Raw genomic sequence first — 57,671 nt, 5'->3', positions numbered from 1 at the left:
AGTTTCATTTGAACCTGCTTATGAATAAAGTCAGCCAAGGTCCCTGTCTTAGCCCCCTGGCTTTGCGCCGCATTGAGAATATCCGTGCCGAAAATTTGTGCAAAGGCTTTCTGGACTTGCGTCTTATCGTTACCAAGCTTGTCGGCAATCGCCTGCAGATTCCGTTCCTCTTGGTTCCCGATTTTCAGCTTGATCAGGTGGTGGTCCTCATAAAGCTTGGTCAGGCCGGCGACGAGGCCCGTCCCGGAAATTTCCGTCGCCTTTTTCGTCTTATCCAGAATATATACTTTAACCGTCCTGGAGGCAGGGTCATACTTGCTCAGATAGACCCCCTCCTTGCTGCCAATGCCCGCAAACATCCCGTTGATGGCCGTCTCAAAGTCTTTTTGCACAGCCGCCTTGTCCTGACAACCCGCCGGCGCTGAAGCAGGGTTTTCAGCAACTTGAGCCTCTGACGGCCCCTCCTGCGCCTGAATCGGTGCGACCGGCATGGCCGTAAAGAATAGTGCCCCGGCAAGGGTTAAACTCATGATTTTTTGGTACATAGATCGTCTCCTTTGTTATCAAATCAAACCGCTCCATCAAACAATTCAAAAGCAAAATTCACCCGTCCCCCGGATATGGCTTGTCCACGATATCCATAAAATAAAAGTCCTTGTCCGGCAAGCCTAAAAGACAAGCGCTCCGGATCCATCTTCGGTCGTCGGTTATTCAACCGGCCCTGACATAGTCGTCGAGATTAATTTGGTCGGGTCTAGTAAAACACCTTAAAATAATGACGTTTAGATTATACGTTGCCGCAACGTCAGCTTCTTTACCTCCTCCGGAAGAGATTTTATCATTTTTGCCCCATCAGTAAAAGCACTCATTGACCTTTGTAACTATTTTTAATGAACCCGGTTAGGCTTATCGTCATATTTTTACAGCATTTATAAGCCAAGGCTCACTCCTTAGCCGACACTCCCCTGCCAACCTCATCCTAAAAAATGGCCCTCAGCTGATAGAAAAAAGCCCAAAAACAACCGGCCCCTCCAAGACAGTTGCACAGTATTGGAGGGGCCGGCTTGTCCGCTAATCACATAAGGGGCTGGCAGGGGCCTACCCTTTTCGACCGGACACCGGCGAGTCACCTGAATGAACACATCAAAAGCGCCTATTGCCACTATTGGCAATAGGCGCTTTTCTATTTAGACTGGCGTCTTATCGGTTCAACTGAAATCCAAGACCCTATAAAGGCCTAGATAAAGCTTTTACCGTTCAGACCGGTCCAGTGTTCGGTTTTGCCATCTGCATCACGGGTAAAGTCATGGCCCATGCTGGCTTCCATAACCGGTTCAAAGAACCAGTCGCCGGCGCTCACGTCACTGAAGTGGATGACTTTAGCACTGTGCGCATTGATCCAATCGAGGTCTGCACTGCGATTGAGCATGCGGTTGGTGATGGAGGTCACTTCTGCGCGGGTGATGGCTTGTTCCGGACGGAAGGTGTTGTCCGGATAACCGGAGATCCAACCGTTGGAAGCTGCCAGGCGGATGGCCTTGTAGCCCCAGTGGCTTGCGTCTAAATCACTGAAAGTAAGGTCTTTTTCTTCAGTGAGTTCGGCAAAGCGGGAGGCAATGGAGGCAAATTCTGCCCGGGTAATGGCTTGGTTCGGTTTGAAGCTGCCATCCGGATAGCCGGAGACGATGCCTTTTTCGACGGCATAGCCGACGGTATCGGCGTACCAGTCACCGGCATGAATGTCGCTCAGACCAGCCGCATAGCTTTTGCCTTTAACCGGGCGGTCTTTTAAGAGACGGGTGAACATAGTAGCCACTTCTGCCCGGGTCATGCCCTTGTTGGGGGCAAAGGTCCCGTCCGGATAGCCAATGAGGTATTGGTAGTGGTCGTCCTTGTTCAAGTCCCCTTCAGACGGTTTTTCCGGTTTGGGTTCCGGTTTGGACGGGGTATCGATGACGCCACCGCCACTGCCGCCACCGTGGCTGGTTTTGCCTTTAACGGTTGCTTCAGCAGAAGTAGGTGTCTTACCTTTTTCCTCTTGGGTGGCGGTAATCTTATCGTCCTTCTTCAGCGGCTTGTCCTTGGGCACGTCGACGGACCACTTGCTGTCTTTACCGACGGTCGTTTCGCCAATCTTATCGCCGTTTTTGTCTTTGACGGTAATGGAAGCATCCGGAACGCCCTTACCGCTAATGGTCTTATCGCCGGCAGTAGGCTGGTTGATGGTCGGAGCGTCCGATTTCGGCAAGTTCACAGTTAAGGTACCTTTAGATTTCGCCTCTAGAGGTGTAGCTGTGGTGGGATCATTCCCCTTCGCAGTTGCGGTCAGGTGCTTGTCGTTGTCCTTGGCATTGGTAAGATCTGTTCCTTCTGCCGGTGCCACCGTGACACCGTAGTCTGCCAAATCCTTTGCACCAATGGTCTTTTCTACACCATTTTCATCGGTGAGCTTGATCTCAAGACCGGCGAGTTCCATCTTGCCGTCTGTGTCAGACCCTTCCGTATAGGTCATCTTCGTCGGATCTTTTGTGAATTCGATCTTCACGAGATGATCTTTATCGAATTTCACTTCCGTTGCCTTGGCGGTAAAGGTGGTTTCGACGGTAATGGCAACTTCTTCCGGCTTGTTGTTTTCAACAGCTGTGTCGCCGTTATACCATTTGGGATCGCGGTAGTTATCTTCTGCTGTCAATTTCGGGAATTTATCTTTTGCTAATTTGTCGTTTTCTTTAACGGCATAGGATTTGCCGAAGAGGTCATCGGCTTTCACGCCATCACCCTTGCCCACGGTGACTTTAAAGAAACCGTCGGGAAGTGCCGGATCGTTCGGGGTAATTTCGTCGCCGCTCTTAATGAAGTGGGCGGTGCGAATATCACCGTCTGCAACTGCGCCGGTCTTGGCGGTCCAGTACCAGAAGGTATAGGAGTCCGCTGCCTTCGTTGTCGGCAGGGTGACTTTCGACCAATCCGTTCCTTTCTTAACCAGGGCGGATACAACTGCTTTGTCAGCAACCTTGCCTAAGGTTAAGGTGCCGGATTCCTCGGGAGCGACGTTGAAGGCGACGATGACGTAGTCTTTCTTATCGATGGTCTTGTGATTGTCGTCTTCGGTCGGGATCTTGGGGTCGTCCTTATCGGTGGGCTTGGCCGGGTCGGTCGGTTCATAGGGGATGACCGGTTCGTCGGATTTGCCCTTGTTGGCCGTTGCCGTGAAAGCACTATTGGTCTTGGAGACGGTCAAGCCTTCATCGGTGCCGTTGCCTTTCCAGGTAGCCGGGGTGACGTAGCCGTTGGCTGCATCCACGGTGGCTTTCGGGAAGTCTGCATCTACAAGGGCCGTGCCGGATTTCACGGTCATGGTCTTGTTGGCAGGATCGAGGGCCGTGACGCCTGTTCCCTTTGCGAAGGAAACTTGGATATTGCCATCCGGTTTCGGATCATCTTTATTCTCGTCGTTGTTTTCTGTCTTGTGTTCCCAAACGTAGATGGTTTGGTCTTTTACCGTGAGGGTGGAGCCGTCGCTAAAGGTGACGGTTAAATTACCCTTTTGTTCACCGACTTTGTCGGAAGATCTTGCGGGGGTCGTCGCATCGGTAACTTTGGTCTTAGCATTGTCCAAATAGCCTTGGATAGCATCCTTAAGATCATTGTCCGTGACGGTGTCGGCGACTTTGACGCCTTTCTTCCAGTCGATGGTATCGCCCTTCCAAACGCCGAAGTCCACGCCGGCTAAATTGCCTTCTCCGACTTTATCGGCGATGGTTTGAGCTTGAGCCGTGGCCACATAAGCGCCGTCGGCATCCCAAGTTTTTGTTTGATCGGTAGGATCCCAAGCGACGGAGTCTTGCTTATAGCCTTCTTGTGCTTCCACAGCCGGGAAGTCCCCTCCGGCTAAACCGGTACCCGATTTCAGGTAGAAGCTGGCGTAAAGGACCGGAGTTGTCTTGCCCTTCATCGTTCCGGCTTGAACGCCTTCGCCGAGTTTAATGTCGACTTTGACTTTATTATCGGGAAGCTTGTCGGGATCGACGTAACCATCTTCGCCTTCCTTGACGATCTTGGTCTTTTCGGGGGCGACATAAACCGTTTGGTCGTTAACAGCTAAGCTGGAGCCGTCGTCAAAGGCCACTTTCAGGTTGCCCTTGGCGCCGTTCGGCAGGTTGGCTTCGGTCGAGGTTCTAGCCGTTCCCGGAGCGGCGATGGTGCCGCCTTCGCCCAGGTCGCTTACGACAGTGGAACCGTCATCCAGAATCTTTTGCAGGTCTTCATTCGCTTCTTTCAGCGCGACGCCCTGCTTCCAGGTGATCTCTTCGCCCTTCCAGACTTTAATGTCCACGGGTTTCAGCTTATCTTTAAATTGATCGGCCTTGGTTTGTGCAAAGTTGACTTCCATGGTCACGCCGGCATCAAAATTATCTTTGCTCACTACCGTGCTTGTTGCTACATCGGCATCAGCTTTTGTCTTGGCTGGTTTAAATGTCCAAGGTTTCGCTGCGTTGATCTTGTTGGCATTGTCATCTTTCGCTTTTGCCGTCAAGCCCGAAGCGGTTAAGACATCGTCCAGGGACTTGCCTTCCACCGGATTGACGTAGTAGACAAATTCCGTACCGGCAACGTCGGAACCACCCTTTTGGAAGCTACCTTTATTGCCGTCTACCTTCATGGTTACGGGTTTGTAGGTTGCTTTGACATCTTCCGTTGCATCCGGGTTGTCTGTGCCGTCGTCGTTCTTAGCCGGAATAATGTCTTTCAGCTTTTTGTACTTATAGGTGACGGTTGCACTTGCAGGATCAGTATAGGTTGCTGTAGTTTGTCCTGCAGCAGGCGTAACTTCAACCCCGGTTACTTTGTAACCCAGGAACTTAGGCGCGGCTGCTGTGCTTGCTACATCTGTTCCAACTGTTTCACCAACATTGCCTGGTCTTTCAGCAGAATAATCTTGACCGGAAATATGGTATTTGGGATCGGTTATTTCGGCATTGTTTTCATCCACGTACTTGGCATTTACTGCCCCTTGTGCCTTGGGACCGTAAATGGCATAGAAGGTGGTGTTCTTTTCTACAACATACGTATCCATATCCACGACTTGACCATTTTCAGTATCGGACCACCCTTTAAATTCATTTTCAGGTTGGCCTGCTTCTGCAGCCGGTACAGTCAAGTCACTTTTAGCAGGGACCGAGATGGGGCCCATGCCTTCAATAAATGATTCGCCCAGCTTCAAGCTATGGCCGGTATACTGGGTGGCCGGAGCTTGACCCTTCCATTTACCCTTACCGGCATTAAAGTCAACAGATACTTTTTCGCGACTGGTAACGGTAAATCCTGTATAGGCGTCACCTGTAACTTTGAAAAAGTAGTTAGAGGTACCAAGTTGGCCTTCTTTTTCACCATTAATTTTAACGTGATAAGTGAAATCGGCCGTAGCATGGTCTGAACACAGGATATTGGCAGGATCTAATTTTTGTAAATAGACAGGGTCGTCATGACCTGCCCAAAGCCAGCGGTATCCCTTTCTCAAAATAGAATTTTGATTTTCCCTCGGTAGGTTAAACAACATCTCACCGTTTGCTAAATAAGTGTAAACGGCTTGGGCATTTGGTCTTTCTGATGCGCCATACCATTCTGTTGCAACACCAGTATGCGCTAAAAAGTCAACTGCTATAACGTATATGCCGCCGTCTGTTAAAGGTTTATACCAGCCTTCTACTACAGCACGAGCATCTCGACCATCAGGAAATTCTACAATGAATTGAGGATTGTAATCCATTTTAGGGGCAGGGACTTCGAAATTTTGTCCTATGACCTTATCCCCGCTGGCAACATTGCCCTCTTTTGTAACGGTGTACTCTTGAAGATAGTTGAGTGGAATACTTTTGACATAAAACTTAACATGGTCCACTTTTAAAACTTCGTTGACTAATTCCGCAAAGTCTACTCTTACTGTGCGTGTTTCAAATTTATCAGGATCCGTTTCAGGTGTTATTGAGTTTGGCTCATTTTGAGGAGCACGCCTCAATCCGAAAGCAGACCTCAGTGAATAATCAGAAGCACCCGAAAGCTTAATAACATAGCTGCCATCATCCATTTGCTGAACATCTAGTGGTTGTTCGGTTTGTGCTTGAGCAGGAATTGGCGGTATGCCACTGAGCAAAAGTGCTAGAGCAAGCACGAGGCTTACTAATTTCTTAAGCATAAATATCCCCCTTTTATTGTAATCACCAGCAAATACTTGAATTTACACGATATCCGTGCACGGCCATGGTATTTTCCAAAGGAACATGATAAGGAAGATGAAGACCCCATAGGATCTTCATCTCTTTCCTTAATAGACAGAAGTCGAAACTGAGTTGTCCAAGTAGTCTTTAGTTGATGCGTCCTGGCTTGCTTTTACAACAATATAGTCATCTTCCTGGAGGGGAGTTTTGAGAAGAATTGTTGCAGTCCCCGCCGGACCGGTTGTCGTTTCTAAAGTCTCTTCACCACCTGCAGCATAACGAATGGTAATGGTTACCTTACATTTGCCTGGGTTTGTTGTGAGAGCAATATTTCGACTATTATAGTTTGCGCTATCTATCCTTATTTGTATCGCTGATTGACCAAGTATCTTTGTTGTTTCCTTGATTTTTTCAACGACTTTGACGATTTCTTCGGCAGTTTTGCCATCTCCACCATTGTTGATGATGTCCCCGCCGGTCTTGCTGTCTTCTTTGGCCTTGTCAATTTCTTCAGCCGGTTTCTTTTCTTCTACGGCTTTATCGATGGCTTTATCCAAATCATCTTTTGCGTCTTTCAAGTCATCCAAGGCTTTTGCCTTATCCAGTCGATCTTGCAGGTCCTTCTTATCTTTATCGAAGTCGTCTGCGGTGGGATCGGTGGAACCTTCGATTTTATCGATGGCTTCTTGGGCGGCTTGAATGTCTTCAGGTGACGGTTTTTCGCCATTCTTGACCTTGTCTTCTACGGCGGAAACTTTGGTATCGGCGTCCTTCTTGTTCAGGGCGTCGCGCAATTCTTTTTCCGCTTGGTCGACAGCGTCTTGAGTCGGGTCATTGGCGTCATCATTGTCTTCGGCATCTTTAATGATATCGGCGGCCTTATCCATCTTGTCTTTCAAGTTTTTGTCGAAGGGGTTGGCGCCCGGATCGTCGGGCTTCCAGTTGCCGTCTTGTTTGGCCTGATCGACGACGCCGTCGGCTTCCTTCTTGGTTTCCTTGATCTTATCCAGTTCAAGGCCTACTTTCTTGGAGGCTTCGGAGGGGTCTTTGTCTTTGGCAGAGGCCTTGACGGTAACCTTTTGGCCGTCTTTCAAGTCATTGACCGGGACGGTAAATGTACCGTCTGCATTGACGCTTTGACCGGTCTTGCTTTCGATGAGCTTACCATCTTTGTCCGTAACGATGACGTCTACTTTTTCTGCGCCGGGGGCTTTACCGGATACGGTCTTGTCCCCTTGTTTCGGCGTGTTGATTTCAGGTTTGGCCAAGGGGTCTTTGTTGCTGACGATCTTGATGGCCGGTTCGGATTCGTTGCCCGACTCATCATAGACGTTGGCAATGACTTTTTGGCCTTCCTTGAGTTCGGTGTTCGGCAGCGGGATGGAAATTCTGTCCGTATCGTCTACGGTCAGGGGCTTGCCATCGACTTTCCAGGTATCGCCGTCTTTGATTGCTTCGACGGTGGTGACGGGATTGCCGTCTGCCTCGGTGACTTTCACGATGATTTTATTAGCGTCCGGTTCCGTGGGCACTTTCATGGTGACTTGGGTGTCCTTGGTCCGCGGCGGATCCAGCTTCGGTTGCGCCGGAGCTTGCAAGTCGCCGTCGGGTATGCCGTCGCTGTTGGCGTCGGGCAGAACAATCACTGGTTGCTTTGCCGATTCGGTCATCGGTGCCTTGGTCGCGGTCACCTTGGCTTTCGTGCGGTCGGGCAATTTCTTGCCGTCTTGGGTGGCCTTGATGGTGTAGTTACCCTTGTCGTCCGCTACGGCTTCGCCGACAATCGTGCCGTCTACTCTGGCGACAACCCTTGCGCCCGGTGTGGCTGTCCCTTTAATGGTGGTGAAGTTATCTTTCCCCACGTTGAGGGCGGTGGCCGTCGGGGTATCGGTTTGTCCGCCTTGGTAGAGGGCTTCAATTGTGACACTGTTTACTACCGTGTAGTCGTCAGGTTTGGACCAGCCTTCAAAGACATTATCGCCTTTGGCGGTCAAGGTCAGGTTGGCCTTCAATTCGCCGACGGTCTTGGTCTTGGGCAGGACGTCCATAACGACGGTTTCAAGTGTTTTATCGACGCCGTTGATGGTTACCTTAATGGCGCCCTTGGCGCCGTCCGTCTTGAAGGTGGCTCTGACGTAGCCTTCGGGAATCGGTGTGGTCGGATCGTCGGAAATAATCACGTTTTGATTATACGTTGCCGTAACCTCGAGTTTTTTACCTCCTTCCAAGGCAAGTGTATCACTCTTGTCCCAGGATTTAAAGGTATAACCGTCATTTGCCGTAACTTTCGGCTTCTTCACTTCGCCTAAGGTGCGCGTGACGTCTTTCTTCATCAGAACGTCGTAAGCTGTGATTTCGCCTTGGGCAAATTTCCCGTGTTCGCCGGCCTTAAAGACGACGCGGGCGTAGCCTTTAGGAATGTCGGAGTCGGGATCGTCGACGGGTTTTATATCGTCGTTGTAGAGTGCGGTGACTGTAAGCGCTCTGCCTTGGATGTTTTCATCCAGCTTGGTGTCGTCTTTCTTATCCCAGCCGGAGAAGACATTGGTGGCTTTTCCTTGGACCGCCGGCTTGGTCAAATCGCCCAGGGTCTTGTGACCGGCAATGAGGACGTCTTGCGTGGCGGTGCCGGAGGTGATGGTCCCTTTATCCGTCGGGTCAAAGGTGACGCGAACGTAGCCGTCGGGGACGGGTTTGGTCGTGTCGGGATTGGTGATGACGGTTTGTTTATAGAGGGCCAAGACGATCATGTTTTGATCCAGCTTGGTTTCATCCTTCTTGTCCCAACCGATGTGGGTGTAACCGTTATTGGGGATGACGGTGGGTTTGCCCAGGTCTTTCAAGGTCTTGTTGGCGTCCTTCCTTACGTCGTAGAAGGTGGGTTCGCCGCCCTTGAATTGACCGTCGGTGCCGGGAGCGAAGGTGATTCTTACAAAGCCTTCTTGCGGCGGTTTGTTGGGGTCAGTGCCGGGGATAATATCGCCGGAGTATTGGGCGGTGACGTCCATGGACTCGGTGATGAGGGTGTCGTTGCCCTTATCCCACTTGGTGAAGAAGTATCCTTCATCGGCATTGACCTTGGGTTTGTTCAGATCGCCGATGGTTAATTTCGCGGCGATGCGTACGTCGAAGTTGGTCTTGGCGCCGTCTACGAATTCACCGTGTTCGCCTGCATTAAAGATGACGCGGGCGTAACCTGCCGGCGGATTCGGCGTGGTCGGATCTTCGATGATGTCACGGTTGTAAGCTGCGGTAATGATGTTTTCCGCTTCAGTGAAGCTGGTCTTAATGGAGTCGGTGCCGTAGGTCTTGTCGCCAAAGGTCCAGCCGCTGTGGCTGTAGGTGGCATTGGGGATGACCTTGGGTGCCCGAGCGCCTAAGTCCACTTCTGTGTTCTTTCTTACAAAAACTTCAGTCGTTGCGCCGTCTTCAAACTTCCCGTTATCGCCCGGTGCGAAGGTGACTTTCACGAAGCCGTCTTTGGGCTTGGTGGAAATGTCGCCGCCGATAAGGGCGTAGATAACGGTGTCTTGTTCGAATTTGCCGGTGAGGCTGTGGTTCCATCCGTCTAAGGAGTAACCTTCCTTCGTGATCTTAACATCCGGCGCTTTTAAGGTGACTTCTTCCTTAGGATCGACCAGGTATTTTTTCAAACCGCCGGTGATTTTTGCCGCGTCTTTGTCGTAGTCGAAGATTCTAAACTCGACGGTCTTCCAGTTCTTTGGAACCGGTGTCGTATCGCCGGGCAGTTGACCCTTGGATTTGACATTGGCGGTGTATTCTTGGGCGGCGTCGACGGTGAGGTCGAGTACCAGATCAGGTGTCCACTTGGTCTTGCCCTTTTCATAACCTTCGTCGTATACCAGGTTCGGTTCGACAAAGGTGCCGGTGAGCAGTTCTCTCAAGGTCTTATCGGCGGCCGGATTGACGTAGTAGGTGATGATGCGCTTATCCGGGTCTTGACCTTCAAAGTGGGCGTTGGAGCCGGCATTGAAGGTGATGGCAACATAGCCTTTTTCCGGTTTGTTGGAAATGTCGTCCAATGTGTCGTATTGAGCAATGTATTGAACGGTTCCTTCGGCTTTCGGGAATTGTCCCTTAATGGCATCGCCTACTTTAACGACGTCATGCGTCTTGGAATTCATCCAGCCGGTCAGTTTATATCCTTGGTCCGCATCGATTTGCGGCGGTTGAATGGTGACGACTTTTTCCGGATTGGCCCACAGGGAGTAGGTCGGTCCTTGAATGGAAACGAACTTGCCGTGGTTGCCCGCAACAAATTTGATTTCCGTGTAGTTGTCGTTCTTGTTCGGCGTTACGTCCGTGGATGCCATGGACGTCGGTTTAATGGTCATGTTTGCCGTGAATTTTTGGGTCAAATTGGCGGACCAGCCGATGTGCATGTAGCCGGCATCGACGGTAACGTCCGGTGCGGGCAGGCTGACAACTTTGTCCGGGTTGACCCAGTATTCTTTAACGGCGTCTTTGGCAATCTTCACGTGGTCGCCGTCGGCGAAGGTGATGTGTTTAAAGCCTTCGACGGGTGTCGTGGAGATGTCCTTGGGATCGTTGTAGGTGGCTGTGATTTCCGTAGCGGAAGCAAAGGTGGCTTTCAAGGGTTGATTCCAGCCGGTGTGGACATAGCCTTCGTTGGCCTTGATCTTCGGTGCTTTTTCGGTTAAGTCCACTTCTTTGTTTTGTTTTACGTAGACACTGGCGTTGCCACTTGCGATTTTACCTTTATCTCCTGCTTTAAATTCCACCAGGACGAAGCCGTCTTTGGATTCACCGGAAATATCCGAGGTGTAGGTGGCCTTGATGACCGTGTCTTTCGTGTACTTGACGGCCTTGGTAAGGTCTACTGCCGTGCCGTCGACGCTCCATTTGTCGAAGGACCAGTTGGTGTCGGCCTTGACTGTGGGCGCTTTTTTATCCAGAGCGATTTCTTTTTCCGGATTGACGAAGATGATGGTCTTCTTGCCGGTTTCTTCTACTACTTTACCGTGGTCGCCGCCGTCAAATTGAACCATGACGTAGCCGGCTCGCGGTGTCTCGGAGATATCGGGCAGTGCTTCGTATTGAGCGGTGGTGGTAAAGTCTTTGTCGAAGCTGGTGGGAATCAAGGGATTCCACGCTTCGTCTTTTACCTTATAGCCGGCATTGGGGATGGGCGTCGGTTTCGGTACGTCTTTCGAAGCCGTATTCGGTTTCACGTAGAATTTCGACGTGCCTTCCAATTTGCCGTTGGTCCCTGCGCTAAATACGACATCCAGGTAGCCTGCCGGTTTGGTAACGGTTACGCCGTCTTGAACGGGGATAACTTTATCCTTGTCGTAAAGACTTGCCGTTGCCGTGGTGTCTGCCGTTACAATGCTTGCCGCATTTTGATTGTCAGAGTAGGTCCAGGCGGGGTAGCTGACGGCGTATCCTGTCACAGGCTTGATGGTCGGTGCCAAAATGCCGCCCAGCTTGACATTGCCTTTGGGGTTGACGTAATAGGTGGTTTCGCCTTCCAGCTTGGCTTGGTCTGCGTCGGCCTGGAAGGTGACGGTGACGTAGCCCTCGGGCTTGTCGTTGCCGGTACCCGGGATGACGTCCCGCCCTTCTCTGTATTGAGCAAAGACGGAGGCGTCTTGATCAAATTTCTGTCCGGCTGCCGGGAAGGCATTGGTCCCCTCTTTATCAAGAGCCCATGCGTTAAAGGCCTTGTCTGTCGGTGGGGTCAGTCCTCTTTCCGCAACGGCAAAGTCGTTTGTCGTCATGGTGTAGGTCTTCTTTACATAGAAGGAAGACTTGGTGCCTTCGGCGAAGGAACCGCCGTTGGCGTCGAGGCTGACGGTGACGTATTTGTTCGGATCCGGATTGTCCGGTTTGTTCGGGTCATTCGGATCGAAGGGAATGACGTTGTCGTTGGCCTTGTAGCCGGCGTAGATGGTTGCATTTTGAGCAAAGGTCTTGGCGGTAAATTCTTTTGTATTTTTCTGATCTTCCGTCCACTTGTCAAAGGCCTTGTTGACCGGTGCTTCCAGGCCCAGGCGGGCTTGGTCAAAGTCTGCCGGTTTCACTGTATAGGTCTTTAAGACGTAGAAGGACGACTTGGTGCCGGCGGCGAATTGGCCGCCGTTGGCATCGAGGGTTACGGTGACGTAACGCTGATCGTCCGGATTAGGCGTCGGGTTAGGATCGTTGGGATCGAAGGGGATGATGCCCGCATTTTCCGTCACGGTGGTCTTGGCTAAGGGGCTTTCCTTGCCATTTTGAGTGACAACGGCGCCTACTTCTGTGCCCACTTTCTTGGCGGGGCGGATATAGGTGGTGTAGTTGCCGTCTTCACCCACGATGGCGGTGCCAATGGGTGTGCGGATTTCCCTTTCTTCGCTTGTGTCCGGATCTGTTTCCTTGGTGATTTCGTAAATGGTTACCGTAGCACCCGGGTTTTTAGACGTACCGCTGACGGTGGTCGTGCCCGCGTCTTTGTTTTCAGCAACGATGGTGGGCGCATCCGGTGCGGCGTAGTCTTCAACGACCTTAATCATGGACCGGGGATTCAGCATATCGTCCAGGACGATGACTTGCGCCTTGTCCTCCGGATTGAAAATACGGTTGAATCCGACAGAAAGTTTGCCCTCTTTCATGATAAGCGGGTTAAACTTATCATCTTTCCACAGATCGGTGTGGTCTTTATCGCGGGTCAGGGTCTTTTCTTGTCCGCCGACGCGGATAAAGATCTTGGTCGTGTCATCAGTAATGTTCGACAAGGTGAGGGTTTTATTACCCGCTGCCAAAGATTCGACTGTGGGAGATGCCGGTGCCATCACGTCCATAGGAACGGTGAGGGCTTTGGATTCCTTCTTATCTTTTTCTGTTTGGGTAATCCAAACTTTGTCGTGAATATTGGTTCCCACGCCTTGACTGATCAGAATTTCTTGATTGGCTTCAGTGCAGGGCACAATGACCGGTGCGGTGACCGTGGCATTGGTAGGCTCGCTCAGGTAAACCTTGAGGGTGGTGCCTACTTTGCCGCCTGCGATTTTAATCTTATGGCTGTATTCGCTGTAGTCTTTGCTGATCTTATTGGGCACTTGGACGGCGCTAGATACATTGTCCGAGCTGGGTCGGTCGACCACTTCCACGGTCCAGTCTTGTTCCGTCTTGTTGCCGAATTTATCTGTCATGACCAAGGTGACCGTGTTGGTACCTTTGGTGTCGCCGGCTTTACCGGCGGCTTTCCACTTGGTGGCCAGCTGGGTGGTTTGTTCCTTGGTTAAACTCATGGTTTCCGGCAAGCCTTCAAAGCTCGTCAGCAAAGCGTCTTCGTCGGTGGTAATGACCGAGGGCACATTTACTTCTTCCCCGGCGTAGACGGTGAGCTTGTCGGCGGTGATGGCCGGGCCCTTTAAGTCTACTTTGCAGGGAATGGTGGACCGAGAGGGCTTGTAGCCTTCCTGCTCAGCGTAAGCCGCTACGTTGCTGCCGTCTACCAAGTCCGGGTTCTTGGACTTGGGGACGCGGAATACGTAGTAGCTGCCTTCACGGGTGCCGGTGACGTCAGAACCGTCCAGGTTCTTGTAGGCACTCGCTTTTTCCTTGCCCTTTTCAGCCGATGCGTCGAAGAGGGTGAGGACGGCGCCGGCTTGGAATTGTTCCAATTCTTTGGTCGGTGCCAAGGCCTTGATAACCACGTATTCTTCCCCGTTTTTAGTTTCAAGAACATCTTGTTCCAAACCGTTTAAGGACGGGGCGTCTTTTTTGTCTTGAACGACTTCAACGGCAGTGCCGGATTTGTCGTTTACGGTCACGCTGTAGTAGGTTGCGCCTACTTCTTGGCCGGTTTTCAAGTATTTGTACCTGTTTTTGCCTTCCAGATCCAGCTTGAGAACCAGTACTTTTTCGCCGCCATCATCTTTTTCGGTAAGGGTATAGTTGGTTTCGTTTGAAGCATCCCATTTACCCGTACCTTTGTTGACGGTAACGCGATTCCATTTCGTTTTGTTGGTGTCATCCCGCTTGAAAATAATCTTTTCAGCGACTTCCGGCAGATCGAATTCCACGACTTGTACGCGAGGATCTTCCGGTGCCTTTAAGGTGACTTCTTTGTCTTCATTGTAAAGTTTCTTAAAGACCGGGTTGGCCAAGTTGACTTTTACATTGTAGAACTTGGTTTGATAAGCGGGCTTGGTGCCGACAGTAGACTTGTTGGCTTGAGTTTCGGTAATGGCCGTGCCGTCTTCGTAGAGCTTACGAACCGTGGCGCCGGAGAAGGCATCCACTTCGCCATTGCCCTTAGGCACAACCAGGGTTTGAACTTTGGAAATGGATTCGTTGTCCCAAACTTCGCCGGGCTTTTTGTGGAGATTGTCCGCCACGGATGCCCAGATGTTGGTCCATTTTTGGCCGAATCCGTTGTACTTGTCTTTACCGGATTGACCTTGTTCAAATTCTACGGCAATGTAGGAAAGCCGTTTGCCGTAGGCGTCATAGGAGGGCAGGTTCCATTTTAAGGGACCGCCGTTTTTCGGCAGGTCTTTCAGACTGTCATCGACCAGGTAGTAGTTGGCCTGACCGGTAATGGTCGGGTCGTTGGCTTCGGTAACAGCCGTCCGGTATAAGAGACCGATTTGAATGGGTTCTGCCAAGGAGGCATCCGACGGTGGCGTTTCTTGTTGGTTGCCGTGAGCCAGGAATTGCAGGATTTCCTTGACGGTTTTATCCTTGAATTCCGGCTTGGTGGAGTCGTACCAAGACTTGGACAGGGTAACGTCAAAGTAAGGCTTCCAAGCCGCGTAGAGATGGATTTCGTTGTTTTTGTCCGGCGTTATCTCTTCAAAGAGTTTGCCGGCGGCAGCTTGACCGATGCCTTGCGCCTTGGTACGGACGGTGGACAGGTAGTACTTACCGTCTTTACCTTCCCCATCTTTGGCGAGCATCCCCATATTAGAGTACAGGTCTTCGATTTGGACATTGCTGTTGTCTTTAACGGTGGACCAACCGACGAGGTTGTAGCCGGCGCGCTTGCCGAAGATTGCTTGTTCGCCGTCTTTGGTCGCGTAGCCGTTGGGCAGTTTGGCTAAAGGCGAGTAACCGCCCTTGGCCAGTTCGCCATATTGTTCTTCCATGGATGCAATGCCGTCCATGGTGGCCTTGGTCGGCAATTTTTCGTCGTAGGCTACGTCGATCTTTTCAACGCGATCGGTGCCGTCATTGGAGTGAAGGACGATGGTAAAGCCTTGGTTTTCTTCTTCCCATACCGGATAGACCCGATAAGACTTGTTGACGGGTACTGTGCCGTCAAATTTATAGGCCTTGCCTTCGTTCCATTGTTTTACATCAGTAAGTGTTTTTGCATTGGCAAATTCACTTGCGGTGGTCTTTTTCGTGGACCAGCCCTTAAATATAAAGCCTTCGCGAGTCGGCGCCTTCGGCATATTGGCTTCGCCTAGGCCGTTTTCTTTATAGCCTTCTTGCCCCCTGAATTTATCGGAAGAGGGCACTGTGACGGAAAGGTCCTTGTCGCCGTCGTACTTGTCGAATATAATCCGCGCTTTTACCTTTTCAATGGTGGGACGGGATTTGTAGTAGTTGGCGTAGCGGTAAATGGTTTCAAAGGAGAGCTTGTCGTCTTTTTGCATGTTATCAAAGACGCCGTCAAAGTTCGTCGGATAGAATTCGATTTTACCGTCGGAGTTGACCAATTGGGTCTTGGACTTCGCCGGGTCTTTGAAATTCTTGGCAACGACGTAAACATTGCTGTTGGCATTGTTGTAGCCGGTGTCCCCGGTAATCTTTTCGGAATCGGTATAGATGTCGTCAATTTTCGGCGAATTGGTCATGGTCTTTGTCACGCCGAGGGAGTTCATGGACTCGGAGTTTTTAAGGACACCGCCGACGGTTTCATTGTTATCTCTTGTGACAAAGAAAGAGGTGAATTGTAAATCGTCCAGATTGTCAAAAGCTTTCATGAACTTTTCCGGATCGATGTAGTAAATCATGTGGTTGGCAATGGGGCCGTGGGTCATGGAGTAGGCCATGTAGCGACCATTGCTGGCACTCAAATTGCTTCCGTAGGCTTGGGTCGTTTCGGTGACCCAGTTCCAGGGATGGGTATAGCCGGAGACATTGTTCGGAATACGCAGGCGATAACCGGCCAGGCCGCCTTTCGTTCCCGCAAACGAATTCAAGTCCGTAAAGGCAATCCCCCGGTCATTACCCCAAGCCAGGTCACCCCGTTTATAGACGTGGTTAAACTTGGCGTAGACGCCGTTTCGCGGCGCTAAGGTTTCCTTTAATTTTTCCGGGAACAATTGCACGAATTGGGTACGGTCATAGGCTCTAATATCTTCCGTTGTCTCATAAACGTAGTTGACGTGGAGCTCGTTGGTATTCCAATCGATGTAGACATCCGTGTATGCGTTTGACATCACGTCTTGCCGGTAGCTTGAATATTTTGGTGGATTGCTTACCGTATTGTAAGGCACATTCAAGTTGCCGGTGTATTGCATGTAAGCCGGCGAGTCAAAGGCACGGACGTTTGTGTTTTCAATCCCCATGATGTAATCCCGAATGTAGATTTGGGAATAGAGATCATTGGTTTGGGCCATGGTGCGGTGCTCGATTAAATAATTGGTGCCGCTAACTAAATTATGGCCATCCTTCAGGTATAACTTCATGGTTGCCCGTTGATCTTCTTGGGGCGTCCAATCATTTTTGAAAATACGGATCATGGGAATGGACACCGAGTAATCGTCGGTCTTATAAATGTCCTGATCGCCCTTAGCCCTTTCACTTAAATTAAAGGTCCCTCCGGGGCCCGTAATGCTTGACTTGTCCAGGTCCAGATTTTCAAAAAGGACCGGGTCAAAGTGCAGGATTAAGTGGGACCAGCCCACAGCGTTGCGCAAGTTGCTCGCGCTGAAGTTGCGTTCACCGTAAACTTTGCCGACTTGGGTGATTTGTACGTTAATGTACTCACCACTATTATCCCGAACGGTTCCGCCGTACTTGAGGCCGGTGGAGCCGGTGGCGTTCGGCGTCTGGCCGCTGTAGTTGGGCATGAGCGGGAAGTTGCCGGTGGGCCATTGGTTGCTGGTCACCGCACCTCCCGAGGATCTCGGCCCGGTCATCAGTGCGTTCAATCCCATCGGCTGCCCTTGGCTGGCATCAGCGGCAGTGGCAAATAATGGGAGAGACGTCACTAAGAAGACGACAGCAATCAGGGCCGCTAAAATCTTCTTCATCAATACTACCTCCTTTTATGGGTGTATGCATTTGCCGATACGGCATGGGTCCTTGTCATTGTTTGGGTTGCAAGTGCTGTTAAACAAAAGGCGTCCTGTGCATGAACCCGGGACACCGGCGCCGTTTTGGCAAATGGCTTGTGGTGCTCAGCCGCCCCTTCTCCTAGGGACGGCATCGACAAGGTCCGTCTCTTTCCGAGCGCTGACCAGTCAGGTTACCTATAGAATAATAAAAAAACACCATCTGTCTCACTCCCCTCTCTCCTGTGGTATTTCTGTCAGACTTGTGCAACAAGATTTTTTTATTTAGCAAAAGTTTTCACTCTATTTAATAGACTGGGGGCCACCGGGATGACCCTTGGCAGCATTCATGTTAGTGCTATTTATAATGTAACAAGCTCCTGTCATATCATGGGGCTATTTCTTAATGAAACCTGCCCACTCTAATTTGTTTTATAAAATTATTATAAGTGCTTCATTTTAATAACGCAAGTCGATTACCCCCTTTTATTATGCACAAATCAAAAATTTGCAGGTTATGTTCGATTAATTTTACTTATGAATTAAGATGATTATCCCCCACAACAAACCACCCCATCCGGGCGCAGGCTTTGCGCACAGATGGGGTGGTTTGCTCTTTACCTTGCCACAGGTGTCTGTGGCGCAGGGCTTATTCTTTTCGATCGACGGCGCGGATGGCGGCGTCGGCGATGGCTTGGCTGGTGAGGTTATAGGCTGCCAAGAGGTCATCGGGCTTGCCGCTTTGGCCGAACTGGTCATTGACGCCGACCATTTCCATGGGGACAGGGTTTTCCTGGACGACCACTTCAGCGACGGCACTGCCCAGGCCGCCAAAGATGGTGTGCTCTTCTGCGGTGACGATGGCCCCGGTCACATCCGCCCAGTGAAGGATGGCCTCTCGATCGATGGGTTTGATGCTGGCCATGTTGAGTACGGTGGCAGAGATGCCCCGGTCGGCCAGCCGTTCGGCGGCGTCCATGGCCTTGGCGACCATGATGCCGCAGGCGATGAGGGTCACGTCAATCCCTTCCCGCAAAACGCCGGCTTTACCGACGATAAAGGGCTCGCCCGGCTCGGTGATGACGGGCACCTTGGGCCGTCCCAGCCGCATATAGACGGGGCCGTCCACCTCGGCGGCGGCAACCAAGGCTTGGGCGGCTTCAGGGCCGTCGGCCGGAACGAGGACGGTCATATTGGGCAGGGCCCGCATCAGTGCCAGGTCTTCAATCATCTGGTGAGACCCGCCATCTTCGCCGACGGTCAGGCCGGCATGGCTGGCGCAGATTTTCACAGGCAAGTTCGGGTAACAGACCGAATTGCGGATTTGGTCGTAAGCCCGTCCGCAGGCAAAAACGGCAAAGGTTGAGGCAAAGGGCAGGTAGCCGGATGCCGCCAGGCCGGCGGCGGTGCCGATCATATTTTGCTCGGCAATGCCCATATCAAAGAAACGGTCGGGAAAGGCTTTGGCAAAGAGGGATGTTTTGGTTGAGCCGGATAAGTCGGCATCTAAAACGACGACGTCTTCCCGGACCTGTCCCAGGTCTGCCAAGGCTTGCCCGTACGCATCACGTGTTGCTTGTTTATCCATTACTTGCCACCTTCCGCCAATTCTTCCAAGGCTTGCGCCAGCTCATCCTGAGAGGGCGCGCTGCCGTGCCACTTGCATTGGTTCTCCATAAAGGAAACGCCCTGTCCCTTAACCGTCCGCATGACGATCATGTGGGGACGGTCGCCGGAGGCTGCAGAGGCCTGGTCCACCGCCTCGTGAATGGCCTTAAAATCATGGCCGTCAATCACCTGCACGTCCCAGCCGAAGGCGGCGAATTTTTGATCCACCGGCTCCGGGTTCATAACGTCCTTGGTGAAGCCGTCAATTTGCAAACCGTTCACATCCACAAAGGCAATGAGCCGGTTCAGTTTGTAATGGCCGGCCGCCATGGCCGCTTCCCAGACCTGGCCTTCATCCAACTCGCCATCGCCCAGGAGGACAAAGGTGCGGCGGTTTGACCCATCCAGCCGCGCCGCCAGGGCCATGCCAATCGCCGTGGAAAAGCCGGTCCCCAGGCTGCCGGTGGACATTTCCACCCCGGGCACCTTCCGCATGTCCGGATGCCCCTGCAGGGGACTGCCAAGCTTACGCAGGCCCATTAAATCCGCCACCGGGAAAAATCCCCGGTGGGCCAGGGTGGCATACAGCACCGGTGCGGCGTGGCCCTTGGAAAGGACAAACCGGTCCCGGTCCGCCATTTGCGGGTTGGCCGGGTCAAGGGTCATGGCGTGAAAATATAAATAGGTGAGGCATTCTGCGGCGGATAAAGAACCGCCCGGATGCCCGCTGCCGGCTTCCGTAATCATGCGCAATACATCACAGCGAATCGCATCGGCATGCGCCTGCAGCGTCTCCACCCGGATCTTACTCATTCGCTTCCTCCATTTCCTGTACAACAACATTATATGGCCGACAGCCAGGCCGGCCACAGTTCATCAACCGAGCCACCCTCAGCCCTTCCGGCTAAAAGTGCCCCGGCAAAGCATTCGTCTCTAGTATACCAAAAGCGCCCGCCCATGAACACGCCTTTCGCCGATTTCTCCCTGTTTTTTCTGTAAATTTACCCGGCAGCTTGGATAAAGGCCTGTAGGCCAAATTAACCCGGCCTTCTTATCGCATTCGGTCCGGTCACTGAGATGCAAGGCGGGGAATTTTTCCCGGTCAAAGGGAAATCGGCGCCATCCGATAGGCACAAGCCGACCGGGGCCGGCCGGTGGGTCTGTGGTGGGCCGCTTGTCCTTGCCGGCGGGCCGGACGCCCTGCCCGCCGGCATGACCCAAGCCCCCCCTTTGAATCATGCAGGAGCCAGGGAGGGGACCAGGGGATTATGTTTCACTCGCTTATCTGAGGGCATGAAAAAGCCTCCCCTTTCTTGGCATCCAAGAAAGGGGAGGCGGTTCAATGCAAGAGGGTATTTTCTACTTAGACTGGGATCTTATCGCTTTGGCTAAAAGCCAAGGCCTTATAAAAGCTTAGATAAAGGTCTTACCGTTAAGACCGGTCCAGTGTTCAGCTTTACCGTCTTTATCGCGGGTAAAGTCATGGCCCATGGTGGCTTCCATGACCGGTTCAAAGAACCAATCGCTGCGGCCAACATCGCTAAACCGGATAACTTCGGCGCGGTGAGCGTCGATCCAGTCGAGGTCTGCGTAACGGTTGAGCATGCGGTTGGTGATGGAGGTCACTTCTGCCCGGCTGATGGCTTTTTCAGGGCGGAAGGTGTTGTCCGGATAACCGGAGATCCAACCGTTGGAGGCCGCCAGGCGGATGGCCTTGTAGCCCCAGTGGCTTGCATCCAAATCGCTGAAGCTGAGATCTTTTTCTTCAGTGAGCGCGGCAAAGCGAGAGGCGATGGAGGCAAATTCTGCCCGGGTAATGGGCTGGTTGGGTCTGAAAGTTCCATCCGGATAACCGGAGACAATGCCTTTTTCAACAGCATAGCCCACCGTATCTGCATACCAGTCGCCGGCGTAAATGTCGCTCAAACCGGAACTGTAGTGGAGCCACTTAACAGGGCGGTCTTTCAAGAGACGGGTAAACATGGTGGCCACCTCAGCCCGGGTCATGCCCCGGTTGGGCGCAAAGGTCCCATCCGGATAGCCAATGAGGTACTGGTAGTGGTCATCCTTGTTCAAGTCCCCTTCCGACGGTTTTTCCGGCGTCGGCTTAGGCGTAGACGGAACGAGGACGCCGCCACTGCCGCCACTTGAACCACCGGAACGTCTACCAGGTTTGGTTTCTTTTTCCGTATATTTGGCGGTAATCTTATCACCATCTTTGTATTGGATGGCTTTTTCGATGGTAGTATCCCATCCGGTAAAGGTGTAGTCTTTGTCGGGCGTAACATCCGGTGCCTGATCCTTAAGCACAACGGCCTTCTTCGGGTTGACGTAGTAGACAGTTTTACCGTTTAACCTACCGTGCTCACCCTTTTCAAAGGTGACGGTGATATAGCCTTCGGGTTTGTCGTTTTCTGTTCCGTCATCCTTTGTCTTCGGGATGACATCGTTTTCTGATTGATACTTCGCTGTTACAGTGATGTCGCCTGTTATCGCTGTCGTATCCTCTTTGTCCCATCCGGCTGACGTGAAACCTGTTGCCGGCTTGATGGTGGGATGGATTACATCGGCCAATGTCTTTCCGGCAGTCGGATTGACGTAGTAAACAGTTTGTCCTTCGAGACTTCCGTTCGCACCCTTGTTAAAGGTAACTGTGACGTAGCCGTCAGGCTTGTCCGATCCATCAGTTTTTTCCTGAGGAATAATATCACCGAAGGAATCGTATTGTGCCGTAATGGTCGTGTCTTCAGTAAATGTTTGCGTTAGGGCCTTATCCCAACCTTCATGCTTCCAGCCCGATGCCGGTGTCACAGCAGGAGCCGGTACGGTCACTTCTGTGCTGGGCTTGACATAGTAGACGGTCTGGCCGTTTAGTTCACCATGATTGCCCTTCACAAACGTGACGGTGAGATAACCTGCCGGCTTATCGCTGCCGTCGGGTTTTCCTTGGGGAATCACATCGCCGATTGTATTGTATTTCGCCTTGATAACGTCCTTATCCTTGTATTGAATTGCTTTTTCGATTTGGGTGTCCCAGTCTGCAAATTCAAAGCCGGTGTTGGGTGTTACTTTTGGTGCTTGGTCATTCAACACGACTGCCTTATTCGGATTAACGTAGATGACTCTCGTTGTCTTGTCAGTTCCTTCTATCTTACCGTTCGTTTCCGTAGAGAATGTAACGCTAATGTAGCCGTCGGGCTTGTCGGTACCGTCCTCTTTTTCTTGGGGGATGACATCAGCGAGCGGTTCATATTGTGCCTTAACCGTTTTGTCGGCTGTTATTTCGAATGTGTCCGGAGTATCCCAAGCATCTGCATCGGCTTTTTGCTTCCAGCCGGTTGCCGCTTTGACTTCTGGTTTTTTGATTAGGGTGTCACCTAGCATCTTCGCAGGGTCGGTCTTCGGATTGACGTAGTAGACCCTTTGGCCTGTGATTTCTTTTCCCTGCTCGCCTTTGTCGAAGGTGAGGGTGACATAGCCTTCGGGCTTGTCGTTTTTCGTGCCGTCGTCATTGGTAGCAGGGATGATGTCCTTTTGGCTCTTGAAGCTACCCTTGACCGTCGTTTCGTCCAGATATTTTGTCGGTGTCTTTGTGTCTTTATCCCACTTGTCGAACATGTAGCCGGTGTCGGCAATCGTATCGGGTTGAGGAATGGTCACGTCTTGTTTCGGATTGACATAGTAGACCGTTGTTTCGCCGTCTGCTATCGTTCCGCCTTTACCTTCGATTTCAAAGGTGACCATCACATAGCCGTCGGGCTTCTTCGTATTTTCATCGACTTTAGGAATCACATTGTTCACGACGGTAATGGGAACTTCGACAATCGTCGTCTTACCATTGGGATACTTCACTTCAACCTTGGCTGTTGTTTTGCCTGCCTTATCTACAGAAGGTTCACCGCCTGTAGCATAATTGATTGTCGTATTTTCAGGCAGCTTATCCTTGTTCTTAATCAGTGTATTCACATCAGGTGTCTCACCGATGGGCGTTACCACATTATCTTGTGCGAGCGGCAACGGCATGACGTCGACAAGTTTCAAGTTGTACTTGGCAGTAATCTCTGTATCTTGGATAAACTTACCTTTGATGTTTTCATCATTCCAAGAAGCGATGGTGCCTCTGGTTACCGTCCAGCCCGCGAAAGTGTAATCATAGGTGATGTCGTTGGCATCTTTAACCTTTGTTCCCATCGGCTTATCCGTAATGGTGACTTCCGTATCGGCTTTGACCCAATAGGATTTTTCTGTCGCAACCGTGGCCTTATCCGTGGGAATCAACTTCACGGTGACATAACCTTCCGGTCTGTCTTCGCCTTCCTTGGCAGGAATCACATCCTCTAATTTTTTGAAACCAAACTTAAATTCTGCGTTTGCGTTGAAGGTTTTCTTGAAGTCAGTGGAATTCCAGCTGCCGCCTTTTTCCGTATAACCGATATTCGGCTTTTTAGTCAAATTATCGGCGATTTGGGTAAAGTCCGCTTCCTTGTTCGGGTTGACGAAGTAAGTCGTCGTTCCTTCCAGGCTCCCGTTTCCGTCTGTGGTAAAGGTGACGGTGACGTAGCCATTGGGCTTTTCGGAATCGTCGGACTTGGTTTTGGGAATGATGGTGGCTTTCTCGGTATAAGTTGCCGTAATTTCATAGGTCGGGTCACCTGCCTTTGCCGTAACGGTTAAAGACTTATCCCATTTATCGAATTTATAGCCGACATTGGGTTTCACCGCAGGCGCGGGGATATTCACTTCCACACCAGGCTTGATCCAGTAAGCTTGTGTGCCTTCCAACGCACCATTGGTGCCCGGCTTAAATTCAACTTTTACATAACTGGCGACTTCCGTTGTGGAAATATTGCCCGGGTCGTTGTAAAGGGCCGTGATTTCAGCGCCGTCTTTGTATTGAATGGCTTGGTCGATGGAGACATCCCATCTTGCAAATTTATAGCCGGTGTTGGGAACAGCCGTCGGGGCTTTTTCCTTAAGAACCACTGCCTTGTTGGGGTTGACGTAGTAAACTGCTTGGCCCGTCAATTCTTTCCCGTGCTCACCCTTTACAAAGGTGACGGTAATATAGTCTTCGGGCTTTTCCGACTCGTCATCCTTTGTCTTGGGAACGACATCATCGATGGAATCATATTTGGCCTTCACGGTTTTATCGGCTTTTATTTCGAAATCATCTTTTGTATCCCATCCGGTAAATTTATAGCCGGTTTCGGCTTTTACTGTCGGTTTTTTTATTAGGGTGTCGCCTAATTTCTTAAGCGGATCGGCTTTCGGGTTGACGTAGTAGACCGTTTTGCCCGTGATATCTTTTCCATGGTCGCCCTTATCGAAAGTGACGGTGATATAGCCGTCGGGCTTAGCATTGGGTGTGCCGTCGTCCTTTTTGCTCGGAATAATATTTTCAAGCTTTTTGAAGTTCCCTTTGACTGTTGTGTCTTGAGAATATTGAGCTTTTTTGCTTGTATCAGGATTCCAAGTTTTAAATTCATATCCCGTATTAACTAAAGTTCCTGGCTGAGGTATTGTCACATCTGTATTTGGTTTTACAAAGTAAGTGATCGTTTCACCATCAACAATCTTTCCAGCTTCTTTGCCATCTAACTTTTCAAGTTCAAAAGTAACTTTTACATAGCCAGCTGGTTTTTCTGAGTCATCATCTTTTGTTTTTGGAATGACGTCTTTCAGTCCGTTAAAGGAGCCGGTGATGGTTGTGTCTTCTTTGTAGACCGTGGGGATGGTCGCATCTTTGTCCCATGCGCCGAACTCATAGCCGGTGTTGGCCTTGGTCGCCGGCGGATTGATGGTGACATATTCCGTGGGGTTTACATAGAATTTTGCAACGCCTGTGACTTTGCCCTTGGCTTCGTCGCCGATTTTTACAACAAAAGTGACTTCCTTGTAGCCTTCGGGCTTGTCATTCGGATTTCCCTCGCCGTCTTTTTCCGGAATGACCGGATCCAGCTTCGTCGCCTTAGCTGTAACAAGAATATCCGCTTCTGCAATCGTTAGCGTATCTTCCTTGTCCCACTCTTTAAACTTGTAGCCGGTTTCTTCTTTGTATGCCGGTTTTACAAGATCAGCATTTCCAAGCGTGATGCCTGCGTTTTTCTTGACATAGTAGGCTTTTTGTTCCGTTAACTTTAAGCCCATGTCCGCTGCAAAGGTAACTCTTACATATCCCTCGGGGCGAACCATGGGATCGGGAACACTCGGATCGTAGGGGATGATGTTCTTTGTTTCCTCATAAGTTGCGGTGATTACTGTTAAATCATCAGTAAACTTTTGCCCAGTACTCGGAGTATAAACTGCTCCCTTAGCATCTGCTCCCATCTTCCATTCTTTAAATGTATAGGTAGCTTTAGCTTCCGGGTCTGCAATAGGAATTGTTACATCTTTTTTAGGATTTACATAGAAAATCTTTTCTGTTGTATCTTTTGCCTTATCTGTCGGCACAAATTTTACTTCAACATAGCCCTCCGGCTTTTCATTTGGATTACCAGATCCATCTTTTGCCGGAATGACATCAGGAAGTTTTTCGTAGTAAATCTTAATTGTTGCCTTATTGTCTAAGGCATATTTTGAATTTACAGGGTTTAGTTCAATTCTATTGAATTTATAGCCTATAAGCTTAGGTGCGTTGTCTTTTGTAAATACATCAGATGCAATTGCTTCACCTAATTTGCCTTCTTTTTCTGTTGGATATTCTACTCCGTCGATCTTAAATTCATCGGCAATAGGCTTGCCATCTAGGTCAAGATATTTAACAAGAGCGCTGGCTTGTTCATAGTGGGCATAGAAAGTTTCCGGTACATAACCGTTATCAGGGTCTGCTTCCCAATCCCAGCCTTTGAATTGAATTTCGTAATCATCGGCAGGTTTTGTTCCATTTGTCTTAGCATTTTGCCATTCTTTAAAATCAAAGCCATCTTTTGTTGGGTTGCTGTATGCTTTTTCAAATTCATCCTTGACTTCTTTAAATGTGACTTTTTCAACAGTAGCGTCGTTTCCGTCAAAGTATACATAGACAGTCTTTTGAGTTGCTGTGTCTGATTTAAATTCACCGCCGTTAGCATCAAAGACAACTGGGAAGTAAACCCATGATGTTGATTTGTCATCTGTGGTTACTTTTTTTGTGTATTGATACGTTATTGTATCGGTTGCAGGGTCATTATAATGTTGACTTTTAATCGCATCTCTACTTGTATAGATGTAGCCCTTGAAAGCAGGTCCTGGTGTAGGATATTCTTTCTCAGTGGCAAGAGCACCTGATTTACCTTCTTTTGTTGAAGGGTAATCTACTCCGTCTACATGGTACTTAGAGTCGATTTCTTTGCCGTTTTCGTCAACATATTTGATGTTGATTATACCTTGCTTTTCTTTTTCATATTGGGCTTCAATTGTAGATGCTGCTGCAAATTGATGTCTGTCTCTAAGTGTATAATCAGCACCCTCACCACTTGCAGTATCTGCCTTCATTGTCCATTTGGCAAAGACATTGCCGTCAGTTCCTGTTGGGTCTTCTCCAGGTATAACAACTTTTGCAGCTGGATTTACATAGTAGTAAATCTTTTGAGGGTCAGTTGCCTTTTTTGTGGGATCCAGGGTTACTTTTACATAATCACCAGGAACATATATAGGTTTGCCTTCTTTGGTCTTGGCTTCGTAAATGTTTTTTATAACCTTAATGGGAATATCCACGGTGCGACTCGTGCCATTTGCGTAGGTAACTTTTGCCTTTACCGTTTCTACTCTTGTAGGTTCACCCTTAGGATTATCTTTTTCTTTTAATTTTTCATATAGATAATCTTTTAATGTTCCATCATCTATTTCAGCTTGAGTAAATGCAGTTTGACCATCATCTTTTAATATTTCAAAAGTATCATCAGCTGCTAATGGTTGTGGATCTCCATTTGCGTCTTTGATCTTTACTTGTCCCTTTAAGGTGTCAAGTGGTGGAATAAAGTCATTGACATATTCTGTTGTACCATCTTCCTTAAAAGATTCATTAACTGTAAGTTCTTCTGCTGTGATTGGGTTATTGACCCAAATTGCATAGAAAGTCTTTGCTTTCGTGATGTTTTTAAAGTCTGCATCAGTAGCAGGGGTTTTCCCGTCAGTAGTTGTCGACCAGCCTTTAAAAGTTTCACGATCCTGCGTGGGTTCTTCCGCCTTGTCCGTCAACGTGCCGTCGTAGTCCACTTCCTTGACGATTTTTTGGTCGGCACCTTCTTCAGTAATAGAAGCAAACTTTCCGCCATTGGCATCGAAAGTCACGGGGATGATCTCCGTCATGGTGAGCTTACCGCCGTTGATGACGTCGTAGGTGAAGGTATACCTGTAGGTCTTTTCCTTGTAAGAGATTTTTTTATTATCTCTATCAAGTACATAGGTATCCGTCGAGTCAGGATCCGGATCTGCTACATCAACCTTTGGTGTTTTTTCAAGATCTGCCGCCCGATACTCAGAGTATTCGCCGGGATTATTTGGATCGAGTTGGTCGTTTCTTATGATGGTTTTTCCCGTGTCATTGCTCGGGAATTTAAAAATCCCATACATTTCAGGGTCGGTTTCATTCCCCGGCAGGAAAGAGCCTTCCACCGTCGGACGGTCTGCTTCTTCGACGCCGGTATTCCATTTGGAAGTAAATTTCGTCGAAGCAATTTGTTGAAGAGATAGGTCCAGATTAATGGTACCAACGATCTCTCCCGTAACAGGATCAGGTTCTCCGAAATAGTATTTTTCTCTCGTACCGAAAAATCTAGCGGTGAGCAATTTGACATGGTCCGATACGTCTTCATCGAGAAGCACTTCGTATTTAAAGGGCTTCAATTCTTTTGAATAGAGAGGAAGCTTGGTCGGTTTTCCTTGGTCGTCGGACCATGTGTAAGTTCCGTCTTTATCAACTTTTAAAAAGAACTTAACTCCGGTTCTCGTCGACGTATCGTAATCAATTTGTTCAAAAACAATTTGTGCTTTATTGGTTTTACCGTCTTGGTCTTTGCCAAAAACTCCTCCCCAGTCAAATTTTCCTCCGTCAAGCCCTTTAGTTGAAAAAACAGCATTTACATTTGCGTAAATAAGCGGTTTTTTATCGTTATCCGGGTCTTGACCGGGGAAATAGGGAGAGCTGAATAGCCGCGCTCCCCCCGGTACTTTTCCTCCTTTTGACTGTAACTTTTTTTGTCTATTCACCTCTTGAACTATCTTTATACTTGGCTGCGGGTAGGATTTAAGGTCCATCTCTCCCACCTTAACCATCTTCTTTTGCTCAGGAGGTTTTTCCTTCGCAACCCCTGCAACTGGCATCACGGTTTGAAGAATCATAACAAGAGCCAGTGCAAGTGTAAATATCCTTTTTTTCAAAATGTCGCTCCTTATCTAACCGTGTATTCTCTTACGTCAGATTTCAAATCGCCATTTGTTGCAAAAACACTAATCATGTCTTTGCTTTGCAATTTAATGCCTTGTGTGCTCAGGTCAAAGCAAGTGATTTCTTTTTCAACGACTTTTCTTCTTACCCTTGTCTTTACTTTCATTTGAACGGATTTAAATTTATATTCTTGTCCGCCTCTAGTTAGGACAAGGTGTCCTGTCGCTCCATCTGTCAAGTTCGCAATTTCAACAAACCCAGCTCCTGCGCTTGGTGCTTGTACCTGAATGTCCGGTGCGCCGGACTTTTTAGAAGTTATGGTTGAGTCATCCTCAAACTTAGCTTTAACTTGCCCTTGGTCTAGGTTTATATCCCATCCATTGAAGTTATAGCTTTCGTCGGTTTTTACAACGAGCGGTGGCTTAATGTTAACTACTTCACTTTTTTTGACATAGAATTTTGAATCACCCAACATATATGCTTTGGTTGAATCAACTTCGAAAACAACGAGGACCATGCCGTCCGGCTTGTCTTCTTGAAGTTTGTTGTCGGGCGTGACTTTCGGATCGACGGGGATGACGTTGGCTTCGGGCTCGTATTGGGCGGTGAACTCAATGTTTTGTTTGTTCAGTTCTAGCGCCTTATCCCAGCCGCCGTTCGCGTCCTTGGCCTTGTAGTATTTTGCAGGGGCGATACCCGGGACGACGAGGCTGTGTTTTACAGCGTCGTCGAAGGTGTAGTCTTTCGCCACTTTGTAGGTGACTTTTTCGAGGTTTTCGGCTTGTTCGTCTTTAAGGTTTCCGTGGTTGCCCTTAAGGAAGGTAACTTTAATGAAGTGGTCTTGATCGACGGGGTCGTTTTCGCCGATTTTTTCAACGGCTTTTTCCCATTGGGCGACGAGGGTCACGTCACTATTGACCGGTGTGTTTGCCGGATCGAAGGGCTCGGTTCCTGCTTTCCATCCGGTAAAGACGTAGCCTTCGCGTTCGGGATCCGTAATATTTCCAAGGGTTTTGCCATGTTCAACTTGTACAGGATCTTTCACGGTCTTGTTATCGATGGTGCCTTTGTTCAGGTCGAAGATCACGGTGTGGGTTCCGACGTTCCATTGGGCGATAGCGGTGGTGTTTTCGTTTAAGGTGACTTCGTCGCCTGCTTGATAGGTGTTGTCTCCGATTTTCCAGCCTGCAAAGACTGCATTTGCTTTTTTAAGTTGGTCGGGGCCTGCCAGTCTGACGGTGGTTCCGTGATTTACTGTTGTAGCTTTCGGTACGTCACCGGTCACATCTTCTCCGCCCTTGTCATAGGTCAAGGTGACTTGGCCGATGGCGAAGTGGGCTACGTGTTCACGATCGCCCTTAATGGGATTGGTGTAGTCGATTTCTTCAACCCAGCCGGTGAATCCGTAATTGTCACTAGCCTTTGCGTCGGGAACGATCAACTCGTTCGTAGCACCTTGTGTTGCCTTGTCTTTGTCAACCAATTTGATATTTGCAGCGGGGTTGACGTAATAGGTTTTGTCACCGCCGACAACTTCGCCGTTTTCTCCGGCGATAAATTTAACGGTGACATAGCCTTCGGGTTTTTCCACGCTATCGTCGGTTTTTTCGACGATGTCTTTAGACTTAACGAAGTTAAAGGTGTAGGTCTTTTCGTTTTCAATCTTTTCGGCTTTGATTTCAGGTGACCAGGTTCCGCCGTTTGCCGTGTAGCCAACGCCGGGGGTCTTGGTAATCTTGTCTGCCGACTCGGTCATATCGACTTCTACTTCGGGGCTGACGTAGTAGACCAGGTCACCGGATACAGTTCCGCCTTCGCCTGCTGTGAAGATGACTTTGACGTAGTTTTCGAGGGCATCTTTCGGCTTTTGTCCGCCCGGTGCTTCGGGAATGATGTTTTTGTGAACTTCCACTGGGATGACGACGGGGTTTTCGTTTGAGCCTTGGGTGGATCCGTCTTTGTACTTAATGGTTACTTTTGCTTCTTGCTTACCCGGTTTTGAAGGATCCGGCCTTTCAACGACTGTTATCGACTCAATCTCTTTATTCTCCGGCGGAGTAATTTTATCAATTAAGTCTTTGTCGGTGATTTCTTTACCTTCAGGTGTGTCAAGCTTTTCTGTCTTAATGGGCTTGACGATGGGTGTGGCGGCAAATCTCTCAAAGTAAGAGGCTTCGATGACGGTGACTTTGTCAGTGTATTTATTCTTGGCCAGGTCGATTTCTACTGCCGGTTTGACTTCTGTTAATTTGTCATCGGCTTCGCCGGCCTTAACCTTTTGCCATTGATTAAAGACATAGTTGACTTTCTTCTTGCCGATTTTCGGCAAATCTACTTCTTGGTCCGTTTTTCCTTCGGGCTTCGGAACGTCAATGGCTACATCTGTCGCGGGGTTGACCCAGAAGGTTCTTTCGAACTTGCTTTCGTCTTTTGCCTTGTCCGTGGTCCGAACAATGACTTTCACGTAGCTTTCCGGCACATTGGGTTTGTCTTTGCCTTTTTCTTGTTCAACCACATCTCCGGCAAAGCCCGGTGTGATGATGGTATCTTCGGTAAACATATGACGTTTTGTAAAGTCAAAGACGCCATCTTTTTTGCCGTCTTCATTTTGGACATCTTTATCTGCTGTCCAGTTGGTAAATCTCGAATTGTCTTTTGTGTCAATTTCAGGAATTTCCACCCAAGCCTTGGGGTTGGCGTAGTAGACTTTTGTATCTTTGGATTTCAAGTCTTTTGTCGGCGATACGGTGACCTTGACGTAAGCTTTCGATTCGGTGTCGCTTAAATAGTCTTTCAAGCCGCCTTTTTCGGCAGGCAGTTTTTCCGCATCGGAGAGGTAGATGGGTTTGTCGCCTTCTTTGTTCAATGCTTCGTAGACGTTTTTGTAGACGGTGATGGGGATCGTCAGTTCTTGCGGGTCTTTTCCGTCTTTGAAGGTGACTTTCACCTTGATGTTTACGGTGCGAACAACTTCATCCTTGTCCGCCGCTTTCTTTTCGTTGACTAAGTTAAAGATATCTTCGTTTGTCTTCAGTTCATTGCCTGCTTCATCGAAGAATTCGATCGTCGTTCCGTCGGGAATGGGTTTAACCTCATCCTTTTCTTTCCAGACGAGTTGCTTCTTCAAATCCTCAATCGTCGGAGCAAAGGCATTGGTCCATTTGCCCTTGGGATCCGTGTAGGATTCGGTGCGTACCATTCCTTTTGCTGTGAGTCCCGACCAGTCGAAGTAGGCGGTGAAGGTGTAGTCCCTGTTAATATCGGTTTGGTCGTTGAGCCACTTTTCATTATCCCAGTCTTTAAAGGTCTTGCCTTGGTCGGGGGTAATGTAGTAGCGGTTTGCTTCTTTTACCTTGTCGTTGCCCTGGTCATCTTTGCCGTCTTTCCAAATGATGGGGTGGGGCAGGTTGTTGGACTTAAGCCCCTTGATGACGTCGTAGTGGAGTTCGGTCACTTCTTTGCCATCTTTGTCCTTAAAGACGCCGCCTTTGTGCTTGTCGTCGATTTTGAAGGTGACGCGAACGTAGCCTTTCGGCGGTTCTTTGTCGCCGGGCACTTCGATGACGCGGGCGTCTTTATAATAGAAGTAAATTTCATCGGAACCTGTGCCGTTGATGCCCAAGAATTCGTTGGTGTTTTCGTTGACATCGTAGAAAAGTTGTTGTTGGGGCTTGCCTACTAAGGTCCAACCGGGAATGGGTCGGTAGTTTCTGGCATCGTAGTGGCGGCATTGGCTGGTGACATCTTCCTTGTTGATGACTTTATATTTGTTAAGGATATCTTCCAGCTTGCCTCTGTTGGCTTCAAACTTCGCCTTGTTTGCAGTATTTGCCTCTAAGAGCGCATCGTCTGTTAGGCCTTTGGTGTCTGTAAGATCCAAGCCCTTAAAGAAGGCTTCAACTTCCGCCTTGCCCCGTTCGTCAATGTAATTGACCTTGTAGTCCCGGGTACGGAAGGGGCGGTAGTAGAATCTAAAGATGTTTTCGGGATTGGGCTTGTAGACAGGGTTTTGGTCGGTGCCTTCATTGATATTGTCTTGAACTCTAAAGGATTGGAAGAAGGTGTTGTTTAGCTTAACACGCTCGTTATATTTTTCGTATTCCGGCTTTAAGTCATGCTCTTTTGTTCCTGTTACCTTGCCTTTCGAATCCTTAATTTGTTCAACCCACTTGCCGTCGAGTTTTTCCATTAACTCGGCGTTGTTGGCTAGGATCCAATGCTCGTCTTGTCTTTCCCCTGTGGCGGGCACGTAGTCGCCGACGCGTTTGTAGGCGAGGTTGTTGGGAACCGGGTTGGGGTACTTCGATGTATCCAGGACGAGCTTTTCGCCGTTCTCGGTTTTTTCATTCTTTAGGAAGTAGTGCAAGACCTCCACTTTGGCCCGCTTGTTTTCCACCCAAATGGCCTTGAGGTAAATGGGGGATACCACATCGGTGCCGAAGGAGTAGAGCTCGGGTACCTTGTATTTGTCGCGATAAGAATTGTCTTGCTCGTTGGTATAGTCTCCGCCGGGCGTCCTTTGGTAGCGGACAACTTCCCAGCCCAAAAAGTCGTAGCCGTAGCGTTCCGGTTTCGGAAGCTTTTTCAGCTTTTGTTTTTGGACTACGGTAAAGACTTGAGGTTTATTTTTATCCTCTGTCGGCAGGTCTTTGCCCTCATAACCTGCTACGGGATAGGTGTTTTCTTCTTCACGACCGATGTCCCCTTCTTTGATGGTTTTCTTTTCGGTGGTGAGGCTATCCGGGTCAATGGCGGGAAGTGTGCCGCCATTGGGGTCGACGGTGACCTTCCACTTGTAGTCCGGTTCGTCCCAAATGGCATAGAGGTTCATCGGGTGGAAGGGCATGGTTTCGTCCTTGTTTTTCCAGACCATTTTTTTGCCCGCGGGGTCCATGGCCCAGCCTTTAAAGACCATTTGGTCGGAAAGGCCTTCCGGTCGTTTGACCCTGTAATGGCCTTTTGCATCTTGGAAGAACTTATTCGGGTCGTTTTTGTCTTTTTGCAAAAGGTCTGTAAGGCCTAATTTGAATAAGTTGTCCGGATCGTCTAATAAGTTTTTCGGACCTTCCTTGGTGCCGACCTTCTGGTACTCATTTTTTTCGTCTACGTCAGGACTTAAGGCCTTGAGCGGGAATTCGTAGAAGGTTTCCAGTTGGTTGGTTTTATTAAATTCGCTGTCGCCCTTAATCTTGGTGGGGTCTGTGTTAAATCTTAGGGGATACTTGTTGCGGGTGTATTTGAATTGAAGGTAGCCGTTTTCTTTAAATTCTTGACCGCCGTCCTTTACGTCGCCAAATTCATCGGAATCGCTAAAGAAAACGGGGATAAAGTCCAGCTGGCCGATGGGTAATTTGATGCCCTGGTTGTTATAGTAGGTCCCGCTATGGTTGGGGGTGATTTCGTCCCGATCGTCGTTTAGTTCATTAATGCCATCTTCATCCACGCGGCCGTTTTCCTCACTTCCCTCTTCAATGGTCGGCCATTGTTTTTTAGGATCATAGCCATAAGGGGTAAAGCCTGTAACTATGGGGTACCGGTGGCCATAGTCCGGGCCAGCAGTATCTGCCTTGGTCCGTACCAGGTCGTAACGGATAATGGTTTCGCCTTTCTTAAAGCCGTCCATCCAAAAGTCCATGTGGTGGGGGATGGAAGGATGATCCTGTTTGATGCCGAAGGAAAGGGTTGTAAAATCGGACCACTCTAAATCGATGGTTGTTCCGTCGCCCTTGTCTATGTGCTTCACATAGCCGCCCCATTTAGTGTAGTTTTCCATGTCGAGGAACTCATCGGCATTGAGTCGATAGGGGGGCGTGTCTAAGTGAAGGGGCCAGTTGGGCGTAACATAGTTTGGTCCCCAACCAAAGCTTTGATAGCCGGGCGTAAAGCCTTTGGTCTGCTTGGCATCGTTGGGCCACTTATACATCATCTCGTTGAATCTGGCCTTGTAGTGGTAGAGATTGCCGGGACCGCCTAACATCACCGATTCTCCCTTTGCCGGATCGTATCCCCAAATTTCAGGGTAGATGGTATTTTTCCCAGGTTGTACATTGGACTTGGTAAAGTAAAGATCGTAGACCTGGCGGTCGTAGTAGATGTTGTAGACGGTTTTGCCGGTGGCGGATACGGCCTTTGTCATAGTTGGTGCGTTAGGGTCTTTGTTTTGCTCGTCGGTTAATTTTTTGTTGTAGACAAAGAATTTATTCAGATAAAGGTCATGGCCACGATTGAATTTTTCGCCGTTCCAGATTTTTTGTAGTCGCGTTTCGTCCAGGTCGGGGAAATTTAATCCCGGTAAGGTTTTTGTGACTCCATTGACTTGAATCTTTACCGGTCCCGGCTTCTCATCTTTTAATTCGGGTCTTTTGCCCGTAGGTTCTTGTTCATAGACCCGGGTGCCCATGTAGTCATACTTATTTAAAAGGGAGGCATTTTCCGGGTGGTCTGCCTTTTCCGCCCAGAATTGGATGGCGTAGTCTGCCTTTTCCTTGTCTTTCCACACGGCGGTGAAGGTGAGCTTTTCTCTGGGAATGGATTTGCCGTCTCCCAGCTTCATGGCGGGCACCTTAAGTTGAATGTCTGTGGCATTCTTTCCTTTTACAGGATCGCCGTTTTCTACGACAAGCTTGTTTTGACCATCTCTTTTGTAGTAGATATTACCCAAGTCGACGACGGCATGGTCATTGGCATCTTTAATGATCTCACCTTTTTTATATATTTTTCCGTCTACCCCTTCTAGATCGCGGGAAGGTATCCAGCCTTGGAATTCGCAGCCGATCTTGGTGGGAATGCTGTTTTCATCGATTTTGGGGATTTCTTGGTCGTAGTAATAGGTGCGAGTGGGCAGGGGGGTGCCGTCTTGGGTGTCGAAAACCACGTCGTAGGCGGCCCGATTGTAGCGGTACTCGATTTTAAATTTCGAGGTGTCTTCCGGTACTTGGGTCTTTAATTTTTCTACCTGAGGTTCAAAGCCCGGCCGTTCATCTTCTTGCAGGGGTTGCACTTCCAGGGTAGACCCGGTGTTGCCGCTCAGGATTCTGATATTTTCGTGGTCGCGGACGAATTCTTGGTATTTTTTCTTTTGATCCGGATCTTTTAAATCATACTTTGTTTCTGTTCCGTCTTTGTCGATGACGGTGCCGTCGTTTTTGGTGATGGTGCCGTCTTTATTGGTAAACTTGTTAAAGTCTTCCATGTTTTGGAACGTATGTTTTACTTGAATGTTGTTTTGAATGGCCGTGTATTGGTATTCTCGAAGGGCCAGGAATTTGTCCCCGTTATCCGTGGTTTTGTGGCCATATTTTGCCGCATCGACAATGCCTTTATAGGAATTGGTAAAAGATGTTTCTCCCTCGGGCATTTGGTAACCCGCCATGTTGGGCAGGTCGATTTTCTTGTTGACCTTGGCTTTTTCAGCTTGATTAGCCGCTTCCCCCACGCTTGCCACATAGGGCTGGTAGTTGACGCTGTACTTTTCACCTTTCTCCGCCTTGTAGTCCGTCCGCAGGGTGTAGATGGCCGGCAGCGCGGGGTTTTCCACAAAGTCTTTCGCCGTCTCGTCTTCTTTCGGCCTTGCAATTTGCACCGGGGTCAGGCTGTTGACGAACTTGGCCTTGTCACCGGCGATGTCGTTGTGGTTTACCTTCACTGCCGGGTTCTCCTGGGCAAAGGCCGGGTCGGGCAGGGGCAGGGATGTCGCCAGCAGCGCTACGCCCAGGAAGCCGGCTAGCGCCCGCGTCATGGACTTCTTTACTTTCTGTTTCCAATTGTTGTTCATCTTCAACCTCTTTCTGCAATTTCTTTCTGACATTGTGACCTCTGGTAGTAACCGTCGTTTATCATTAAATTTTATGCCTTTATTCAAGCGGATATAGCTAACTTTATTATATATGTTTCTATGCTATTAATTCAAGCCAATTTCCGGGTTTTAACATTTTGCTTTTTTAATAGGTCCATCCTTAAAGAATTTTTTTAGACACCTATCTTAAGTATACCCTATAGGCTCAGTAAACAAAAGGCCCTGGCGGATAAATTTACAAGTCCCTCGGCCATTGATAAGCCGGTCAAGGCCCACTTGGACGGTTTCAGACAAGTGATCCGGGGTAGGGCAGGGCGGCTTGGTTGCTTTGAAGGGGGGGCCTACAAAAAAGCTGCTCGCAGGTGTTCTGCGAGCAGCTTTTACTTTGCCGGTAGGGGCCGGCCCCGGTTCAGGCAGGGCGGTCGGTTAAGGGTTCGGCGCAGGGCTATGGTCTGTCGAAGCCGGCTTCCATGATGGCGCCATAGAACCAGTCGCCGGAGCCCACGTCGTTGAACTGGGGAAGGTCGGCTGTGTGGGCCTTGAGCCGGTCAAGGTCCGGGGTCCGGTTGAGCATCCGGTTGCTGATGGTGGCGACTTCTGCGCGGGTGATGGGCTGATTCGGTTTGAAGCTGCCGTCCGGGTAGCCGGAGAGCCAGCCCTTGGCGGCGACTTGGCAGATGGCTTGGTAGCTCCAATGGTTGGGGTCCAGGTCGCTAAAGGCGGGAGGTTGGTCGCCGGTCATGTCGGTAAAGCGGGCGGCGATGGCGGCAAATTCTCCCCGGCTGATGGCTTGGTTCGGTTTGAAGGTCCCGTCCGGGTATCCGGAGACGATGCCTTTTTGAACGGCATAGCCGACGGCATCGGCGTACCAGTCGCCGGCATGAAGGTCACTCAGGTCGGCCTTGTAGCTCTGGCCTTTTAGGGGCTGGTCTTTTAAAAGGCGGGTAAAGAGGCTGGCGACTTCGGCCCGGGTCATGCCCTTATTGGGGGCAAAGCTGCCATCCGGATAGCCGGTCAGATAGGAATAGTGACCAGTTTTGTTTAGGTCATGGTTGGATAATTTGGGGGCGGGTTTTGCCTCAGGCTTTGTTTCCGGCTTCGGCGTTGGCTTGGGCTCCGGTTTCGGGATGGTTTTTGACCGGTGGGAGGACTTGTTTTGGGCCGGTGCTTTTACCTTGACTGTGATATCGGTCTTAGTCTTGGCTGTCAGGGGATTGCCGTCCTTATCCTTGGCCCTTGCAATAAAGGGCTGACCCTGGTGGTCATTGACCGTAAGCTTAGCCGTTTCTGCCGGGGTGACGGTAACGCCGTAGTCGGCCAATTGATCTTTTGCGATGTCAACCGTGTTGGCGTTTTGATCGGTGAGTTGGATTTTAAGGCCGTCGTAGCTGGGCTGTTCACCTTCGGTGTAGGTCATCTTGGTCGGATCTTGGAGGATTTCGATCTTGGTGATGTTTTGTTTGTCGAAGACGGCACTGGTGGCGCTGGCCGTGTAGGTGAGGTCTTTGTCTGCTACGGCAACGGTCCACGGTTTTTCCACATCCCATGCGGGGTTCTTGTAGTCTTTTTCGGCTACAAGGGCCGGGAATTTTTCTTCTGCCAGTTTCTCGCCTTTCTTGACGGCGTAGGTTTTGCCGAAGAGGGATTTGTCTTCGGCTTCTTTTCCGTCAACGCCGGTGCCTTTGGCGACGGTGACTTTGTGGAAGTTGTTCGGCAAGGGGTTCTTATCGTTCGGATCGATTTCGTCTCCGCTCTTGATGAAGCTGGCGACGCGGACTTGCCCGTCGGCGACTTTATCTGCCGGGGCTTGATCCCAGTGCCAGAAGGTGTAGTCGTTGCCGCCGTTGGGTGTCGGCTGGGTGACTTTTGCCCACTCGGTGCCTTTCTTAACGAGGGCGGAGATAACTGCTTTGTTTGCTTCTTTGCCCAAGGTTAAGGTTCCTGACTTGTCCGGGCTGACTTTGAAGCCGACGACAACGTAGTCTTCCCGATTGATGGGTTTCTTGTTGTCGTCTTCTTTCGGAATGTTTTTGTCGTCTTTCTCTGCCGGCTTGGACGGGTCGGACGGTTCAAATGGGATGACCAGCTCCTTACTGTTTTCTTTGGTGACTGTCAGGTTATCGGTTTCTGCCGTCAGTTTGCCCTTGGTTAAAGTGACGGGATTGCCGTTATGATTAGCAAGAGTCATGGCTGTTCCGTTGGCCGGGGTGGCGGTGATGCCGTAGCCCCCCAGTTGATCAAAGGGCACATCTTGCTTGTTGCCGTTTTTGTCGGTTAAGGTGACAACTAGGTTACTCAGGTCGAGTTTACCCTTGTCGGCGCTGCCTTCGACGTAGTCAAGTTTCGGTTGGGTTTTGACAATCATGTCGGCGACCTTGTCTTTGTCGAAGGCTGAACTGACTGCTTTTGCTGTAAATGTTGTATTCACTGTTATTGCGACTGCACTTGGATCTGCTGTTGCCTTTGTGTCAGCATTTTTGTACCATCTTGCTTCTTTAAAGTTGTCTGCTGCTTCGGGGGTTGGGAATTTTTTTGAGTCCAGTTTGCTGTCTTTAAAGACGGCGTAGGATTTGCCATAAAGGATGTTGTCTTTGATGCTGCTTTCATCACGACTAACTTTGACTTCGAAGACGCCGTCGGAAAGTTTGGTTCCCGGGGTGATTTCTTGGCCGTTGGTGATGAATTGGGCGGTGTAGACGGATTTGTCTACGACGGCTTCGGTGCCTGCCGGGATGGCGGGGTTGTAGCCGTTGGCTTTGGTGGTTGCATCAGCGACCTTGATGGTCGGTGCGGTGACTTTATCCCAGGTGCTGCCTTTTTTAACCAGGGCGGAGATAACTTGTTCAGTCTTATCGCCCAGGGTCAGGCTGCCTTTGTCCTTGTCGGCATCGGCGATTGTGAAGGCGACAATGTCGTAGAGACTCTTATCGACGATTTTGCCGTCCTTGTCCTTGGTCGGAACCTTGCTGTCGTCCGGGTTAGTCGGATTGGCCAGATCGGCCGGGATGTAGGGGATCACGTCTTGATTGCTCAGTTCTATAAAGTTTGCCGTAATCGTCAGGCCCTCATTGACGGTAGCTTCATCGGCGGGAAGGTTGGTCCAGCCTTTGAATTGCATATTTGGATTGGCGTGGGTCGGGTCTTGTGGAACCGTGACACCGGCGGCCTTGGCAGCAGCCCAGCTGGTACCCAGCAAGACATCGAAGCTGGCTGGTTCCCCCTTCTTTTGCCCTACCAGGCTGCCTTCTCCAGTTGGGTCAAAGGTAATGCGGGCATAACCGTCCGGAATAGCGGCCAGGTTGCCATTTGCATCCGGCATCGGCTGAATGACGGTGGGCTTTGCAGCAACGGTGCAGGTAACATGGGGAGAACTTATGTAAGTCGTTCTAACGAGAATCGCTTGGTAGGCCGTAATGACCTGTCCTTTTTCAAAGGTTTTGCCTTTCGGCAGGATAACCCTGACGGTATGATCGTCCACTTCTTCTAAAGTTGCCGCTGATGTGGAGTTGCCCTTGTCTTTGATCCACTTACCGGTCAGATCGTCCGGTTTCGCTCTGAAACAGGTCTTATCCGGCAAGTCAACAATCAGGGCCGACGGCTTGCCATGAATGATGACTTCAACCTCCTTATCGCCATCAATAACGGGCTTAATTGCCGGTGATTCGTTTTGGGCGGGGTCGGCAGTTGTCCGGCTTGAAGGACTGCTGTCAGCCTCTTGAGGGGCCTCTGCAAGGGCAGCTGAAGGCAGCATGGCGATGAGCATGGCCAGGCTGAGGGCAATGGCCATCCATTTTTTGCTTTTTTGTCGCATGGGGGTCTCCTTCCTCTTACGGTCTAAACGATAATTTTTATTTATCTCACAAGCAATCTTCTCCTATGTTAGTTAAATAATACCAAAAAAAGCACCGATTTTAAGCTCCATAAACCAAATTTTTCAGGTTTATCGGTCTTAAAATCGGTGCGGGCGAATCGGCTTATGTGGGGGCGGGCCTGCTTTTCTGCTGCTTCCCCCCGGAGGCCTTACAAAGACAGACGCTCAGTCTTGGAAGTCTTTCTTAAAGGCCGGGTGGCGGACCACTTGTCCGGCGGCGATACCGGTGAAGAGGCCGCTGAGGGTCCCGGCGAAGATGAGGACGGGCAGGTAGGCCAGAACGGCCCAGGTGTGCATGAGCCAAGCGGCGCAGGCAAGCTGGCCGAGGTTGTGGAGGACGCCGCCAAGAGCGGAGGGAATCCACAGGGCATTGATGGAAAAGGCCCGCCGGAAAATGGCGATAACGCTCAGGGATAAAAGCCCACCGGCCAAGCTGTACAAGAGGGTAACGCCGGTGCCGGCAAAGATGGCGCCGAGCAAGATGCGGACGATGAGGACAAGGTAGGCGTCTTTGCGGCCCATCCAAAAGAGGGTAAAGAGAGATACAATATTGGCCAGGCCCATTTTAATGCCGGGAACGGCCGGCAGGATGGGCGGTATCTGGGCTTCTATGACGAAAATAATCAGGGCAATGGCGGTGAGCAGGGCCAGGGTAACCGTTCTTTTTACGCTCATGGGGCCTCCTACTTGGTCACAGCGTCCAGGTCGCTGTGGCCATCTGTGTCTGAATGGTCGTGGTCATGTTTGGCGACTGTTTCACCGTCTATTTTAATCAGCAGGCGGTGGGGCAGGCAGACGATGGGCGCGACGCCGTCTTTGATGGCGCCTTGATGGACGCAGACTTGATCCGGGCAATTGGCTTTGACGATGCGGATGGCGCCGTGGCTGACGCGAATGTCGTTGTAGGCGCCGTCGCCACAATCAACCCGAAAGGTGTAGGGCTTTTTAACCGCGTCAAGGTCAATGGTGCGGATGACTTTTTCATTTAAATAGATTTTGGCAATGTGGCCACCGCTGTGCTGTTGGCTAACCCAAAGGGCGGCGCCGCCGGACAGGGCCAAGATGACAAGGATCACCAGGGCCCATTTTTTGGTGTTTTTAGGCGCCATGGGCAATGACCTCCGGCGCCGGGCGATCTTTGGGGGTGTAGCGGTCTTGTAGGCCCGGGGTAATGGTGACATTATTATCCTTGTCAATGAGGAGCATTTCAAAGCGGTCGGCATTTTTTTGCCAAAAGGCAATGGCCTCATCACGGCCCATGATCATCAGGGCAGTGGCGAGGGCATCGGCGGTGGTGCCGTCTTGGCAGATGACGGTAGCGGAAGACAGGGTATTGTCTGCCGGGGCGCCGGTGGCCGGATCGATGATGTGGTGGTATTTTTTGCCGTCACGTTCAAAGAAACGCTGGTAGATACCGCTGGTGATAATGGCTTCATCGCTGCCACGGATAACGCCGACGTAATCTTCGACGTCTTGCGGGTTTTGCACCCCGACGGCAAAATCGCTGCCGTCAGGCTTGCTGCGATACAGCTGGGTATTGCCGCCCAGGGTTACCAGGCCGCCGGGAATGCCGTCTTCTTTAAAAATATCCATCAGGCGCTGGCTGGCGTAGCCTTTGGCAATGCCGCCAAAGTCCAGGCCCATATTTTTTTTGGCCAAGCTGACTTTACCGCTTTTTTCATCAAAATGAACGTCTTTGACCTCAGTCAAGGGCAAGAGCTCGGCAAGAGTCTCTTCTGAGGGAACATTATATTTTTGCGTGGTAAAGCCCCAGGCTTTGACCAAGGGATAGACGGCGATGTTGAAATGGCCATCGGTTTGGGCGTTGATTTCCATGGCACGTTTGAGCAGGTAGGCGTTGTCTTTAGAAAGGGTGGTGGTGCCGGTCCTGTTTAAGATGGCCAGCTCGCTTTGCTTTTGGTTGGTGGACATGAGGGCATCCAGCCGTTTGATTTCAGCAAAGGCATCTTCAATGGCCTTGCCGGCTTGGGCCTTATCGCGACCGTAAACGCGAAAGTGCATAACGGTATCCATGGCGTACATGTCCGCATCGGCCTGAACGGGGGCCTCAGAATAGCCGGAATCGCTGTATTCAATGGGCATGGCCTGGGGAGCGGCTTCCGAAGTGGGGGCCGGTTCTGAGCTACTGGTTGCTTCAGGTCCGGCGTTACAGGCCGGCAGGACCAGAAGGCTGAGGCAGAGTAGTGCGGTCACTTGTTTTTTCATAATTCCTCCGTTTATCTGTGTTGTTTTTAGATAAAAATTACCACGGACGCCGCCGCCTGTCAATATTTTTAGCTACAGGTAACCCATCTGTCAACTGTTGTCTGCTGCGGCTTTGCGACGGGCTTTATCCCGTTTAGCGGCGGGGACCATGAAGAGGGAAACGATGCCGCCTAGGAGCATCAAGCCGGCCATAATGCTGAAGACCAGGTGGAAGGCTGAAAGGGCGGCTTCTGCGTAGCCTTCTTTGCCGGGCAGGGCTTCGCCAACGCCACCGGTCTGATGAAAGAGCAGGTTGGCCTGGAAGGTAAAGATGACGGTTAAAATGTTGGTCGAAATGGCCTGGGAAAGCTGGTTAACCCAGTTGATAAAGGCGGAGGCATGGCTGACCTTATCCTGGGGCACGGCGGACATGCCCACATCGGAAATGGGCAGGCGGACAAAGGCAATGCCCACGTAGCGGATGGTCAGGATGGCCGACAGGATAATCAGCGACCGCTCCATGTCCACGGTATTCATCAGGGCATTACCGAGGGCGGCGACGCTAAAGCCGCAAACCACCAGGAGGGTGGTTGATGTCCGACCATAGAGGCGTTTGGCAAGGGCATTGGCGCCGGCCATGATGATGGACGGGGCAAACTGGACGGCCCCGGAGAAAAAGGGGGAATAGCCGCGCACGCTTTGCACGTAGACCGCCAGCACTGAGGCGGTAATGCCGATGACCGTGGATAAAATCATGGATAGAAGAACCGCCAGGGCAAAACTGGACAGCTTAAAGAGGCTGAAGTCCAGGGCCGGGTGGGGGTTGCGCCGGTTGTGCACAATAAAATAGGCCACCAGGGCGATGGCCCCGATAATCATGGCCCAAAACCGCCAATCGCTGATCCCCCAGCTTTCCAAAAAGGTGAAGGCCAAGAGGAGCATGCCGGTGGCAAGGGAAACCAGCAGGACGCCGCCGATTTCCAAGCGAACGCCGGCGGTCACCGATTCGCGAGGCAGGGCCTTACGGGCCTCCAGGTAAGCCGGAATGACCATAAGAGCCGGCATGACGAAAATCACCCGCCAGCTGGTCCATTGCATGATAAGGCCGGCAAAGGAGGGTCCAATGGCAAAGGCAATACTCTGGATGATGAGCACTGTGGCATAGCGACCGGCACGCTCGCCCTTGGGCAGGTAACGGTAGATGAGCGCCATGGTGGCACTCATAATCAGGCCGGAGAAAAAACCTTTTAGGATACGAAAACCGATAAGAACCCACAGGTTACCGGCGAAAGCACAGGCCAGGGATAGGATGCCGATGATGATGAGGCAATTTAAGAAAACCTTCCGGTAGCTGTAGCGTTCGCTCAAGGCGGTGACCAGGGGCATGGCACAGGCCAGGGTTAAAATATAGGCCAACATGACCCATTGGACTTGGTTTAGGTTGGCTTGAAAGGATTCCATGAGCACCGGCATGGCGATGTTAACCGAGCCGGCGTTCAGCATGGTGATGACGTTGGATAAGATAATGGCCGTCACCAGAGCACTTTTGCGCCGCGGTTCGGTGATGATTAAGTGGTCTGTCGTCACAGGGGGCCTCCTTTTTCTTCTATTTTTATATGTAATCTGCCGGACGGTCTGTCCGGCGCAGGCATGCAAAAAAGCCGGATGACCGGCTTTTACTGGTGGAGATGGTCTTGGTCCATCGGCTCTATGTGCACCATGATGTGCTTGATCTTAGGCAGGTTGGCTTCAATTTTATTGTGGGCCAGGGTGGCGATGTCATGCCCCTCTTCCACGGTCAAGGCACCGTCCACTTTAATGGTGACATCAGCGTAGGCGGAAGCGCCAAAGACGCGGGTCTTTAAGCTATTCACTTCTTCAATGCCGTCTATGTCGGCTAAGAGCTGCTGGATTCGGGCAACGGTTTCCGCATCGGTGGAGGAATCGACCAGGCCGCTGACGCTCTTGCGGTAAAGGTCAATAGCCACCTTAAGCACAAGGAGGGACACGAGAAGCCCGGTCACCGGGTCCAGCACCGGCAGGCCCAGGCGAGCGCCCAGGATGCCGACAAAAGCCCCTACCGAAGATAGGGCGTCTGTGCGATGGTGCCAGGCGTCCGCTTCCATGGCCACCGAGCCGATTTTTTTAGCCTTCCGTAGGGTCAGGCGGTACATGACCTCTTTAACGGCCAGGGAAAAAACCGCTGCCAGGAGCGGCGCCAAGCCCGGCACCTGGTAGCTGCCATGGGCAATGACCATCAGGGCATCGTAACCGATTTTCACAGCGGTAAGGCCCAGGAGAATGCTTAAGATATTGGCGAAAATCAGCTCATATTTTTCATGGCCGTAGGGGTGGTCGGCATCGGCAGACTTGGAAGCCATTTTAAGGCCTGCAATCACCGCCACCGTGCTGGCACAATCAGAATAAGAATGGGCCGCATCGGCGACCATGGCGCTGGACCGGCCCCATAGGCCGGCCGCCAATTTAACGCTGCCCAGGAGAAAGTTCAAGCCGAGCGTCCACAGGGAAAGGACGATGCCCTCTTTATAATTGCCCAGGCCTGCAGAATGTTTTTCTTCAATCATGGTTGACCCTCTGTTTCTCGGCGATCAGTCGCCGGTTTAATCGTTATTTTACCTGATGTCGCCTGGAAAGACAAGCAAGCGTCCAGCACAGCCGGCAGGCCCGGGGCACATAAAAAAGTTCCCGTCACCGGGAACTTTTGGGGTATACTGATGACTTTAGCGACCTTTAGCGAACGATGCAGCAGTCGGCGCTGTCGGCATCGTAGAAACCGCTCGGGGCATCGACCAGGTCAATCATGATGTTTTTCACCTGGCTGTATTGGTCCAGGATCATCTTGTGGGTTTCACGGCCGATGCCGCTTTCCTTGTAGCCGCCGAAGGGGGCGCCGGCGGGGATTTGGTTGTAGGTGTTGACCCAAATCCGACCGGTTTCAATCTCACGGGCAACTTTCAAGGCGGTGGTGATGTTTTGGGTGAAAACGCCGCCGCCTAAGCCGTAGGCGCTTTCATTGGCCATGCGGATAACATCGTCCGCATCCTTAAAGGGAATGACCACACCAACCGGCCCGAAGATTTCTTCCTGGGCCACGCGCATGTCGTTGGTGACGTTGACCAAGAGGGTCGGGGCCATAAAGGCGCCCTTGTCGTATTCGCCGCCGGTCAGACGTTCGCCGCCGCAGGCGACTTTGGCCCCTTCATCGGTGCCGATCTTGATGTACTTCAGGATTTTTTCCATTTGCCCGCCGTTGATTTGAGACCCCATGGCGGTGTCCGGATCCAGCGGGTTGCCAACTTTCAGACCCTTGAATTTTTCAACGGCTTTCTTGACAAACTCTTCGTAGATGCTTTCCTGGACAAAGATCCGGCTGCCGGCACAACAGACCTGCCCCTGGTTAAAGAGGATGCCCAGCTGGACACCGTCCAAGGCCTTGTCCATGTCCGCATCGTCAAAGATAATGTTGGCGCTCTTACCGCCCAGTTCCAAGGTGGCGGGGATCAGGCGTTTTGCAGCGGCTTCAGCAATGTCGCGCCCCACCTGGGTGGAGCCGGTGAAAGCCAGCTTGTCCAGGCCGGGGTGGTTTTTGACGTATTCGCCGGCGGTTGACCCTTTACCGGTGATGACGTTCAGGACGCCCTTGGGCAGGACATCGGCGATCAGCTCAGTGAAGACGAGCATGGACAGGCTGGTGGTGGAAGACGGTTTAAAGACCACCGTATCCCCGGCGGCAATGGCCGGTGCCAATTTCCAAGCGGCCATCAGGAAGGGGAAGTTCCAGGGCACAATCTGCCCGACGACGCCGATAGGTTCACGTAAAATAAGGGACAGGTAGCGGCCTTGCAGCACGCTGGCCTTACCTTCATCGGCAATGATGGCGCCGGCGAAATAGCGGAAATGCTCAGCGGCAAAGGGTACGTCAATGTTGGACGTTTCCCGGATCGGCTTACCGTTGTCCATGGTTTCAACGGTGGCGAGCAGGTCGGCATTGGCGTCAATGATGTCGGCAATTTTATTCAAAATAGCCGCCCGTTCAGTCGGCTGGCTGTGGCGCCAGCTGGCAAAGGCTGTGCGAGCCGCCTTGACCGCATCGTCCACGTCTTTTTCGGAGCCTTCAGCCAGGTTGGCCAAATGAGCGCCGGTGGCCGGGTTGGTGGTGGCAATGGTTTTGCCGCCTTCAGCGTCACGCCATTCGCCGTTGATAAAGAGTTGGTAGGTATCTTTTAAGGTCACGTTCATGACATTCTTCCTTTCTGCTCTAGGAATGATATCGTCAGGGAGATTGAGAATTACTTTGGAAATATGTTCATAGATTAATATACCCACAAGGGCCTATGATAAACGGAAAAGTAACCTTATCTGTTGTATCCTTATTTATGCCAAGGATAAGGCCTACTTTGGCCTCTTTGGGCGTCTTGTTAAGATGGCCGGTTCGTCAACCCTACAAAAAAGGTGTTGCCACGCTAAGAAGCGCGGCAACACCTTTTTATTGTCCCATTGAGGGGTCTCCTCCCCTCCTCTATTTAGCCTTCCAGATTGCGCACCTGGTCAAAGTAGTCCCGGGCGCGGTCAATGGCGGTGGCTGAGCCGATGACGCAGGTGACGGACCGGGCCATGGCATCGGCCAAGGCGGGGGCCATGGCTTTGAGGGCTTCCGGGCTGGCGGCAAGGGCTTCCGCCTGGGTGGCTTCAATGTCCTCATAGCTTTGGCCGCTGATGTGCAGGCGCAGGCTCAAAAGGCCCTTGCCGGCAGGCGTCCGCTGGGGGTTGAACTTATCCACCGTTCCAATGATGAAGGGGGCCAGGTCTTCCTGGCTCATCTCCAGCTTGGCCAGCCAATCGGGCAGGGCGGCGTAAACGTCCATGGTCTTTTCCAGGTTCGGGTCCCGGTAGGAGTAGAGGCTCATATAGCCCTTGCGGGAAAAGCGAATGCCCTGGCCGTAGGCGCCGCCTTTGGCCCGCACTTCATTGTAGAGGTATTCGTTGGTCAAGAGGTTGGTAAGGACTTCCCAACTGCCCTTGTAGGCGCCGGTCGCTTCACCCAGGCGGGCGGCCTGGGCAACATACTGGACGCCGGCGGCGCTTTTCAGCCCTTCGTTTTTAACGGTCGCCCGGGGCAGGAAGTCGGCGGGCGGAAGGTCCTTGTCCGGCAGGCGGTCGATGAAGGCCCGGACCGGACCGCGGGCGGCGGCAATGTCGGCGGCACTGCCGGTCAGGCCGATGAGGACGTCCCGCTTGTCAACCAAGCGGGCGTACAGGGCCTGCAGGCGAGCAACGAGGGCATCGCCTTCTTCATCAAACCGGTCATCCAAGTCCTGCAAGGCAAAGAGCAGGTCTAAGCCGGCGATGCGCTCAACGTAGGCGCTCTGGTCGGAAAGGTAGCTGACGGCGCGGGCGCTGGCCACCTGGTGGCCAACCCGCAGGAGACCGGCTTCTGTCCGCAGGCGGAGCATTTTGATGACTTCATGCAGCCGTGCCTTATCGTCCAAGCGGGTGGCGCACAGCTCTTCTTCAATCAGGTCCAGGGTATCGGCCAGGCTGGCGGTCCCCAAGAGGCGGGTGCTCACCACCAAGCGCGGATAACTTTTATCCGGGTCCTTAAAGTCGCTGTAAAAGGCGGGCGTTATGTTCAGGCCGCCACTTAAGAGGTACTCCCTGGTGGAGAGGTCTGCATAGCTGTAACGGGCGCTGTCCATACTGCCCAGCAAGGCGGTTAACAAGGCGTAGTCGGTCAGGTCATCGGCGGCGATGTGGTCTGTATGAAAGTAGAGGTTCAGGTATAAAATACCGGAGGTAAAAATGTCGTTGCTGATCAAGGTTCCCTGGGGCAACCGATCTTTTTCGGTCGGCACCCGGGGGATGCTTGCGTCAATGTCGTCCAAGCTAAGGACCGGCAGGGTGGCCCGTTCTTCCGGCGTATCCGCCCGGTTTTGGCGGGCGATGAGCCGGTGGGTTTCATCGACCAGGGCCTGTACTTCCGCTTCTGTTAGGGAAGCCTTATAGGCCGCCAATTCTTCAGCAACGGCAGCATCACGGCGGTCGGTTTTGCCGGCTTCAGGCCGGGCGGTGAGGATGACCTTGTGGGGGTTGTCCAAAATCCGGCTGCGGATTTCTTCGCCTAGGCGCCCGGCCTCAATATCTTCACGCAAGGCGGCCAAGGGCGCTTCATAGTGCAGGGCATCAAAGGGGGACCCGTCATAGAGCCAGCTTTCAAAGGCATTGATGTAGTAGACCACACCCCGGGTGCCGAAGCCCTGACATTCACGATAGGCAAATTCGATTTTATTGAGGGAGGCCAGGAGCAGGTCCTTGTCCGGCCCTTCTTCCGCAAGCTTGCGGAAGGCTTCTTCAACGACCTGAACAAAGTCGTCTTTGCGGGCCGCATCCGTATCTTTGGCGATGATCCCAAAGGGAATTTGTAGGCCATCTGATGAAAAAGACTGGACGTCTGCACCGATGCCCGCTTCCCGCAAGGCTTGACGGATCGGCCCGGCTTGGCTGTCAATTAGGGCGTCGGTTAAGAGGTCTGCCAGGAAAAGGTCCCGCAAAGAAGTCCGGCTGCCGAAAATAAGCGCATAGGCGAGTTGGTCTTTATTGACCTTGCTGTCCTCCGGCGCCGCTGAATAGGTGACCTCCAGTTCTTTAGCGGCGGCAAAGGGGGCCTGAACCGCCAGGGAGCTGTCCAGGTCCAGGGGCTCATAGTGAGAAAGGTAGTCTTCATGAATGAGCTTTAAGCGCCGGGCCAAGTCCACCTGGCCGTACAGGAAAATGTAGGCGTTGGACGGGTGGTAATAGCGGCGGTGAAAGTCGAGAAAGTCGTCATACGTTAGCGAGGGGATCTCGTACGGGTCGCCACCGCTTTCTTTCCCGTAAACGGTGTCCGGGTAGAGGGTAGTTAAGATGGCGTTTTGCACCTGCGCATCGGCCCCAGACAAGGCGCCGCGCATTTCATTGTAGACCACGCCCCGGTAGGTCAAGGGGTCATCGGCCTTTTCCAGGTGGTAGTGCCATCCCTCTTGCAGGAAAATTTCCTTGCTTTCATAGATGGCCGGGTTAAAGACCGCATCCAGGTAGACGTCCATCAAATGGGTGAAGTCTTTCTCATTCCGGCTGGAAACGGGATAGATGGTCTTATCGGAAAAGGTCATGGCGTTTAAAAAAGTGGCCAGAGAGCTTTTGACCAAGTCCATAAAGGGCTCCTTGGTCCGGTACTTGCGGCTGCCGTTTAAGACCGAGTGCTCCAGGATGTGCGCCACGCCGGTGGAGTTGTCCGAGGGCGTGCGAAAGCCGATGCCAAAGGTCTGGTTGTCGTCATCATTTAAGATGGCCAGGAGCCGAGCACCGCTTTGATGGGCCAGCAGCAGGCCTTGGCCGCCCAGTTCGGGCAGGGGCCGTTCTTCCACCAGGTGAAAGCCGTATTGTTCATATGCTTGTGTCAAAAAAAGACCTCCTTATAAACTGATAAAAACGGCAAGGCGGTCATCCTTGCCGTTGCTTTAAAAAGTGTTCTGTCTTACCTGTCGGCGATACAAACGGGGCTCAGCCCAACTAGCGGGTGCCGCCGCCACCGCCGCCACCGAAGGAGCCACCACCGCCACCGAACGAGGTGCCGCCACCGCCGCCCATGGAGGCGGTGGCCTCGGCAGCGGCATCGGCGATGGCCGCATTGCGGTAGGCTTGTCCCAGGCCGCTGGAGAACTGGTTCATCAACAGGACATCCGTGTAGCTGTAGTCCATTTGCCGCGCCAAGTCCGGATACAAGTCTTCCAGGGCCTTGGCCACCTCATCGGCAATGCCGAAAAGGCCGGCCCAAATGAGCAGGCTTTGCCAGAGGCCCACTTCATTGATTTCCCGTTCATCCAGGAGGGTGAAGTCTTCCAGGTAATTTTTAAACGAGATGATTTTATCGGTCAGCAGGGCCCCGCTTTCCGTCAAACCCAGGCGGGTAGACTTAAAGGGCCCCCGCCGGCTTTCATAGTTGGCGGCATACCCGTCTACCACCAGGGTTTTATGCGAATGGCGGTTCAGGCTGTCCACCCAGCCGTCGAGTTCACCAAAACGATCCCGGGACCAGCGGGCAAATTCGCGCGATTCTAAAACCCCGTCAGCGCCGGCAGCCTGACGCACCATCTGGTAAAAGCGCTCTTCCAGGGGGCGCATGGCCCGCGGACCCTCAAAATCATTGATCAGCACCATGGTGGTTTCTTCCCGTTTGCGGAGACGGCCCCGCTCCACCTGGTCGTGGCGCACCCGACCTTCTGCCAACCAGGTGAGCAGGTAGGCATTAAAAACCTCTTCAATGCCGCCCATTTTAAAGGGCGTCAAGAGGGCGATAATGTCTTCCAGGGGGCCTTCATAGGGAATGTCCCGCCAATACTTGTCTTTTGTTCGTTTTCGAACATCTGCCACATCAATGTGGAAGGGATTGCCTTCCCCCTTCCTGTTAGATCGTCTAAAGCGGGGAAAAACAAAGGCCACGAAAATCAAGGCCACCGGGATAAAGGTTAAAAAGAGGTCCAGCAAGTCATCCCGCGAAGCCCCCGAGGCCTCATCTGCATCACCGGCACCGTATGAAGACCCTTCTTTGGCTTGGTCTTCCTGGTCCGCCAGGCTCTGATCGGTCTTTAGAGCGGTTTGAAAAGGGGCCTCCGGAAATTGAAAAAGAAGGGTAATGTGGTTGTCAGAGGTCAAGGGCGTATCCGACTGGCCTTGCACGCTGCCGTCATCGGCAAAGTGAATGTTGCCGCCAAAGCCGAAGCCCCAGATTTTGGTGTTGTCTGCGGTCATCGGAAAGGGCGCCGACAGCCGCATAAGGGCTTTTTCAGGCGGCGTATTGGTGTCTGAATTGTAAAAGGTCCAGTACATGGACTGGCCGTCGGTCATCTGGCGAACCATGCCATGGACGGTGTAGTGTACCTCATAGGTATGGCTGCCATCGGCGCCCAGGCCCCAGCACAGTTCAACGCCATCGTCTTTCAGGACCATGCCGCTTTTTTGCGCCTTGTCCTCTCGGGAGGCCTCAACATCCCAATCGGTCCCTAAATCTTCAAAGCGCTGCCCGTCTTCGGCCACCCAAAAGTCGGAGATTTCCGCCCCCTGTAAATGGCCCAGGGCGATGAAGGCTTCCGTTCCTTCGTCAACGTTTAAGACGCGGCGTTCCGTGACTTGAGCGCTGCCGTCGGCTTGCAGGTCAACGGTTAAGGTCCAGTCGGACAATACATTGGCCTCTGCCGGCGCCGCCCCGGTCAAGGCAGCGGCAAAGGCCAGCAAGAGGGCCAAGAAAAGGGTCCCGACAATCCGAACCGGTTTGCTTAGGCATTCCATGACGGGGTCTCCGCTTTTTCCGGACTGCTTTCAAAATAACGCTCCTGGGTAAAATGAAAGAGGCCCGCAATGATGTTGCTCGGGACCTGCTGGATGGTGCGGTTATACTTGGTCACCGTATCGTTGTAGACCATCCGGGATTGGCGCACCTGTTGTTCATACTTGTCCACGGCGCCCATGGATTGCTGGTAAACCGTCGACGCCTTTAAATCCGGGTAGGCTTCCGCCACGGCGTTAATGTTTGCCATGGCCCGGCCAAAGAGGGTGTTGTCCTGCTCCACATCGGCCACAGAAGACTGGTCGGTTACGCGGCTGCGGGCCTCGGTAATGCTTTTAAAGGTGTCCGCTTCGTGGCCGGCGTATTGGCGCGTGGCCTCAATCAAACTTTTCAAGGCATCCCAGCGGCTTTCAATTTGAGCCGCAATCTGCCCCATGGCATTGCGCACAAATTCCCGTTCGCGCACCAACCGGTTGTAGACGCTAATGCCCCAAACCACCAAAAGAACGACGATGATGAGGACTACTGAAAGTGCTATCAATGCTGTTGCCATATGCATCCTCCTTAACTGACTTAGGCTTGTGTTATCCAATTGCCGTCGCTGGGTACATACCCATTCAGAAGCGGGTCAATGCCACTGCTTTCACGCTTCCTTCCGCTTGACGGCAAATTCTCTTATGCTATAATTATACCTTAGTTAATTTGGGCCTGTCCACCGGAAATCTGCTTCAACTGACCGGTGACAGCCGTCAAGCAACCAACCCCTTGCCTACGCTTAATGCCCCTGACATGCGGGCTATTTTTTTCCGCTAAATTTAAGCCATCGCAGCATTTGATATCTGCAACTCGTCCTCTCACCGTCCTACCGGGACCTTGGACCACTTAGAAAGGAGCGCCCACATGCGGACCTTTTCATTGACAAAAGACCAGAAATTATCTCTGGGCCTGGGGCTCTTAGGGGTATTCATCGCCTCATTGAACCAAACCATTTTATCGCCGGCCCTGCCCTCCATTATGCGGACCATGAACATTACCGCCAGCCAAGGCCAATGGTTCACCACCATCTTCCTCTTGACCAACGGCATTATGATCCCCGTGACGGCCTACCTAACCGCCCGCTTTCCTTTTCGCCACTTGTACTTAACGGCCATGACCATCTTCACCGCCGGCACCTTATTGGCCGGCTTGAGCACGGTTTTTTGGCAATTGCTGCTGGCCCGGGTCCTGCAAGGGATGGCTTTCGGGATTTTACTGCCCTTGATTATTAATTTGGTCATGAGCATTTTCCCCACCCACAAACGGGGCGTGGCCATGGGCTATGTGGGCATTATTTTCAGCGCCGCCCCGGCCGTTGGCCCACCCTTGGCCGGGGTGATCATTGACAATTACGGCTGGAACACGGTATTCCTGGTTTTGGTGCCGCTTTTAGCGGCGGATATTCTGCTGGCCTTTTTCATGATGCCCAAGTCCGGCAAGACGGCACGGCCCGTCTTAGACCTGCCCTCGGTTTTCCTGTCTGCCTTAGGCTTTGGGACCCTCCTCTACGCCTTTTCCGTATCCGGGACCCGCGGCTGGTTGAGCCCTGTGGTCATCGGCGGCACGGCCTTCGGGCTGGTCATGACCGGCATCTTTCTCCGCCGCCAGGGACAGATTGACCACCCGCTCTTACGGGTGGATGTCTTCTGCCAACGCCAATTCAGCGTCGGCACCCTCTTGAGCATGCTGGTCAACGCCGGCCTGATCGCCGGCACCATTGCCACGCCGATTTACCTGCAACAGGTGGTCGGCTACTCCGCCTTTAAGGCCTCTCTGGTCATGCTGCCGGCCTTCATCTTTTCCATTGCCGCCTCGCCCGCCATCGGCGCCTTTTTCGATCGCCGGGGATTGCGTGGCCTGGCCATCACCGGCTTTGTCATCCAACTGATTGCCACCCTACTCTTTCTCTCCTTCCAAGCCGATTCGCCATTTTGGTATTTGTCCACCCTGTATACCGCACGCGTCATCGGCATGACCCTGGTCATGAGTCCCTTGAACACCTGGAGCTTAAACGCCCTGCCCCAACAATTGATCAGCCACGGCAATGCCTTTTCCGCCACCCTCCGCCAAGTGGCCGCCTCCTTGGGCACAGCCGTCATCATCAGCATTATGACCATCACCACCATGACCAACGCCAACCTGGGCACCACCCTGGCCACCCTGAAAGGCTTTCACATGGCCTTCCTAGCCAACGCCGTCCTCATCGCCATATCCTTAATCATCGTCCTCACCCAAGTCAAAAAATCAGACTGCATCCGTTAGGGGTAAAGCGCTAAGGCGCTCCACAGGCAAGCAAGGAAAGCGTCCCACCACTAACGATAAACAGAATACAAGCTCAAGCGTTTTAGGAGCACTTAAACATCCTAAAACAGGCAAAACCCGTTGCGACTGGCGTCCCATCGCAACAGGTTTTGTCATATAGCGGGGCCACAAGGGGCAAGCCGATTTTGCGCATGAAAAAAAGCCGCTTGTAAGCGGCTTTTGATACGGGGGCACAAGGATTTGAACCCTGGACCTGCGGTTTTGGAGACCGTTATTCTACCAGCTGAACTATACCCCCAAACTGTCAAGGAAAGTCCTCGAACAGAAAAACTCCCCGAGCTGGGCTCGAACCAGCAACCCTTCGGTTAACAGCCGAATGCTCTACCATTGAGCTATCGAGGAATGGGCGTCACATGACGCTCATTTATAATATCACGCCCTTCAGGCAAAGTCAAGAAAAAAGGGCCGGAATGCCCCCAGAATCCGCTCCACTGGATGCGGGTCGACGGCAAATCATTCTATGTAGTGGTCGTTTTGGCGTTTGTCAGCAACCGACGCCAATTTTTCATCCATATGGTTGTCCTTGTCCCGGCGCTCGTCAATTTTAATCACCATATAAACGCGGGGCACACCTTTATCAAACACCGTTTCACGCATGGCCTTAATGGCGGCCAAAATATCATCCATCGGACCTTCTAAAACAGTCCCCATGGGGTTCAAACGATATTCCAGGGAAGGAAAATCTACCAGCGCATCCAAGGCACCGGCGACATATTTACTACAACTCGAACTCTCTCCGCCAATAGGTATTAAGGTCAGCTCTGCAATGGTCATAAGGATCTCCTTTCTAAGCACAAACATATCTATAAAAATTTTAGGTCTTATCCCGGGGCCTGTCAAGAGAAGCAGCTATCCAGAGCAATAGGTAAGGCTTTGATATCATCTCCACCTTTTCCCCTGCCCCACACCGTACGTGAGACTTTCACCTCATACGGCGCTCCATCGCAATTACTTCAGTTGATTCATATCCTTTATTAATCCTACTTGATTTGTTTCATTAACCGTAGCTAGTTGGATAGGCTCCAACTTGGTCGTTTTTCTTAGTTTATTAAGCTTTTTGAGTTGTTTACCATCTAGCCGCAATTGGCTAGACAAGTAAGATATGGTGTCAGGGTTTGTGGCATGTACCAGCTTGTGGGCCGGTGTCGTAAGCAGGATTAGATTTTGGTAGTTATCCTTGCCACCTAGCTTCCTAGGTAGCTTGTGGTGGCAGTGTATGTCACCGGGTACCAATTCTTGACCTGTTAATCCACATTTGCCATGTTGCCCGGCATACAAGGATATTCGATTATCATTGTATTCTAGGCTGGCATTTCTAACCGGATGGGTCATTAGATAGTGCATGACTTCATCGCTTCCTGACTTGGGAATTTTCTTTTGCAAGAGGCCCCTGCCTTCCGGTGTGTATTGACAGGCTCCAGCTTTTTGTGCCATTGGATTACGGGACTTGTAAAACCCTATGGGTATTACCGGTTTACCGTTTATCCACCTTACCTGTTTAGATTTACCATATCGCTCTTTAAGCTTAATGTTGTCTATTTGTCCCTCTTTCTTGAGGGCTTTACCAAACCGATTTTTAAACTTAATGCTAGTTGTCCTCTGTATTTCAGCAAGGTCTTTGGTCACATTATTGGCAATGCCATAGTAGTTTTGGATCCCCATAACCATGGAATTGTATAGGTCTATTTCAAGGGCCTGCACTTTTCCGCTTTTTGGCTTCTGGATATTCTTTAGCTGTTTTGACAATTGCTTTCTCGTATTGGCTTTAGTCTTGTCACTCATTCGGGCATTGACTACCCATTTATGCGACTTAGGCTGGAGCTTTAACTTGAAACCAAGAAATTCGCTGTAGTTCTTCTTGAGGTTGACAATTTTTGTCTTTTCAGGCGAGATTTGTAGCTTTAACCGGTGGCTGAGCCATTGGGTTATAGCGTGCTTCAAGAGGACAGCTTCTTTGCGTGTTTTGCAGAAGATTTTGAAATCATCTGCATAGCGGACAAAGTAAAATTCCTTGAGCTTTGTTTTACGCATTGCCGTATATTCGCTACCTAGGTTTCTGTTGCCGTTCTTATTGTATTGCGGCTTTGGTGGCTTATTTAGTTGCCGGTGAAAATCCTTCCACTGACTAGATAGCCACCAGTCCAATTCATTTAGAACCACATTTGCCAATAAGGGAGATAGGATACCGCCTTGGGGTGTTCCCTTGGTAGGGTATTCTATTTGCCCACTTGGCAATACAATAGGCGCTTTTAGCATTTGTTTAATAATTTGCAAGAGTTTCGTATCCCGGATACCTAGTGTCCAAAGTTGACGCATAAGCTTTCTATGATTGACTTCATCAAAGAAAGACTTAATGTCAAAGTCAATGGCATAAGTGCAGTGACTTCTCTGCATCAGTCGGTAGCACTCATTTATGGCGTGCTCTGCACTCTTGTTAGGTCTGAAGCCATAAGAGTACGGACTGAACTTAGCTTCCATGATAGGCTCCAGTATTTGTAGAATGGCTTGCTGGGCAAGTCTATCTTCAATACAGGGAATACCTAGAGGGCGCTTCTTGCCATTGGGCTTGGGGATTTCTACTCGTCTTACTTTCTTCGGTTGGAGCCATGAGAGCTTGCTTATCATTAGGTTGAGGTAGTCCTCATCTGATAATCTTGCAATGTCCTCAATGGTTTTTCCGTCCGTTCCCGGTGTATGACTGCCCTTGTTGCTTTTAATGGTTCTATAGGTCAGTTTCAGGTTGTTAGGGGAGACAATTAGCGACCAAAGGTCACCAAAGATTTCTCCGGCCTTACTTCTGGCATATAGGTCATCTTGCAATTCTTGCATGTCGTAATACCGGGCTTTTGTGGCTTTGTGGTTTGGTTTTTGATTTATCAAGTTAATTTCCACTTATACATCACCACCTTATCTGTGATGACAATTTCTATTGTCATACTCGACTTAGTGGATTCATAAAGGATTGATTTACTTCAGTAACTGTGACTTGAGGCTATTCCTCCGTGTCCATTGCAGACATTTCATCGGTCATGCCTCTACTCTCAATCGGACAAAAGCAAGTTATTCCCGGGAGGGGTGTTCCTTGCTGCCGGCCTGCTGTAACACGTTAATGGCCGTTCCAACCTTTCCACGTTCCAATAACTCTATCTGTACATATAGCCTTAGGTGCTTCCTATAAGCCTGCTACCTGGATGCCGCCTGTAACGACATAAAGCATTTCATGGCGTTCATTCTTACTTTACTTCAGTAGCAACACATCCGTGTTCGGTGCATTTCTGCATCTTGCAAATCTAGACCCGTACATTCGGAAGTTCGTCAGTGCCTGTGGCACATTCTCGCCATAGCTATTTTATAGACCCCCGGCATATAACTAGCACCGTCCACCTCTGGACAGCTTTCCACAGCTTGGCCTGTTTGGGCTACTCTCTGCCGTCTTCACCGAGCTTCTAACCCCTGAATGGTTACACATTCTGACGCTAGCCGGAGTATTAGGGAAGGCGTTTCAGGGCGTTACCCCTTCGTTCCACCTTTTGAGTTATTAGTTGTTCTCTTAATTAAGAGTCAGTCTTTTACCCTACTAATCGGACTGCTTACGCAGGTTATCTCTATTTCTAGGATAGCTTAATGGTTATAGACCAACGTGTCGCACGA

General features: G+C 51.1%; 21 protein-coding genes and 2 tRNA genes (1 of these 23 running past the window's edge). 1 reads left to right on the top strand and 22 read right to left on the bottom strand.

The features are described from left to right. The 18 genes from BLQ16_RS03135 to BLQ16_RS03050 all read right to left on the bottom strand — a co-directional run. Positions 1-545: the 5' portion of an S-layer homology domain-containing protein gene (locus tag BLQ16_RS03135; RefSeq protein ID WP_091791299.1), read on the bottom strand. The gene continues 1,660 nt to the left of window position 1, outside the view; only the first 545 of its 2,205 coding nucleotides appear in the window; its start codon is at positions 543-545; its stop codon lies beyond the left edge, outside the window. A 692-nt stretch (positions 546-1,237) separates the two neighbouring features. Then, positions 1,238-6,196, bottom strand: a complete 4,959-nt coding sequence (locus tag BLQ16_RS03130) for an S-layer homology domain-containing protein (protein WP_091791298.1) — start codon at positions 6,194-6,196, stop codon at positions 1,238-1,240. Between the two features lie 129 nt (positions 6,197-6,325). After that, the gene (locus BLQ16_RS03125; RefSeq protein WP_091791297.1) at positions 6,326-17,452 is read right to left on the bottom strand and encodes an InlB B-repeat-containing protein; all 11,127 of its coding nucleotides are present in this window, start codon (positions 17,450-17,452) and stop codon (positions 6,326-6,328) included. A 670-nt stretch (positions 17,453-18,122) separates the two neighbouring features. Then, positions 18,123-19,061 carry a transketolase family protein gene (locus BLQ16_RS03120; RefSeq protein WP_091791296.1) on the bottom strand — a complete coding sequence of 313 codons (939 nt, stop codon included), beginning with the start codon at positions 19,059-19,061 and terminating at the stop codon, positions 18,123-18,125. Beyond that, positions 19,061-19,894, bottom strand: a complete 834-nt coding sequence (locus BLQ16_RS03115; protein WP_091791295.1) for a transketolase — start codon at positions 19,892-19,894, stop codon at positions 19,061-19,063. The genes BLQ16_RS03120 and BLQ16_RS03115 overlap by 1 nt, the downstream gene beginning before the upstream one ends. 120 nt (positions 19,895-20,014) lie before the next feature. After that, a complete protein-coding gene (locus BLQ16_RS09750; protein ID WP_091791294.1) occupies positions 20,015-20,302 on the bottom strand; it encodes a hypothetical protein in 288 nt (95 codons plus the stop codon). 192 nt (positions 20,303-20,494) lie between these two features. Continuing rightward, a complete protein-coding gene (locus tag BLQ16_RS03105) occupies positions 20,495-28,270 on the bottom strand; it encodes an S-layer homology domain-containing protein (RefSeq protein ID WP_159427964.1) in 7,776 nt (2,591 codons plus the stop codon). Between the two features lie 182 nt (positions 28,271-28,452). Next, a complete protein-coding gene (locus BLQ16_RS03100) occupies positions 28,453-36,222 on the bottom strand; it encodes an InlB B-repeat-containing protein (RefSeq protein WP_200781869.1) in 7,770 nt (2,589 codons plus the stop codon). 466 nt (positions 36,223-36,688) lie between these two features. Beyond that, a complete protein-coding gene (locus tag BLQ16_RS03095) occupies positions 36,689-40,054 on the bottom strand; it encodes an S-layer homology domain-containing protein (protein WP_091791292.1) in 3,366 nt (1,121 codons plus the stop codon). A 225-nt stretch (positions 40,055-40,279) separates the two neighbouring features. Next, positions 40,280-40,789, bottom strand: coding sequence for a Gx transporter family protein (locus BLQ16_RS03090; protein WP_091791291.1), 510 nt, complete (start codon positions 40,787-40,789; stop codon positions 40,280-40,282). Between the two features lie 8 nt (positions 40,790-40,797). Then, positions 40,798-41,223 carry a NusG domain II-containing protein gene (locus tag BLQ16_RS03085; protein ID WP_159427963.1) on the bottom strand — a complete coding sequence of 142 codons (426 nt, stop codon included), beginning with the start codon at positions 41,221-41,223 and terminating at the stop codon, positions 40,798-40,800. Further along, positions 41,213-42,340: an FAD:protein FMN transferase gene (locus tag BLQ16_RS03080; protein ID WP_091791289.1), complete on the bottom strand. Its 1,128-nt coding sequence runs from the start codon at positions 42,338-42,340 to the stop codon at positions 41,213-41,215. Before BLQ16_RS03080 ends, BLQ16_RS03085 begins: the two co-directional genes overlap by 11 nt. 90 nt (positions 42,341-42,430) lie before the next feature. After that, positions 42,431-43,906, bottom strand: a complete 1,476-nt coding sequence (locus BLQ16_RS03075) for an MFS transporter (protein ID WP_091791288.1) — start codon at positions 43,904-43,906, stop codon at positions 42,431-42,433. An 89-nt stretch (positions 43,907-43,995) separates the two neighbouring features. Continuing rightward, positions 43,996-44,904: a cation diffusion facilitator family transporter gene (locus tag BLQ16_RS03070; RefSeq protein ID WP_091791287.1), complete on the bottom strand. Its 909-nt coding sequence runs from the start codon at positions 44,902-44,904 to the stop codon at positions 43,996-43,998. 166 nt (positions 44,905-45,070) lie between these two features. Beyond that, entirely contained in the window at positions 45,071-46,579 is a 1,509-nt protein-coding gene (locus BLQ16_RS03065) for an aldehyde dehydrogenase family protein (protein ID WP_091791286.1), read from the bottom strand. A gap of 284 nt (positions 46,580-46,863) precedes the next feature. Further along, the gene (locus BLQ16_RS03060; RefSeq protein ID WP_091791285.1) at positions 46,864-49,779 is read right to left on the bottom strand and encodes an insulinase family protein; all 2,916 of its coding nucleotides are present in this window, start codon (positions 49,777-49,779) and stop codon (positions 46,864-46,866) included. Positions 49,780-49,888: 109 nt separating this feature from the next. Then, positions 49,889-51,664, bottom strand: coding sequence for a DUF2207 family protein (locus BLQ16_RS03055; RefSeq protein ID WP_091791284.1), 1,776 nt, complete (start codon positions 51,662-51,664; stop codon positions 49,889-49,891). Next, complete coding sequence (locus BLQ16_RS03050) at positions 51,652-52,215, bottom strand: LemA family protein (protein WP_091791283.1); 564 nt, start codon at positions 52,213-52,215, stop codon at positions 51,652-51,654. Before BLQ16_RS03050 ends, BLQ16_RS03055 begins: the two co-directional genes overlap by 13 nt. Positions 52,216-52,562: 347 nt before the next feature. On the opposite strand from BLQ16_RS03050, the gene BLQ16_RS03045 reads away from it, so the two are divergent. Next, positions 52,563-53,960 (top strand): MDR family MFS transporter, encoded by a 1,398-nt coding sequence (locus BLQ16_RS03045; RefSeq protein ID WP_091791282.1) that lies wholly within the window; start codon positions 52,563-52,565, stop codon positions 53,958-53,960. Between the two features lie 225 nt (positions 53,961-54,185). On the opposite strand, the gene BLQ16_RS03040 is transcribed toward BLQ16_RS03045, so the two are convergent. From BLQ16_RS03040 to ltrA, 4 genes are all read right to left on the bottom strand, one after another. Beyond that, a tRNA-Trp gene (locus tag BLQ16_RS03040) sits at positions 54,186-54,258 on the bottom strand. A gap of 32 nt (positions 54,259-54,290) precedes the next feature. Next, positions 54,291-54,362, bottom strand: a tRNA-Asn gene (locus tag BLQ16_RS03035). A gap of 111 nt (positions 54,363-54,473) precedes the next feature. Continuing rightward, complete coding sequence (locus BLQ16_RS03030) at positions 54,474-54,794, bottom strand: MTH1187 family thiamine-binding protein (protein WP_091791281.1); 321 nt, start codon at positions 54,792-54,794, stop codon at positions 54,474-54,476. 174 nt (positions 54,795-54,968) lie between these two features. Beyond that, complete coding sequence (gene ltrA, locus BLQ16_RS03025; protein WP_423230815.1) at positions 54,969-56,900, bottom strand: group II intron reverse transcriptase/maturase; 1,932 nt, start codon at positions 56,898-56,900, stop codon at positions 54,969-54,971. Between the last annotated feature and the right edge of the window lie 771 nt (positions 56,901-57,671).

This window comes from Peptococcus niger, from assembly GCF_900101835.1.
Lineage (GTDB): Bacteria > Bacillota > Peptococcia > Peptococcales > Peptococcaceae > Peptococcus > Peptococcus niger.
The sequence above is the reverse complement of the archived record's forward strand: the minus strand, read 5'-3'. Positions and strand labels throughout refer to the sequence as shown.

Excerpts from the sequence above, each read along its gene's own strand:
- BLQ16_RS03085 (WP_159427963.1), bottom strand. The coding sequence starts at position 41,223 with ATGGCGCCTAAAAACACCAAAAAATGGGCCCTGGTGATCCTTGTCATC.
- BLQ16_RS03120 (WP_091791296.1), bottom strand. The coding sequence starts at position 19,061 with ATGGATAAACAAGCAACACGTGATGCGTACGGGCAAGCCTTGGCAGAC.
- BLQ16_RS03125 (WP_091791297.1), bottom strand. The coding sequence starts at position 17,452 with ATGAAGAAGATTTTAGCGGCCCTGATTGCTGTCGTCTTCTTAGTGACG.
- BLQ16_RS03090 (WP_091791291.1), bottom strand. The coding sequence starts at position 40,789 with ATGAGCGTAAAAAGAACGGTTACCCTGGCCCTGCTCACCGCCATTGCC.
- BLQ16_RS03080 (WP_091791289.1), bottom strand. The coding sequence starts at position 42,340 with ATGAAAAAACAAGTGACCGCACTACTCTGCCTCAGCCTTCTGGTCCTG.
- BLQ16_RS03100 (WP_200781869.1), bottom strand. The coding sequence starts at position 36,222 with ATGAACAACAATTGGAAACAGAAAGTAAAGAAGTCCATGACGCGGGCG.
- BLQ16_RS03070 (WP_091791287.1), bottom strand. The coding sequence starts at position 44,904 with ATGATTGAAGAAAAACATTCTGCAGGCCTGGGCAATTATAAAGAGGGC.
- BLQ16_RS03065 (WP_091791286.1), bottom strand. The coding sequence starts at position 46,579 with ATGAACGTGACCTTAAAAGATACCTACCAACTCTTTATCAACGGCGAA.
- BLQ16_RS03030 (WP_091791281.1), bottom strand. The coding sequence starts at position 54,794 with ATGACCATTGCAGAGCTGACCTTAATACCTATTGGCGGAGAGAGTTCG.
- BLQ16_RS03095 (WP_091791292.1), bottom strand. The coding sequence starts at position 40,054 with ATGCGACAAAAAAGCAAAAAATGGATGGCCATTGCCCTCAGCCTGGCC.
- BLQ16_RS03130 (WP_091791298.1), bottom strand. The coding sequence starts at position 6,196 with ATGCTTAAGAAATTAGTAAGCCTCGTGCTTGCTCTAGCACTTTTGCTC.
- BLQ16_RS03055 (WP_091791284.1), bottom strand. The coding sequence starts at position 51,664 with ATGGAATGCCTAAGCAAACCGGTTCGGATTGTCGGGACCCTTTTCTTG.
- BLQ16_RS03115 (WP_091791295.1), bottom strand. The coding sequence starts at position 19,894 with ATGAGTAAGATCCGGGTGGAGACGCTGCAGGCGCATGCCGATGCGATT.
- BLQ16_RS03050 (WP_091791283.1), bottom strand. The coding sequence starts at position 52,215 with ATGGCAACAGCATTGATAGCACTTTCAGTAGTCCTCATCATCGTCGTT.
- BLQ16_RS03045 (WP_091791282.1), top strand. The coding sequence starts at position 52,563 with ATGCGGACCTTTTCATTGACAAAAGACCAGAAATTATCTCTGGGCCTG.